At 72.2% G+C, this 56,878-nt stretch carries 53 protein-coding genes, 1 pseudogene and 1 riboswitch (1 of these 55 cut by a window edge); of the genes and pseudogenes, 40 read left to right on the forward strand and 14 right to left on the reverse strand.

All coding sequences use genetic code 11. The features are described from left to right. Positions 1 to 264: pseudogene (locus RB614_RS35755) on the reverse strand (hypothetical protein); the annotation flags it as partial. A gap of 34 nt (positions 265 to 298) precedes the next feature. Continuing rightward, positions 299 to 877, reverse strand: a complete 579-nt coding sequence (locus RB614_RS35760; protein ID WP_308717123.1) for an RNA polymerase sigma factor — start codon at positions 875 to 877, stop codon at positions 299 to 301. Between the two features lie 287 nt (positions 878 to 1,164). On the opposite strand from RB614_RS35760, the gene RB614_RS35765 reads away from it, so the two are divergent. The 3 genes from RB614_RS35765 (at position 1,165) to RB614_RS35775 (ending at position 3,281) form a co-directional block, all read left to right on the forward strand. Continuing rightward, the gene (locus RB614_RS35765; RefSeq protein WP_308717124.1) at positions 1,165 to 1,872 is read left to right on the forward strand and encodes an LPXTG cell wall anchor domain-containing protein; all 708 of its coding nucleotides are present in this window, start codon (positions 1,165 to 1,167) and stop codon (positions 1,870 to 1,872) included. Positions 1,873 to 1,960: 88 nt separating this feature from the next. Beyond that, entirely contained in the window at positions 1,961 to 2,266 is a 306-nt protein-coding gene (locus RB614_RS35770; protein ID WP_308717125.1) for an STAS domain-containing protein, read from the forward strand. A 97-nt stretch (positions 2,267 to 2,363) separates the two neighbouring features. Next, positions 2,364 to 3,281 carry an AraC family transcriptional regulator gene (locus RB614_RS35775; RefSeq protein ID WP_308717126.1) on the forward strand — a complete coding sequence of 306 codons (918 nt, stop codon included), beginning with the start codon at positions 2,364 to 2,366 and terminating at the stop codon, positions 3,279 to 3,281. Positions 3,282 to 3,314: 33 nt separating this feature from the next. On the opposite strand, the gene RB614_RS35780 is transcribed toward RB614_RS35775, so the two are convergent. Beyond that, positions 3,315 to 3,725 (reverse strand): ester cyclase, encoded by a 411-nt coding sequence (locus RB614_RS35780; protein ID WP_308717127.1) that lies wholly within the window; start codon positions 3,723 to 3,725, stop codon positions 3,315 to 3,317. A 490-nt stretch (positions 3,726 to 4,215) separates the two neighbouring features. On the opposite strand from RB614_RS35780, the gene RB614_RS35785 reads away from it, so the two are divergent. Next, the gene (locus RB614_RS35785; RefSeq protein ID WP_308717128.1) at positions 4,216 to 4,566 is read left to right on the forward strand and encodes a putative quinol monooxygenase; all 351 of its coding nucleotides are present in this window, start codon (positions 4,216 to 4,218) and stop codon (positions 4,564 to 4,566) included. A 74-nt stretch (positions 4,567 to 4,640) separates the two neighbouring features. Here RB614_RS35785 and RB614_RS35790 read toward each other — a convergent pair whose 3' ends face one another. Continuing rightward, a complete protein-coding gene (locus RB614_RS35790) occupies positions 4,641 to 4,946 on the reverse strand; it encodes a putative quinol monooxygenase (protein WP_308717129.1) in 306 nt (101 codons plus the stop codon). A gap of 828 nt (positions 4,947 to 5,774) precedes the next feature. On the opposite strand from RB614_RS35790, the gene RB614_RS35795 reads away from it, so the two are divergent. Genes RB614_RS35795 through RB614_RS35805 form a run of 3 tightly spaced genes read left to right on the forward strand, consistent with a single transcriptional unit; the run spans position 5,775 to position 9,483 of the window. Beyond that, positions 5,775 to 6,314: a (2Fe-2S)-binding protein gene (locus RB614_RS35795; protein ID WP_308717130.1), complete on the forward strand. Its 540-nt coding sequence runs from the start codon at positions 5,775 to 5,777 to the stop codon at positions 6,312 to 6,314. Beyond that, positions 6,311 to 7,360 (forward strand): FAD binding domain-containing protein, encoded by a 1,050-nt coding sequence (locus RB614_RS35800; protein ID WP_308717131.1) that lies wholly within the window; start codon positions 6,311 to 6,313, stop codon positions 7,358 to 7,360. The genes RB614_RS35795 and RB614_RS35800 overlap by 4 nt, the downstream gene beginning before the upstream one ends. Next, entirely contained in the window at positions 7,357 to 9,483 is a 2,127-nt protein-coding gene (locus tag RB614_RS35805; protein WP_308717132.1) for a xanthine dehydrogenase family protein molybdopterin-binding subunit, read from the forward strand. Before RB614_RS35800 ends, RB614_RS35805 begins: the two co-directional genes overlap by 4 nt. Positions 9,484 to 9,497: 14 nt before the next feature. Here RB614_RS35805 and RB614_RS35810 read toward each other — a convergent pair whose 3' ends face one another. Next, a complete protein-coding gene (locus tag RB614_RS35810) occupies positions 9,498 to 10,130 on the reverse strand; it encodes a class I SAM-dependent methyltransferase (RefSeq protein ID WP_308717133.1) in 633 nt (210 codons plus the stop codon). A gap of 194 nt (positions 10,131 to 10,324) precedes the next feature. Between RB614_RS35810 and RB614_RS35815 the strand changes: the two genes are divergently transcribed. After that, positions 10,325 to 10,894: a ferritin-like domain-containing protein gene (locus RB614_RS35815; protein WP_308717134.1), complete on the forward strand. Its 570-nt coding sequence runs from the start codon at positions 10,325 to 10,327 to the stop codon at positions 10,892 to 10,894. Here the strand turns inward: RB614_RS35815 and RB614_RS35820 are convergent. Together RB614_RS35820 and RB614_RS35825 are read right to left on the reverse strand one after the other, a co-directional pair. Further along, complete coding sequence (locus RB614_RS35820) at positions 10,836 to 13,595, reverse strand: helix-turn-helix transcriptional regulator (RefSeq protein ID WP_308717135.1); 2,760 nt, start codon at positions 13,593 to 13,595, stop codon at positions 10,836 to 10,838. The two genes, RB614_RS35815 and RB614_RS35820, sit on opposite strands and share 59 nt — an antisense overlap. Positions 13,596 to 13,858: 263 nt before the next feature. Then, a complete protein-coding gene (locus RB614_RS35825) occupies positions 13,859 to 15,085 on the reverse strand; it encodes a PucR family transcriptional regulator (RefSeq protein ID WP_308717136.1) in 1,227 nt (408 codons plus the stop codon). 557 nt (positions 15,086 to 15,642) lie between these two features. Between RB614_RS35825 and RB614_RS35830 the strand changes: the two genes are divergently transcribed. Continuing rightward, positions 15,643 to 15,963, forward strand: coding sequence for a TraR/DksA family transcriptional regulator (locus tag RB614_RS35830; RefSeq protein WP_308717137.1), 321 nt, complete (start codon positions 15,643 to 15,645; stop codon positions 15,961 to 15,963). A gap of 82 nt (positions 15,964 to 16,045) precedes the next feature. Here RB614_RS35830 and RB614_RS35835 read toward each other — a convergent pair whose 3' ends face one another. Together RB614_RS35835 and RB614_RS35840 are read right to left on the reverse strand one after the other, a co-directional pair. Further along, positions 16,046 to 16,360, reverse strand: coding sequence for a DMT family transporter (locus RB614_RS35835; RefSeq protein WP_308717138.1), 315 nt, complete (start codon positions 16,358 to 16,360; stop codon positions 16,046 to 16,048). A gap of 9 nt (positions 16,361 to 16,369) precedes the next feature. Then, positions 16,370 to 16,435: riboswitch (guanidine-III (ykkC-III) riboswitch) on the reverse strand. 95 nt (positions 16,436 to 16,530) lie between these two features. Next, complete coding sequence (locus tag RB614_RS35840; protein WP_308717139.1) at positions 16,531 to 17,352, reverse strand: SDR family NAD(P)-dependent oxidoreductase; 822 nt, start codon at positions 17,350 to 17,352, stop codon at positions 16,531 to 16,533. 62 nt (positions 17,353 to 17,414) lie between these two features. Between RB614_RS35840 and RB614_RS35845 the strand changes: the two genes are divergently transcribed. Beyond that, complete coding sequence (locus tag RB614_RS35845; RefSeq protein WP_308717140.1) at positions 17,415 to 17,996, forward strand: TetR family transcriptional regulator; 582 nt, start codon at positions 17,415 to 17,417, stop codon at positions 17,994 to 17,996. A 174-nt stretch (positions 17,997 to 18,170) separates the two neighbouring features. Here the strand turns inward: RB614_RS35845 and RB614_RS35850 are convergent, their stop codons facing one another. Further along, positions 18,171 to 18,392 (reverse strand): hypothetical protein, encoded by a 222-nt coding sequence (locus RB614_RS35850; protein ID WP_308717141.1) that lies wholly within the window; start codon positions 18,390 to 18,392, stop codon positions 18,171 to 18,173. A gap of 97 nt (positions 18,393 to 18,489) precedes the next feature. Then, the gene (locus tag RB614_RS35855) at positions 18,490 to 20,448 is read right to left on the reverse strand and encodes a heavy metal translocating P-type ATPase (RefSeq protein WP_428983174.1); all 1,959 of its coding nucleotides are present in this window, start codon (positions 20,446 to 20,448) and stop codon (positions 18,490 to 18,492) included. Positions 20,449 to 20,514: 66 nt separating this feature from the next. Here RB614_RS35855 and RB614_RS35860 point away from each other — a divergent pair, with 66 nt between their 5' ends. The 4 genes from RB614_RS35860 (at position 20,515) to RB614_RS35875 (ending at position 24,216) form a co-directional block, all read left to right on the forward strand. Beyond that, the gene (locus RB614_RS35860) at positions 20,515 to 20,898 is read left to right on the forward strand and encodes an ArsR/SmtB family transcription factor (protein WP_428983175.1); all 384 of its coding nucleotides are present in this window, start codon (positions 20,515 to 20,517) and stop codon (positions 20,896 to 20,898) included. A gap of 103 nt (positions 20,899 to 21,001) precedes the next feature. After that, on the forward strand, positions 21,002 to 21,778 hold the full coding sequence (locus tag RB614_RS35865) for an SAM-dependent methyltransferase (protein ID WP_308717142.1): 777 nt from the start codon (positions 21,002 to 21,004) through the stop codon (positions 21,776 to 21,778). Between the two features lie 205 nt (positions 21,779 to 21,983). Then, the gene (locus RB614_RS35870; protein WP_308717143.1) at positions 21,984 to 23,519 is read left to right on the forward strand and encodes an MFS transporter; all 1,536 of its coding nucleotides are present in this window, start codon (positions 21,984 to 21,986) and stop codon (positions 23,517 to 23,519) included. 28 nt (positions 23,520 to 23,547) lie between these two features. Continuing rightward, entirely contained in the window at positions 23,548 to 24,216 is a 669-nt protein-coding gene (locus RB614_RS35875) for a TetR/AcrR family transcriptional regulator (RefSeq protein ID WP_308717144.1), read from the forward strand. A 59-nt stretch (positions 24,217 to 24,275) separates the two neighbouring features. Here RB614_RS35875 and RB614_RS35880 read toward each other — a convergent pair whose 3' ends face one another. Together RB614_RS35880 and RB614_RS35885 are read right to left on the reverse strand one after the other, a co-directional pair. Further along, positions 24,276 to 25,064: a DUF2470 domain-containing protein gene (locus tag RB614_RS35880; protein WP_308717145.1), complete on the reverse strand. Its 789-nt coding sequence runs from the start codon at positions 25,062 to 25,064 to the stop codon at positions 24,276 to 24,278. A 208-nt stretch (positions 25,065 to 25,272) separates the two neighbouring features. Next, on the reverse strand, positions 25,273 to 26,133 hold the full coding sequence (locus tag RB614_RS35885) for a glycoside hydrolase family 16 protein (protein ID WP_308717146.1): 861 nt from the start codon (positions 26,131 to 26,133) through the stop codon (positions 25,273 to 25,275). A 379-nt stretch (positions 26,134 to 26,512) separates the two neighbouring features. On the opposite strand from RB614_RS35885, the gene RB614_RS35890 reads away from it, so the two are divergent. The 12 genes from RB614_RS35890 (at position 26,513) to RB614_RS35945 (ending at position 41,349) form a co-directional block, all read left to right on the forward strand. Beyond that, complete coding sequence (locus RB614_RS35890; protein WP_308717147.1) at positions 26,513 to 27,559, forward strand: LacI family DNA-binding transcriptional regulator; 1,047 nt, start codon at positions 26,513 to 26,515, stop codon at positions 27,557 to 27,559. An 81-nt stretch (positions 27,560 to 27,640) separates the two neighbouring features. Beyond that, positions 27,641 to 28,672, forward strand: a complete 1,032-nt coding sequence (locus tag RB614_RS35895) for a LacI family DNA-binding transcriptional regulator (protein WP_308717148.1) — start codon at positions 27,641 to 27,643, stop codon at positions 28,670 to 28,672. Between the two features lie 209 nt (positions 28,673 to 28,881). Further along, complete coding sequence (locus RB614_RS35900; protein WP_308717149.1) at positions 28,882 to 29,808, forward strand: carbohydrate ABC transporter permease; 927 nt, start codon at positions 28,882 to 28,884, stop codon at positions 29,806 to 29,808. Continuing rightward, the gene (locus RB614_RS35905) at positions 29,801 to 30,700 is read left to right on the forward strand and encodes a carbohydrate ABC transporter permease (protein WP_308717150.1); all 900 of its coding nucleotides are present in this window, start codon (positions 29,801 to 29,803) and stop codon (positions 30,698 to 30,700) included. Before RB614_RS35900 ends, RB614_RS35905 begins: the two co-directional genes overlap by 8 nt. Before the next feature lie 19 nt (positions 30,701 to 30,719). After that, the gene (locus RB614_RS35910; RefSeq protein WP_308717151.1) at positions 30,720 to 32,009 is read left to right on the forward strand and encodes an ABC transporter substrate-binding protein; all 1,290 of its coding nucleotides are present in this window, start codon (positions 30,720 to 30,722) and stop codon (positions 32,007 to 32,009) included. A 63-nt stretch (positions 32,010 to 32,072) separates the two neighbouring features. Next, a complete protein-coding gene (locus RB614_RS35915) occupies positions 32,073 to 33,173 on the forward strand; it encodes a Gfo/Idh/MocA family protein (RefSeq protein WP_308717152.1) in 1,101 nt (366 codons plus the stop codon). Next, positions 33,170 to 34,105, forward strand: a complete 936-nt coding sequence (locus RB614_RS35920) for a DUF6807 domain-containing protein (protein WP_308717153.1) — start codon at positions 33,170 to 33,172, stop codon at positions 34,103 to 34,105. Before RB614_RS35915 ends, RB614_RS35920 begins: the two co-directional genes overlap by 4 nt. Further along, positions 34,102 to 34,842 (forward strand): cupin domain-containing protein, encoded by a 741-nt coding sequence (locus RB614_RS35925; RefSeq protein ID WP_308717154.1) that lies wholly within the window; start codon positions 34,102 to 34,104, stop codon positions 34,840 to 34,842. The genes RB614_RS35920 and RB614_RS35925 overlap by 4 nt, the downstream gene beginning before the upstream one ends. Positions 34,843 to 35,148: 306 nt before the next feature. Next, complete coding sequence (locus RB614_RS35930; RefSeq protein WP_308717155.1) at positions 35,149 to 35,463, forward strand: CU044_2847 family protein; 315 nt, start codon at positions 35,149 to 35,151, stop codon at positions 35,461 to 35,463. Continuing rightward, the gene (locus RB614_RS35935) at positions 35,442 to 37,673 is read left to right on the forward strand and encodes a trypsin-like peptidase domain-containing protein (protein WP_308717156.1); all 2,232 of its coding nucleotides are present in this window, start codon (positions 35,442 to 35,444) and stop codon (positions 37,671 to 37,673) included. The genes RB614_RS35930 and RB614_RS35935 overlap by 22 nt, the downstream gene beginning before the upstream one ends. Beyond that, positions 37,558 to 39,468: a WD40 repeat domain-containing protein gene (locus RB614_RS35940; protein ID WP_346434211.1), complete on the forward strand. Its 1,911-nt coding sequence runs from the start codon at positions 37,558 to 37,560 to the stop codon at positions 39,466 to 39,468. The genes RB614_RS35935 and RB614_RS35940 overlap by 116 nt, the downstream gene beginning before the upstream one ends. A gap of 336 nt (positions 39,469 to 39,804) precedes the next feature. Continuing rightward, positions 39,805 to 41,349, forward strand: coding sequence for an FAD-dependent monooxygenase (locus RB614_RS35945; RefSeq protein ID WP_308717157.1), 1,545 nt, complete (start codon positions 39,805 to 39,807; stop codon positions 41,347 to 41,349). Here RB614_RS35945 and RB614_RS35950 read toward each other — a convergent pair. Continuing rightward, positions 41,292 to 42,332 (reverse strand): hypothetical protein, encoded by a 1,041-nt coding sequence (locus RB614_RS35950; protein WP_308717158.1) that lies wholly within the window; start codon positions 42,330 to 42,332, stop codon positions 41,292 to 41,294. The two genes, RB614_RS35945 and RB614_RS35950, sit on opposite strands and share 58 nt — an antisense overlap. 173 nt (positions 42,333 to 42,505) lie before the next feature. On the opposite strand from RB614_RS35950, the gene RB614_RS35955 reads away from it, so the two are divergent. The 14 genes from RB614_RS35955 to RB614_RS36020 all read left to right on the forward strand — a co-directional run. Next, a complete protein-coding gene (locus RB614_RS35955; protein ID WP_308717159.1) occupies positions 42,506 to 43,615 on the forward strand; it encodes a muconate/chloromuconate family cycloisomerase in 1,110 nt (369 codons plus the stop codon). Between the two features lie 38 nt (positions 43,616 to 43,653). Then, positions 43,654 to 44,637: a tripartite tricarboxylate transporter substrate binding protein gene (locus RB614_RS35960; protein ID WP_308717160.1), complete on the forward strand. Its 984-nt coding sequence runs from the start codon at positions 43,654 to 43,656 to the stop codon at positions 44,635 to 44,637. Between the two features lie 7 nt (positions 44,638 to 44,644). Beyond that, entirely contained in the window at positions 44,645 to 45,136 is a 492-nt protein-coding gene (locus tag RB614_RS35965) for a tripartite tricarboxylate transporter TctB family protein (RefSeq protein WP_308717161.1), read from the forward strand. A gap of 37 nt (positions 45,137 to 45,173) precedes the next feature. Further along, a complete protein-coding gene (locus tag RB614_RS35970) occupies positions 45,174 to 46,676 on the forward strand; it encodes a tripartite tricarboxylate transporter permease (RefSeq protein WP_308717162.1) in 1,503 nt (500 codons plus the stop codon). Positions 46,677 to 46,724: 48 nt separating this feature from the next. After that, positions 46,725 to 47,480, forward strand: a complete 756-nt coding sequence (locus tag RB614_RS35975; protein WP_308717163.1) for a GntR family transcriptional regulator — start codon at positions 46,725 to 46,727, stop codon at positions 47,478 to 47,480. 43 nt (positions 47,481 to 47,523) lie between these two features. Then, positions 47,524 to 48,525: a succinylglutamate desuccinylase/aspartoacylase family protein gene (locus RB614_RS35980; RefSeq protein ID WP_308717164.1), complete on the forward strand. Its 1,002-nt coding sequence runs from the start codon at positions 47,524 to 47,526 to the stop codon at positions 48,523 to 48,525. A gap of 68 nt (positions 48,526 to 48,593) precedes the next feature. Continuing rightward, positions 48,594 to 49,556 (forward strand): substrate-binding domain-containing protein, encoded by a 963-nt coding sequence (locus tag RB614_RS35985; protein WP_308717165.1) that lies wholly within the window; start codon positions 48,594 to 48,596, stop codon positions 49,554 to 49,556. Next, positions 49,553 to 50,689, forward strand: a complete 1,137-nt coding sequence (locus RB614_RS35990; protein ID WP_308717166.1) for a M20 family metallopeptidase — start codon at positions 49,553 to 49,555, stop codon at positions 50,687 to 50,689. Before RB614_RS35985 ends, RB614_RS35990 begins: the two co-directional genes overlap by 4 nt. After that, positions 50,686 to 51,057, forward strand: a complete 372-nt coding sequence (locus RB614_RS35995) for a RidA family protein (protein ID WP_308717167.1) — start codon at positions 50,686 to 50,688, stop codon at positions 51,055 to 51,057. Before RB614_RS35990 ends, RB614_RS35995 begins: the two co-directional genes overlap by 4 nt. Before the next feature lie 215 nt (positions 51,058 to 51,272). Then, positions 51,273 to 52,475, forward strand: a complete 1,203-nt coding sequence (locus RB614_RS36000; protein ID WP_308717168.1) for a thiolase C-terminal domain-containing protein — start codon at positions 51,273 to 51,275, stop codon at positions 52,473 to 52,475. Between the two features lie 11 nt (positions 52,476 to 52,486). Next, on the forward strand, positions 52,487 to 52,915 hold the full coding sequence (locus tag RB614_RS36005; RefSeq protein WP_308717169.1) for a Zn-ribbon domain-containing OB-fold protein: 429 nt from the start codon (positions 52,487 to 52,489) through the stop codon (positions 52,913 to 52,915). Further along, positions 52,912 to 53,874, forward strand: coding sequence for an amidohydrolase family protein (locus tag RB614_RS36010; protein ID WP_308717170.1), 963 nt, complete (start codon positions 52,912 to 52,914; stop codon positions 53,872 to 53,874). The genes RB614_RS36005 and RB614_RS36010 overlap by 4 nt, the downstream gene beginning before the upstream one ends. Continuing rightward, positions 53,871 to 56,726 (forward strand): MmgE/PrpD family protein, encoded by a 2,856-nt coding sequence (locus RB614_RS36015; protein WP_308717171.1) that lies wholly within the window; start codon positions 53,871 to 53,873, stop codon positions 56,724 to 56,726. The genes RB614_RS36010 and RB614_RS36015 overlap by 4 nt, the downstream gene beginning before the upstream one ends. Beyond that, positions 56,723 to 56,878 carry the beginning of an FAD-dependent oxidoreductase gene (locus RB614_RS36020; RefSeq protein WP_308717172.1) on the forward strand. Its footprint extends 1,335 nt past the window's final position, so only the first 156 of its 1,491 coding nucleotides appear in the window; its start codon is at positions 56,723 to 56,725; its stop codon lies beyond the right edge, outside the window. Before RB614_RS36015 ends, RB614_RS36020 begins: the two co-directional genes overlap by 4 nt.

The following is a 56,878-nucleotide window of genomic DNA, read 5'->3' on the forward strand; positions in this document are numbered from 1 at the left end:
GACGAGGGGCCGCAGCCCGTGCGGCCGCCGCCGGGTGGCTTGCCGGCGCCGCGCGGCGCGGCCGGCCGGCTCCGCCGCGCCCGGCCGGGATGCCCGGCCGGCTTCCACGAAGGCGGCGACCGCCCGCGGCAGCCCGGCCAGCTCCTCGGGGCGTGGTGGCGCGGTGGCCGCGGCGAGCAGGCGGCTCAACCCCGGGTGCGCGGGGTCGCGGCCCGCGTCGAGCAGCCGCTCGGCCTCGGCCGGTTCGATCCGTGACGTACTCATGGCGCTTGAAGATGCGTCCCGGCGGCGCACGGCGTTACACCCCCTCCGGGTGGTCGGGTTCGGGGCGGCGCGCCCGTACCTCGGCGTGCTGGGCGAGCCGGCGCAGCCCGCGCATCGCGGCGACCCGTACCGCGCCCGGGCGTTTGCCCAGCACGTCGGCGGTCTGCGCCACGTCGAGGCCGACCACGACGCGCAGCGTCACCGCCTCGGCCTGGTCCTTGGGCAGGGAGGCGATCACGCCCAGCGCCCAGTCGGTCTCCGAGCGCTGGACGACCTCCTCGGCCACGTCCGGCCGGGTGCCCGGCAGGTCCCGCTCGTGGATCTCGCGCGGCTCCTCCGGCCGGCGCCGGGCCCGGCGCCGCTCGTCGATCGCGCGGTTGCGGGCGATCGTGAACAGCCACACCCGGAACCCCGCCGGCGAACCGGTGAATCCGCGCAGGTCACGGGCGGCCTGCAGCCAGGTCTCGGAGGCGACGTCCTCGGCGCTGTCGCCTACGATCACGCGCAGGTAGCGCAGCATCGGCGGCTGGTGCGCGCGCCACAGGACGGCGAAGGCGGCGGCGTCACCACGTACCGCCGCGGCCAGCGCCCGCGCGAGTTCCTCGTCCTGCAAAGCCCGATCCCGTCGCCTTCCCGGATGTGCCCGAAGGTGCCGAGGGTGCAGGCTACAACGGCCCTGACCTGGGGCGGAGCGCGCGTACTTGAGCCGGTCGGGCGCAATAACCGCGGGTTCGCGTTACCGCGAACCGGCCCTTCCCGCGAAGTCCGTACGGACGTCGCCGGCATGCGCCCCTTCGCCCTTCGGGCCGGCCTGAACGACCGGTCGTGCGGCCGGCTCCCATCTGTTGCGATCGGGCGTCGAAGCGCCGGGTGGGCGCGCCTTCTCGAGAGGGATACGCGATGCGGGCACAGTGGATGGGGCGTCTGGCGGCCGTGGCCGGGACGGTGGCGGTCGTCGGGCTGGTGACCGCGGCGCCGGCCCGGGCGGAGACGACGGTCGGCATCAACCCCGGCAACGTGCCCACGACCGCGGACGGCCACGGCACCCACGAGTGCGACCTGGGCGGCGGGCCGTACGCGGACCAGGACGTGTGGGTCTTCGTCCTGCCCGGCAACGGCGACACCGCGGGAGACTTCGTCTCGGTGACGGCGGTCTTCGGCGAGCACGGCTCGCTGACCATCCCGACCGACGGGGGCGCCGTCGTGACCGGCAACGGCACGAGCAAGGCGTGGATCGCCACGCCGGCCGGGTGGACGCTCACCGGGGCGACGGCCGTGATCACCGGTACGGCGCAGAAGTTCAACCTCACCCACACCTGCCCGGCCGGCGGCGGTGGCGGCGAGAGCCCCACGCCCGTACCGTCCGGCTCGCCGGCGCCCTCCACCGAGTCGACGCCCGGCGCCGCCACGTCCGCGTCGGTGTCCGGGGCGGCCGGTGGCGGTTCGAGCGGCGGAAGTCTTCCGATCACGGGCGCGGCCACCTTGACGACGGCGGTTGTGGGCGCCGCCCTGGTGGCCGGCGGTGTCGCCCTCCTCGCGGTACGCCGGCGCAAAGAGGCCCACGCCTTCGCCGCCGACGAGACCGGGGCAGACGGCGACCGGGGGTGACCGGCGGCGGGGTGTAACAGAGGGGCCGCTGCCGGCGCCCTTCCCGCAAAGGCCGGATCATCCCGGCGGATCATGCGGGACGGTGGCGATGACCGAGTTCAGCTTCACCTTCAGCTACGACCAGGGTCGCCGCGTCGCCTGGCTCGCCCTCGACGGACACCTGGACGGGCCCGCCGCCCGTCGCCTGCGCCATGCCATGCGGGCGGCGATCGGCGGGCTCGCTCCCCGCAAGCTGCTCGTCGACGCCCGCGACCTGAGCCGCCTCGACAGCGCCTCGGTCCACCGCCTCTTCCAGGCCGGCACCGTCACCGAACGACCGGACTGCGACATCGTGCTGGTGACCGGCGGCGTGGTACGCGTACTGCCCCGCAGCGGCTGCGAAGCGGTCGCCTGACCCGCCCGCGGCGCCCGGTGCCATATCCGTGTACCGGTCGGTCAGCGTTCCCCGCGCGGCCGGCGAGGCGGATCACGTCAGGTGGTTCAATCCCAACATGATCCCGAACGAGATCCGCAGCTTGGTGGCGCGGCACGCCCGGGCGGACATGCGGACGGCTATCGACGGTGTCCTGATCGTCAGGGCGGACCGCCCTTATCCACCGACCCCGACGACCTACGGAAAGGTCTTCGCGCTCATCGCCCAGGGAACGAAGCGATGTGCGGTCGGCGACCGCGTCTTCGACTACGGGCCCGGCCAGTACCTGCTCACCTCGGTGGAGCTGCCGGTGACGAGCTACTTCACCAAGGCGAGCCCGGAGGCGCCAGGCCTGGGCGTCGGGATGGCCATGGACCCCGCGCTGGTCGCCGAGATGCTCCTGGTCGGAAAGCACGGCGGTCAAACCGATACGGGTCCGCAGCCGGGAATCGCCGTGAGCGAGGCATCCACGGATCTGCTGGACGCGGTCCTCCGGTTGCTGCGGCTGCTCGACCGGCCCGCTGACATCGACGCTCTCGCACCCCTGGTCAAACGGGAGATCGTCTGGCATCTGATCACCGGGCCGCAAGGAGAGGTCCTGCGCCAGCTCGGCCTCCCGGACAGCAGCTTCAGCCAGATCGCCATGGCTGTCCGGTGGATCCGCGATCACTATTCGGAACGTTTCCACGTGAAGGACCTTGCCCGGCGGGCGGGCATGAGCGTCTCGGCTTTTCATCGAAACTTCCTGGCGGTGACGGCGCTGAGCCCAATCCAGTTTCAGAAGCAGATCCGACTGCAACAAGCCCGGCTGCAGCTCGCCGTCGACCCAAATGACGTCACCGGCGTCAGCCAGCGGGTTGGCTATGAAAGCCCGTCGCAGTTCAGCAGAGAATACCGCCGGCAATTCGGAACCTCGCCGAGTCAGGACGGCCAACGTCTCGTCTCGGCAAATCGCGCGCCGGTCGGCGACGCGTCCGCCACGCACGACGCCGGGTGACGTCGTGCGTGGCGACAGCGGCGAGCCGCCGGATCAGGACTGCGGCGGCAGGACGCCCAACTGCTGCATGACGGTCATCGTGTCCGGCCAGATCCACACCTCGGCGACCTTGCCGTCGGCGATCCGCAGCATACCCATGCCGGTCGCCGAAAGCTGGCCGCTCGTCTGTGCCGCGCCGAGGTACGAGCCGGTCTGCGTACCCTCGTAACGGCCCCGGTAGCAGACCTTGTCTCCTTCGGCCACGAGCTCGACGATGGGGTGACTGAGATCGGGCACGGCGGCGACGAGATCCTTCGTGAAGGTCTTCGCGGTCGCCATGTCCATGTCCGGATTGCCGGCGATGTGGAGCACGAAGTCGGGTGTGCAGATCGAGGCGGGCGGTGACTTCTCGGCGTCCAGTGCCTCGAAATAGGCGCGGGCGATCCGCTTGTTTTCCTCCAACATGAAAGCCTCCCTGCTCAGGGTCGGCGTCGCCGACCTCGGTAAAAGTGGAGACGGTAGGGAATTGGGGCGGGCGACCTCTACCGCCTGCGGCACCGACACTCGAATATAGCCGTTGCCTCGAGTGCGTCTATTGCACGATCATGTCGATTGCTTGCCCATCTATCGCAAAGATTGCCGCCGGAACCAGTCATTGCACAATCGTTGCGCCCGCCTGCCCGATCCTCCTCGGATCGGTCGTTGCAGAGGTTGATAACGGCCCGTAGACTGCGATCCGCGCCTTTGAGTCGGTGAAGCACCGGCCTCGAAATAGCGGATTCAGGCCACCACTTGAAGAAATGTCCAACCCATCTGGACACCGGCCCATTTGGGCATCAGTCGAAAGGAACTCGCCATGACGGATCGACGTAGCGTGCTCCGCGTCGGCGGTGCGGCCGCCATCGGAGCGGTCACACTTGGCGCCGTGGCACCGGGAGCCTCCCAAGCCGCGACCGTGTCCGATCCCGACGGCCGCCGGTGGCACCGTGGCGGCGCCAAGAAGACCGTCGGGTACGGATTCCAGGCCATCATGACCGCGCGTCCCGGAAAGCGCGATCGCGTGATCGCCCTGCTCCTGGCCGCGCCGTCGCTGCCCCATCCGGACTGCGTCGTCTTTCTGGTCGGACGCTCGACCGAGGACAGCGACACGGTCTACGTCACCGAGGGCTGGACCGGCCGCGACGCGCACGCCCGGTTCTTCGCCAGCCGGGAAGCCCAGAGGTTTGTCGCCCGACTGCAGCGACTGCTGACCGGCGAATCGCAGTACCTCGATCAGTTGCCGGTCGGCGGGAAGCCCGCCTTCTGAGCGGCCGACCCGCCACGTCGCCGCGAGCCGCGGTGTGGAGCACGCCGACCACAGCGATCTGCCCCGGCGCCCGCTCAGATGGCGGCCTTGCCACCGATCGGCACCTCGTCGATGTACTCCGGCTTCTGGGCGAGCAGCGCCTGGAGTCGCGCCATGGTGTCCTGCGCCTCCGCGGTGCCGACGATCCTTTCGTGTGCCTCCCGGCTGGTCCAGCCCTCGGTGACGTAGACGGTGTCCGGGTCGCTCGCCGAACGGCCGACCAGGAACACGACGCAGTCGTCCGGCGGCGACGGCGCCTTGAGCAGGAAGTCGACCAGTTCGTCGCCCCTGCCGTCCTGGGCGGTGAGCGTGGCGTGAAAGCCGTGGTTGATGGTCGTCATGCGGGATCTCCTCCCTCGTCGCCGATCACCGGCGGCGATCGGTTCGCTTTTCGCAGCTCCACCCTCGGTGCCCGCCGGACTTCCGTCATGAGTCATCTGACTGCCGGGATCAGAACACCGCAGCGGCGATGACCTAATCGCTCACCGCGGTGGCGGTCGTGGTGAAGCTTGGCGCCCACCCCGCGTCGTATCGGATGACGAGCCGACATCACCCGAGGCCGGAGCAGAGTCAGGCGGACGCGCTGTGCGGGCGGGGGAGGCATCGATGAGCAGTTATCGCCGGCGCTCGTGCCGATTGCCGAGGGAGGTCATCGACGGGAAACGCACGTTTGATCAGCTCCGCCTTAGAATGAGAACACCGTCGATGGCTGTTTCCGGGCCGAGGGGATCGGGCAAGGAATCGCTTCTATTGTGCTACCCGGCCGAGGCTTGTCCCGGTGGCCGGAGACGGCGCCGCGTCGAGGAGCCTGACGGCGCGGCGAGAGGCTGCGTCAGCGGCGGCCAGTGAGCCATCGCAATGCTGGCATCGAGGAAATTGTGCAGGATCGTGCAGAGGTTCAGGACTTACGAGCAAGGTGAATTCGTCCGACTGGCATATGTTGACGACTGTCGAACAACTCGTTGTCCAGTTCGCGCTGCTCCGGACCAAGCGGATGGTCGGTGCGGCCGCGCGTGGACGGTTCTCATCAAGTAGTAGCGCTCGCTGGCGCAGTCGAATGACTGATGTGGCGCCGGCCGCTACCGGAAAGGATGGCGTGGCTCGCGTGAATGCGGATACGGCCGGATCGCCCTCCCGCGGGCTTGGACGGATTGGTGAGAGGACCCGCGATGACCGATGACACGCGTAGTGATATCTCACTGCGAGTCAACGATGCGACATACCAATTGGCGGTGGACAACCGCAGGACACTCCTCGACGCTCTGCGGGACGACCTGAGCCTCACCGGCACGAAGAAGGGTTGTGACCACGGGCAGTGCGGCGCCTGCACCGTCCTGCTCGACGGCGACCGAGTCGTCTCCTGCCTGACCCTCGCCGTCGTCGCCGACGGCGCCGACGTCACGACCATCGAAGGCCTGGCCGGCGGCGGCGAGCTGCGCCCGATCCAGGAGGCCTTCATCCGCCTCGACGGATTCCAGTGCGGGTTCTGCACGCCGGGGCAGATCTGCTCCGCGGTCGGGATGCTCGCCGAGCACGCCGCGGGCTGGCCCAGCGCGGTCACCCGGGACGACTCGCCGGAGCGGACCCCGGAACTGTCCGAAGAGGAGGTCCGCGAGCGGATGAGCGGCAACCTCTGCCGCTGCGGCGCGTACCCGTCGATCGTGCGCGCGATCCTCGAGACCTCCGTGCGGGAGGCGGTGTCCAAATGAGAGAGTTCGCCTACCAGCGCACGACGCAGATCCGCGACGCGCTGAGCTCCGTGGCCCGGCACGACGGGGCCCGGTTCCTCGCCGGCGGCACCAACCTCGTCGACCTCATGAAGGCCGGAGTCGAGTCACCCGCCCGGCTGGTGGACATCCGGAGCCTCGCGCTGGGCGGGATCAGCGAGTCGCCGGACGGTGGGCTGGTGCTCGGTGCGACGGCCACCAACAGCGCCGTCGCCGCCGACCCGCTCGTGCGACGCCGGTACCCGGCGTTGAGCCAGGCGATCCTGGCCGGGGCCTCGGGCCAACTGCGCAACATGGCGACCGTCGGGGGCAACCTGCTGCAGCGCACCCGCTGCGCCTACTTCGCCGATCCGTCGGAGCCGTGCAACAAGCGGGCCCCCGGCAGCGGATGCTCGGCCCTCGGCGGGGCGCACCACAACCACGCGATCCTCGGCTGGACGGAGCATTGCGTGGCCACCCACCCCTCCGACATGGCGGTGCCGCTGACCGCCTTCGACGCGGTGGTGCGGTACGAGACCCTGGACGGCCCGGGCGAGGTGCCGCTGTCGGAGTTCTACCTGCCGGTGGGTGACCGCCCCGACCGGGAGACCGCCCTTCCCGACCGGGCCCTGATCACGGCAGTGGTGGTTCCGGCGGCCGAGGTCGCCGGAAAGTCGCGGTACCGCAAAGTCCGTGAGCGCGCGTCGTACGCGTTCGCCACGGTGTCCGTGGCCGCGGCGCTCGACGTCCAGGACGGCGTCGTGCGGGACGTACGGCTGGCGCTCGGGGGCGTGGCGTCGCGGCCGTGGCGGGCGCGGCTGGCCGAGTCCGCGCTGCGCGGCGGTCCGGTCACGGCCGAGCGGATCAGCGCCGCCGCCGACCTGGAGGTGGCCGCCGCCGAGCCGTTGCGGGACAACGGATACAAGGTGACCCTTGCCCGCAATCTGATCGAAGCCGTCCTGACCGACCTGGCCGCCAGCAGTGGAGCCGCCAGCGGTGGAGCCGCGGGCAATGGAGCCGCCGGCGCTGGAGAGGAGAGCGACGGATGAACGCCAACGGGATCACCGCTGCCGTAGGCGAACCGCGGCCGCGGGTCGAAGGCCGGCTCAAGGTCACCGGCTCCGCCGCCTATGTCGCGGACGTGCCGATGCCCGACCTCGCGCACGGCTGGATGGTCACGGCCACCGTGTCCCGCGGCCGGATCCGGGACATCGACGCCACCGATGCCCTCGCGATGCCGGGAGTCCTGGGAGTACTGGACCACCGCAACGCGCGCCGCCTCAACCCCGACGCCGCCCACCACTTCGGCCCCGACCGCGGCCTGCCGATGCTGCAGGACGACGCCGTCCCGTACGCCGGCCGCCCCATCGCGCTCGTGGTGGCGCGGACGCCCGAGCAGGCACGTGCGGCGGCGTCCGCCTTGCGGGTGACCTACGACGCGGAACCCCATGACACCGAGTTCTCCATGAACCACCCCGCCGCACGCCCCGCGTCCACCCTGTTCGGTCCGGAGGCCGACACCGGTGACCTGGAAGCGGAGCTCGCGGTGTCCACAGTGGTGGTCGACGAGGTATACCGCACGCCGGAAGAGAACCACAGCGCCATGGAACCGCACGTCGCGACCGCCTGGTGGGAGGACGGCCATCTCTACGCCCTCGACTCCAACCAGGGGCCGTTCAGCATCTCCCAGGTGATGGCCATGCTGTTTTTCATCGATCGGGACCGGGTGCACATCCGTGCCGAGCACGTCGGCGGCGGCTTCGGCGCCAAGACCATCTGTGGGGCGCAGATAATCCTCGCCGCGATGGCCGCCGAGCATTTCCGGCGGCCGGTACGGGTCGCTCTCACCCGCAGGCAGGTCTTCCTGGCGATCGGGTCGCGGCCGCCGACCGAGCAGCGCGTCCGGATCGGCGCCGGCGCCGACGGGCGGCTGCGAGCCGTCCACCACCACGCGGCGTTCGCGCTTTCGCCGCTGGCCGAGTACATCGAATGGTGCACCGAGCAGGCCCGGACACTCTACGCGGCGCCGGCGATCCGCACGGAGCTCAGCGCGGTACCCCTCGACCGCCTACCGCCGTGCACCATGCGCGGGCCGGGCGCGACACCCGGTTCGTTCGCCTTCGAGTCGGCCGTCGACGAGGTGGCCGAGCGGCTGCGGATCGACCCGCTGCGGCTGCGGCTGCTCAACCAGCCCGCGGCCAGCCCGGTGTCCGGCCGCCCGTGGAGCACCCGGCGCCTGATCACGTGCCTCGAGGAAGGCGCGCGCCGGTTCGGCTGGGCCCAGCGCGACCCCCGTCCCCGGCTGCGCCGCGAGGGCAACCTGCTCGTCGGCACCGGCGTCGCCGCCGCCGCGTTCGTCGCGGGGGTCTTCCCCGCCTCGGCGACGATCGCCGCGGAGACGGACGGGACGTTCTCCGTCCGGGTCGGCGCCTCCGACATCGGCACCGGGGCACGCACGGCGCTGATCGCGGTGGCCGCGGACGCCCTCGGCGTCAGCACCGAGCGGATCCGCCTGCACATCGGCGACAGCGACCTCGGCCCGAACCCGGGAGCCGGCGGGTCGCGCGGGACGACGTCGTGCGCGTTCGCCGTCACCGAGGCCGCGAAGGCTCTCCGCGAAAAGCTCGACGACCCCGCCAGGCCGGTCACCGTCACGGTCGACACCACGCCGCTGATCAACTGGCGGCCGGCCGAGGAGCGAAACACCTACAGCGCCGTGTTCGCCGAGGTCACCGTCGACCCGGCAACCGGGGAAGTGCGGGTACGCCGGTTGCTCGGCATGTTCGCGGTGGGGCGTGTGATCAATCCGCTGCTGGCCCGCAGCCAGCTGATCGGCGGTATGATCGGCGGCCTGTCGATGGCGCTGCACGAAGAGTCCGTTCGCGACCCGATCACCGGCCGCCTCGTCACCGCGGACTTCGCCGGCTACCACATCTCCGCCCACGCCGACGTGCCCAACGTCGAGGCCGACTTCGTGGCGGACTACGAGCCCCAGGACCCGTCCGGGTTCAACGGACTCGGCGAGATCGGCAACGCCGGCGTCGCCGCGGCGATCGCCAACGCGGTGTGGCATGCCACCGGCACCCGCCACCGGACGTTGCCGATCAGCCTCGGCCGCGTCGTCGAGACCGCGGCACCCCGGGACCGGCAGGAAGCCATCAGCGCCGTGTGACGCTGTGCAGCGGGTCAGCGCCCGGACGGGTGAACGGCACGACCGCCGCGCGTGCCGGCACCCGCGACCGGGACCGGCGCCGGACGCCGGCAGTGGTAGACGAGCGCCGGCGGCAGGTTGCCCCACACCGTGCGACCGACGACGACCTCGTCGAACCGGGACTCCAGTGCCCGCTGGAGCCGCCGCGCCGGCGGCGCCCAGCGGGCGTGGACGTACGCGAAGGTGGTGAACACGCCGCCCGGGCTCAACGCGTCGACCGCCGCGGAGAGCACGTCCCGCTGCTGGCCTTCGGCGAAGGCCGCCCACGGAAGGCCGCTGACGATGACGTCCGCGTGCGGTAGACCTCGGCTGGCCAGTACCGCATCGAGGTCCCTGGCGTCGGCCAGCGCGACGTCCACGGTGGGGTATCGGGTGGCCAGCCGGATCGCCAACCGCTCGTTGATCTCGACGGCGACGTGGTGGCCGTTGCCGGCGAGGCGCTGCTGGATGTGGCCGGTGAAGGCGCCGGTGCCGGCGCCGAGCTCGACCACGACGGTGCCCGCGGTCCGCGGGACCGGCGCGGTGGCGACGCGGGCCAGGGCCGCGCTGCTCGGCGCCACCGCGCCGACCGTCCAGGGACTGCGGATGAACTCGGTCAGGAACGACATGAGTGGGTCTCCTTGCCGGTTGGCTGTCGCCGGAAGCGGCGGCGACCTCCACCGGTCGCACGGTCTACTTTCTGGGCGCCCCCCGCCGCCGCACATCCGTCATCCGACTTCGAGGAGCGACGCTCGCCGCTTCCCGGGGTGGTTAGGTCGTTTGACTGATGTGCGGGTGCGGTGGCCGGCCGACGATCGATGGCGTGACGAGTCGACCTGAGCTGCGCCGGCGCGAGGTGCGCGACCGCGCCCTGTTCGACCTGGACGACGGTCCGGTCACGCCGTCCAACCGCGCGGAGCTGCCCGCCGTGGCGCGCCTGCTCAACGTGCTCCTGGCGAGCATGGTCGTGTCGTCGTTGCAGTACGAGCAGCACGCCCTCCTGGTCCGCGCGCCGTCCCATCGGCCGGTTGCGGAGCTCCTCCACGCCTGGGCCGACCGAGACCGCGGCAGCGCGCGGCTGCTCGCGGTGCGCGTGCGGCAGCTCGGCTTCACCGCGGAGTACGACCCGCAGCACCTGGCCGCGCGGTCCCGCGTGAGCTTCCGGAGCTTCGGCGACGGCGACCTGGCCGGCGTCGTGGCGCAGGACCTGCTCGGTACCCGGATCCTCGTCCAGACGCTGCAGGAGGCGGTGCGCTGGGTGGCGGATGACGATCCCACCACTCGGCGGCTGCTCGAGCGGTTGCTCGAAGACAAGGAGGACCAGGCGGAGGAGCTCAGCGCTCAGTGCGCGGTGGCGACGACAGCGCGTCCCGTAGACCCGCTCTCGACGTGACGCCGAGCTTGGGGAAGATCCGGTAGAGGTGGGCGCCGACCGTCCGGTGCGACAGGTACAGGCGTTCGGCGATCTGTTTGTTGCTCAGGCCGCTCGCGGCCAGCTGCGCGATCTGCAGCTCCTGCGCCGTCAACGCGTCCGGGCCGCCGGGCCGCGCGTCGGGCTGGCGGTGGCCGGAGGCCCGCAGTTCGGTCTGCGTACGTGCCCGCCACGGCTCCGCGCCCATCGCGGCGAACCCGTCGCGGGCGGCGAGCAGATGGCGGCGGGCCTCGGTCGGCGAGCCGGTGCGCCGCAGCCGCTCACCGAGCGCGAGCCGCACCCGGGAGACGTCGAACACCCACCGCTCCACCCCCGGCTCGGCCAGGAGCGCCGCCAAGCGGGGCACCGCGTCCGCGCCGTCGGAGACGAGCACCTCCGCGCCCGCCTGGATCAACGCCATCCGGCTCGACAGCGCGGCCACGCCGGCGTCCCGCATCGCGGCCACGTGCGCCCGCGCCTCGACCGTCCGCCCGACCCGTACGGCCGCCTCGACGAGATCGAACATGACCCAGGTGCAATGGGGTACGTGCGAGGCGAGGACACCGGGCGGGCTCATCGCGGCCGCGTGGGAGAAGGCGGAGACGTAGTCGCCCTGGCCCATCGCCGCGAGCGCGCGCGGGTGATGGGCGAACAGCGCCGCGGCCGTGACACCCCGCAGCAGCGCCCAGTGGGTCATCTCGTCGGCCAGCGCGTACGCCTCGTCGAAGCGGCCCCGGCCGGCGGCGACGATCGCCCGGTTGTAGTGGAAGTACCAGGCGAAGAACGGGAAGCCGCTGGTGTCGCAGATCCGCTGCCCTTCGAGCGCGAGCTCCTCGGCCTCGTCCCACCGGCCGATCAGGAAGTCGTCGAGGCACAGGTGCATCAGGGCACCGAGGTGCCGGCGCGGCGGGCCCCCGTCCCGGCCCTGCCGGACCAGCCGCCACGAGGGCTCGCGGCAGTCCGCGAGGCGGTCCAGGTAGACCGAGGCGGTCCCGACCCGCACGATCCGGGTGGAGTCGGCCTCGTCCGGCAGCGTCCGCAGGACCTCCTCGGCGAGCGGAAGGGCCGACGCCGCCGTGCGTACCGGATCCGGAAAGGTCTTGGCCAGCATGGTGAGCACCTGCGGCGGCCGTGGCCGCAGCCGGGCGAGGGCCCGGTAGAACGGCTCCCAGAACGCCGGATCGCTGCTGTACCAGCACAACAGCAGCAGCGTGTGCACCGCCTCGATCAGCGCGGGATCGTCGGCGCGGTAGCCGTGGTCGCCGGTCTCGATGGCGCCGACGAGCAGGCGGTGTGCGGTGTTCACGTCCCCTTCGCCGTTGAGCATGAGAAAGGCCGCCGCGTTGGCGGCGTGCAGCGAACCGGCCGCGTCCGGCGCCGCCGCGCGCGCGTCGAGCAGCAGCGAACGCGCGTCGTCGATGGCACCGCTGGCCTCGGCCCCGATGTACGCGGCTTCCGCCAGCCGCCGGCCCCTGCTGGCACCCGTCTCGCTCAGCTCGGCGGCCCGCACCAGGGCGGCGATCGCGGCGAACGCGTCACCGCGCAGCATCACCCGGTGGGCCGCCTCCTCCAGCAGTTCGGCCACCGACTCGTCCGGCCCGACGGCGGCCGCGGCCAGGTGCCAGGCCCGCCGCTGGGGGTCGCTCTGGAGGGCGCCGGCGAGGGACAGGTGCGCGCGCCGGCGCTCCTCGTGCGTGGACATCGCGACGATCGCGGACCGGATCAGCGGATGCCGGAAGGCGATCCGCGCGGTGGCGTCGTCCACCCGGACCAGCTGAAGGCGCTCCGCCGGCGCGAGGTCGGCCAACCCCACCCCATCCCCGAGTACCGCCCTGAGCACCCCCACATCGCCGCTGCCCTCGAACGTGGCCAGCAACAACAGCCGGCGGGTCGGCTCCGGCAGGTCGGCGACCCGGGAGGCGAACATCGCCTGGAGCCGCTCGCTGAGCGGGACCACCTCCGACGGCCCCACCGTCGAATGCCCGGCACCCAGCAATGTGGACGGCAGCTCCATCAACGCCAGCGGGTTGCCCTGCGCCAGGTCCAGCAGCCGCTGCCGGATCCGCTGCGGCATCTCCGGAAACCGGGCATCGACCAGCTGCCCGGCCGCGTCGCCGTCGAGCGGCTGGACGACCATCTCCTCCAGCCCGCGCCGATCCAGGTAACTGGTCGCTCCGGTCCGGGCGGAGACCAGCAAGCCGGCGTGGCTCCCGTCCAAGCGGCGCGCGACGAAACCGAGCACCGTGGCGCTGGCCCGGTCGATCCACTGGACATCGTCGACCAGCAGCACCACCGGTACGTCGTCGGCGACCGCCCGCACGAGCATGAGCGTGGCGTTGCAGACGAGCAGCGCGTCCGGCGGCGCGCCGACCCCGAAGCCGAGCGCGACCGCCAGCGCCTCGCCCGGGCCCGGCGGCAGGCGGTCGAGGTCGGGGATGAGTGGCAGGAGCAACTGGTTGAGGCAGGAGTAGCTGACACCCGCTTCGAACTCCGAGCCGGACGCGCGCAGCACCCGCATGCCCGACGTGACAGCGGACTCCGCGGCGGCGGCCAGGAGGCTGGACTTACCCACACCGGGCTCGCCCCAGATCAGCCGGACATCGCCGCGCTCGCGGGCGCTGTCCAAGAAGTCGGCGACCTGCCCGAGCTCGGCACCGCGTCCGAATAGTCCAACGTTGGCCACAGCCACCCCACGGCGCCGGTCGCCGCACAAATGCCGAGTCATGGTCGCCCGAGCCGCATCGGCGTGACTCCGGCTGCTCACGCCGACCATGGCCGGTGTTAGCGGACGCTATAGCCAAGAATCCCCGCACGCAACGAATCAGCGGCCCGCGACCTCGTACGGACGCCAAGAAGGCAGGATCGGGCAAGGGATCGCGACGATCGACCAAGCGCTCGATCTGAGGAACGCCGGGACGGCGGGGTGCTGGGGGTCGCTTCCGGGGGTCAGCCGGTGGCGGGCAGGGGGTCGGTGGGCCAGTTGAGGGCTTTGGCGCCGAGGACGGCGGCTTGGAGGGTGAAGCGGTGTTCCGGGTCGGTGGGGTCGTAGCCGGTCAGGGTCTTGATGCGTTCCAGGCGGTAGGTGACGGTCCGGACGGAAACGTGCAGTAGGTGGGCGGTCTTCGTGGCGACGGCGCCGGTGCGGAAGTAGGCGTCCAGCGTGTCCAGCAGCGGCTGCGCTCCGCCCCGGGTCGGTGTCAGCGGGCCGAGCGCGGCGGCGACGAGGTCGGCGATGGCGGGTTGGTCCCGTAGCAGCATCCGGTAGACCAGCAGGTCGTGCGCGTTGACGACGGGGTTGTCCACGGACAGTCGGGTGGCCAGGCTGAGCGCCTCGCGGGCCTCTTCGTAGGAGCGGGCGATGCCGTACAGGCCCGGGTGTGCGCGGCCGACCGCGACGCGCCATGGGTTGCCGTGCCGGAGCCGGCGCAGTTCCCGGTGCATCAGCTGCCCGAGGTCGGCTTCGGGGGCGGCCGGCGTGGTCCGGCCGGCCGCGGCGGACTCGGCCGGGGCGAGCACCACCAGGAGCCCTTCCTTGGTCGCGACCAGGACGTCGCGGTCGCCGAGCCGGTCGAAGATGACCGATTCGAGGGCGTTGATCGCGGTACCGGTGTCGGGCAGCCGGCGATCGGGCGCGGCCAGCGCCACCTGGTGCACCCGGGCGAGGTCCAGTCCGAACGGCTCGGCCCGCTCCACCAGGGTGCCGAGGTCGGAGTCGCCGCGTAGCAGGTCGTCGACCAGCTCGCGGCGCATCGCCTCCTCCCGCCGGACGAGGTCGCGCCGGGCCAGTGCGTACCCTTCGGCGAGGGTGGCGACGGCGTCGTCGATGACCTGCAGCACGGCGGCCGTCGCGGCGCGCACCGCCTCCTGGTCGCGGGCACGGACCACCGTGGGCAGGTCCTGCCACAGCCGCCGCGCCGCCGACAGGTACAGCTGGACGACGCGGCCGGCGGAGATGCCCTGCTCGGCGGCCTGCCTGCCCAACTGGCCCACGGCGTCCAGCTCGGTCCGCTTGGGACGCCGGCCGGTCACCGCCGCGTCGGCCAGCAGCGGCAGGTAGTTGCCGAGCAGCGCGACCGGAACCCCGCCGGCGTCGCGGCTGGCCGCCTCGCCGACCTCCGCCAGCCACGCCTGGCTGGCGGTCGCGTCCTGCCGCCGGCTGGTGCCACGGACCACGCCCGGTCCACCTCCCACCTCGACCCGTCGCGGATGCCCCCCTTGAGGCTCTCATATTGCCGGGCGCCGGCAGGTTCGTGCGCCCGGGATGGGATCGGTGACGGCGCGGACGCGACGTGCTCGCGCGGTCGGGCGGTGCGTCCGGGGGCGCTGGCGGGTCGAGCGTCCAGCTCGGGCGGAGCGGGGTGGTTGCCGAGGGCCGGCAATGACCGCCGGCAAACCCTGCCGGTCGTGGGCGATGCGGTCGCCCGGACCGCGGCGGAAGCTGGAGCTTCCACCTCGGCATCCGGATCTGGGAGGGCGGTGATGACGGTGCGCGCGGGTAGCTGCCGCTGGCCGGCGGTCCGGACCGTCGCTTCGTCCTTCCGGCCTGCTCGGCGTCGGGTGCGATGCCAGTCCCGGCCGAAGGCCGCTCCGCCGGGTATGGCCACGCGAGGTCGCTGAGCGACCCGGCCTCGCCCGCGCTCGCCGCGCTACGCCGCGTGGCGTCCGCTACCTGACCGACCGGTCACGGCCCGTCCCGGCCAAACATTCCACGACACCGCATGGAGCCCGTCATGACAACCGGCACGAACGCCCGTATGAACACCCTGCGCCTGGCCCTGGAGGAGCAATACCAGCAGCACACCAGCGAGCTGACCACATTGCACACCTACGGCACCGTTCCAGAACACCAAGGCCTGGACCGGCAGACCACCCTGGCCCGCATCGAGGCCACCCGCCAGGCCCTGGCCGACACCGCCCACGCCCTCAAACGGATCGCCGACGGCACCTACGGAAACTGCGAGCGCTGCCACCAGGACATCCCGCTGGAACGGCTGCAGATCCGGCCGCACGCCCGGTTCTGCGTGCCCTGCCAACAGGCCACCGGCCGCTGAACCCGTGCCGTGACGGCGCGGGATTTATGCACCGTTCGGATTGGGGCGGTCCCAGCTTGGCCGGCGTGCTCGTCGTCCACTTTCAGTGGCTGGCCTTCAGGCCGGCTACGCCGCCGATGATGAGGGCGAGGAAAAGGAGTCTCGTCGCCGAGACCGCTTCCGCGCCGGTCGCCATCGCGTGGGTGACCGTGAGGATCGCGCCGATGCCCACCCACACCACGTAGGCGGTGCCGACCGGCAGGCCGCGCATCGCGTACGCCAGGCCGCCCATGCTCAGGGCGAGCGCGACCAGGAAGACAACCGTGGGAACCGGTCTGGTGAAGCCTTGGGTTTTGCCCAGAGCGGTGGCCCACACCGCTTCGCATACGCCGGAAAGCGCGAGAACGACCCAGGACATCGAGGCCTCCGCGTGCCGTCTTGTCGCTGACCGGGTACGGCACCCTCGTCCGGGAAACCCATCAGGGGTTCTGCCTCCCAAGGTGGCACATCGAGGCGTGATCCACAAATTCGGTGCGAACCGGCGCGGCGCGGAAGCCGGCGAGGTGGGTGAGGCGCCTCGGCGATCGGCTACCTCGCGGCCCGGTCGCGGTCGCGGCGGCTCGGATCGGTGATGCGTCCCATCAGGCTGACCGTCGCGCGGCGGGTGAGCACGCGGACGGCGTTCGCGCCGAGGCGGTTGCCTCGGCCGTCGATGGCGCTGGGACCCGGGTCGCGCCGGTCGAGGTGGGCCAGTGCGGTGGCCACGACGGCCTCGGGTGTGCGCATCCGTGCCCCGGCGGTCGCGTCGTCGGTGCCGACGACCTGGTTGAACTCGGTGCTCGTCGCGCCGGGGGAGAGGGCGAACGCGGTGATCCCGGTGCCGCGGAGCTCCGCCCAGAGCGCCTCGCTGAAGCTGAGCACGAACGCCTTCGAGGCGCCGTAGACGGCCATCCGTGGCGACGGAGCGTAGGCGGCCATGCTGGCGACATTGATGACGAAGCCGCCTCCCGCCGCGCGGATCTGCGGCAGGAACGCCGCCGTGAGCTGGACCGGCGCGGAGACGTTGACGGCGATCTCCCGGGCCAGCAGCTCCGGGTCCTCCCCGGCGAACGGGCCGAAGGAGCCGAAGCCGGCGTTGTTGACGAGGCTGGTGACGCGGACGCCGCGCTGAGCTACCGCGGCGCGCAGGTCCGCGCCGGGCGACGGGACCGACAGGTCGAACGGGATCGTGTGCACGGTGACGCCGTGGCGGTCGCGCAGCTCGGTCGCGAGCCTTTCGAGCCGGTCGGCGCGGCGGGCGACGAGGACGAGGTCTGCCCCGCGGGCGGCGAGGGCGATCGCGAAGCCGCGGCCGATGCCGGAGCTCGCGCCGGTGACCAGGACCGTCTGGGCGTCGTAGGCGATTGCCATGTCGACACCATACGCCAGCCTGGCACCCAGTGCCAGGATGACATTTCGTGTACGGTCGGCTCATGGCGAAGATGACCGCATGGGAGCGCCAGCGCACGGCGCTCCGCGCGGAGATCTCCGCCGCGGCGTGCGCGCTCTTCGTCCAGCGGGGCTTCGAGGCGACGACCGTCGACCAGATCGTCGAGACGGTCGGGATATCGCGGCGGTCGTTCTTCCGCTACTTCGGCAGCAAGGAGGATGTGCTGCTGGGCGACCTGGCCGCCCGTGGCGACGCCGTCGCGCGGGCGCTCGCCGAGCGCCCCGACGCCGAAGACCCCTGGGCCGCGTTACGCGCGGCGATGATCGCCGCGCAGCCCGAGACCTTCAACGACCCCGTGGCCGACCTCGCCATCGCCCGCATGATGCACGAGACCCCGTCGTTGCGCGCCCGCCTCTTCGAGAAACGCCAGCACTGGCGCGACGCGCTCGTGCCACTCGTCGCCCAGCGCGTCGACGGCCCCGACGCCGAGTTCACCGCTTCGGCGATCGTCTCCGCGGTGCTGTGCTGCGTCGACACCGCGTCCGACGCCTGGGTCGCCGCCGACGGCGAGGCTGACATGCTCGCCCTCTACGACAGGGCGGTCGCCGCGATCAGGGCCGGCTGAGACCGTGGCGGGGACGCCGGGACGGGCAGGCCCGCGTGCGCGCAGTTCGGCGGCGAGAGCGGTGGCGGCATCGCCTCGCGGAGTGGCGCCGGCGGCCCGAAGTTCCACATCGGACAGCTGGACCGAACCGCCCCCGGGACCGGTCAGGGCGGGCGATGACCGCGCCCGCGCGGCCTATCGGGCGTCCCGGCCGGCCGACCCGACGGCGCGGTGGAAGAGCTGCCGCGCCGCGCTGGTCAGCCGGGCGGCGTCGTCCATGCCGTCGCGGTGCCAGACGCGGTCGAAGGCGCGGTGCAGCGCGCTGCACAACAAGGCGGCGGTGAGCTCCGGATCGTCGACGTGGTAGGCCCCGGCGGCGATGCCACCGGTGATCAGATCGGTGAGGCTGGCGACCATGTCGCGGTGTCGTCCTCGACCACGGCCGCGTGGCCGAGGTCGGCACGCACGAGCAGTTGCTCGCCCGCGACGACCGCTACGCCCGCCTGATGGCCGGTCAGCTGAGCGCACCGCCATCTCGTTGACGCGAGGCGCGGCTCGCCGGCCATGCGCCGGAGCGGAGCAGGCGTAACCCGTTGAGCGCCACGATGACCGTGGAGCCCTCGTGACCGGCCACGCCGAGGGGGAGTGGCAGGTGGCCGGCGATGTCCCAGGTGGCGAGTACGGCGATGACGGTGGCGGCGACGGCCAGGTTGGCCTTGACGTAGCGGCGGGCGCGGCGGGACAGCGCGACCAGTGCGGGGATGGCGGCGAGATCGTCCCTTACCAGGACCGCGTCGGCCGTCCGCAACGCCAGGTCCGATCCGGCCCCGCCCATGGCGATCCCGGCGTGCGCGGCCGCGAGGGCGGGTGCGTCGTTGACGCCGTCGCCGACCGCGAGGAGCCGTACGCCACGTTCCCGCAGCTGGCGTACGACGGCGAGTTTGTCCTGGGGGAGCAGGTCGGCGCGCACGTCGCGGATGCCCACCTCGGCGGCGACGCGCGCGGCGGCCGCCGGGTTGTCGCCGGTGAGCAGGAGCGGTGGCTGTCCGATGAGGACGGTGAGCCGTCCCACCGCCTCGGCCGCCTCCGGCCGGAGGGTGTCGGTGAGGCCGAGTACACCGGCCGGCGTGCCGTCGACCGCCACGACGACGGTGGTGTGTCCGCTGGCTCGCAGCTCCGCGACCTCGGCGCAGGCGCCGGTCGGGCGGCCGACGGTCACCGTGTGTCCGTCCACCCGCGCCGAGACGCCGTGCCCAGGAGTCGAGGTGAAGTTCGTCGCGGCGGGGATGGGCCGGCTGGTGCGGCGGGCCGCGGCCACGACGGCGGCGGCGAGTGGGTGTTCGCTGGAGTGCTCGGCGGCCGCCGCCAGGGCGAGCAGCCGGTCGGGTTCGCGCACCGGACCGTCCGGGAAGAGCCGGACGGTGGCCATTCGCGGTGCGCCCACGGTGAGGGTCCCGGTCTTGTCCAGCGCGACCAGGCCGGTCTCGGCGAGCCGCTCCATCGCCACGGCGGACTTGACCAGTACACCGTTGCGGCCGGCGGTGGCGATCGCGGCCAGCAGCGGCGGCATCGTGGCCAGTACCACGGCGCACGGCGATGCGACGATCATGAAGGTCATCGCGCGCAGCAGCGCGTCGGTGAGCCCGTCGCCGAAGGCGAGCGGCACACCGAACAGGGCGAGGGTGGCGACCACGACGCCGACCGAGTAGCGCTGCTCGACCTTCTCGATGAACAGTTGCGTCGGTGCCTTCGTCGCCGAGGCCTCTTCGACCATCGCCACGATGCGGGCGACCACGCTTTCGCCGGCCGGCTTGTCCACCCGGACGCGCAGCGCGCCGGTGCCGTTGAGGGTGCCGGCGTACACCTCGTCGCCCGCCCCTTTCGGCACGGGCAGCGGCTCGCCGGTGATGGTCGCCTGGTCGACGTCGCCGGCCCCGTCGACCACCGTGCCGTCGGCGCCGATCCGCTCGCCCGGACGTACCAGGAGCGTGTCGCCGACGGCCAGCGTGGCGGTGTCGACCCGCTCCTCGCCGGTCGGGGTCAGGCGGGTGGCGTGCGGTGGGGCGAGGTCCAGCAGGCTGTGCACCGAGTCGGCGGTACGCCGGGTGGCGTACGCCTCCAGGGCGCCGGAGGTGGCGAAGATGACGATCAGCAACGCCCCGTCGAAGACCTGCCCGACGCCGGCCGCCCCGATCGCCGCGGCCACCATCAGCAGGTCCACGTCGAGCGTCCGCGCCCGCAGCGCGCGCAGTCCGGCCAGGCCGGGCGCCCAGCCGCCGGCGACGTAGCAGGCCAGGTACAGCGCCCACCACGCCCATGCCGGACCGCCGGCCAGATGGAACACCGCGCCGGCGGCGAACAGCGCCGTGGCCAGCGTCGCCCACCGCACCTCGACCAGGGACCACAGCGGGGTACGGCGTGCCGGCGAGGCGGCTGGCCGGGTGACGGTTGGTTCCTGGGTAGCGACCACCACGAGGGCACAATACCTGCGCAGTCATGCAGATACGCAAGTAGCTGAGTGGTGAGATAGGCTGCGGGCGTGCACACCTCGTTACCGGACTTCCGCATGCCCAACGAGGAGCAGGTCCACCTCGCCGCCGAGAGCTTCCGGCTGCTCGCCGACCCGACCCGGATCAAGATTCTCTGGGCGCTGCTGCAGGGCGAGTCGTCGGTCGCCTGCCTGGCCGAGCTGGTCGGCGCCGCCCCGACCGCGGTCAGCCAGCATCTGGCCAAGCTGCGCCTCGCCGGCCTGGTGCGCGGCCGGCGGGAGGGCACGTTCGTCTACTACTCCGCGGCCGATGTCCACGTGCGACACCTGCTCGACGAGGCGCTCTTCCACGCCGACCACGCCGACCGCGACCTGCCCGACCACCCCAGCGGTGACCTGTCCGCTCACGCGACGGCCGGCTCACGGCCGTCCTGAAGACGAATAGCCGTATCGCGTCGAACCCGGTGCCGTTCGCGGTGGCTGGGCGGCATTGCCTAGGATCGCTGTCTGACGGCCGCCTCATCGAGGGGATTCTCCGATGATCGATCCCAAAATCGACGAAACCCGGCCGAGTAGTGCGCGGGTGTGGAACTACCTGCTGGAGGGCAAGGACAACTTCGCCGTCGACCGGGAGCTGGGCGAGGCGCTCCGCTCGGCGCACCCGGGGATCGTGGCGGTCGCCCAGGCGCAGCGGAGGTTTCTCATCCAGGCGGTCACGCTGCTCGCCGGTGAGGTGGGCATCCGGCAGTTCCTCGACATCGGCACCGGCCTCCCGACGGCCGACAACACCCACGAGGTCGCGCAGCGGGTGGCGCCCGAGTCGCGGATCGTGTATGTCGACAACGATCCGCTCGTACTGGCGCACGCCCGCGCGCTGCTGACGAGTTCGCCCGAGGGGGCGACCGCGTATGTCGACTCCAACGTGGAGGATCCCGAGCGGATCCTGAGCGAGGCCGCCCGGACGCTCGACTTCGGCAAGCCCGTGGCCCTGACCATGATCGGCATCCTGGGCAACGTCGCCGACTACGCCGAGGCCCGCTCGATCGTCGAGCGGCTGCTCGCCGCCGTGCCGTCGGGTAGCTACCTGGCGGTCAGCGACGGAACGAGCACCAGCGCGCAGAGCGTGGAGAGCCAGCGGATCGCCAACCAGAGCGGCCACCCGTACAACCTGCGCACGCCCGAGGAGATCGGCGCCTACTTCGAGGGCCTGGAGCTGCTCGAGCCGGGCGTGGTGTCGACCTCGCTGTGGCGGCCGCAGCCGGGCACGGAACCGGCTCACCTCGACGTGTACTGCGCGGTGGGCCGCAAGCCCTGACGCCGGCGTCGTCCGCGTTGGCGCACCCGGGGAACCGCTCTTGAGTCACGGCATGACTATGGTTAGGCTGCCCTAAAGAAGACAGCCTGTCATAAAGGCATGCGTGACGCGTGCCGAGCCGGTTGGGGGCGCGCGCCCTGCCCGCCGGGCAGGCGTGCCGTACCCCCGAACCGGAGAGGCCGCGATGCAGGGTCAGGGAATGCCCGTGGCGGTGGAGCTTTCACCCGCGTCGGTAACGGCGCGGCGGCGCTGGACCGTGGCCGTCGCCTCGCTGTCGGCGGCGTTGATGACGCTCGACGTCACCATCGTGAACGTCGCGCTGCCCCAGATCGAAGGAGGTCTGGGCGCCGGCCTCGACGGTCTACAGTGGATCGTGAACGCCTACACGTTGGCTTTCGCGGCGCTGCTGCTCTCGGTCGGTTCGCTGTCCGACCGCGTGGGCCGGCGGCGCATCTTCGCCCTCGGCGTCGCCGTCTTCACCGGCGCCTCCCTGGGCTGTGCCCTGGCCCCGGGCACCGCCACCCTCGTGGTTGCCCGCACCGTGCAGGGCGTCGGCGGCGCGCTCGTGATGGGTACCGGCCTGGCACTGATCGCCGCGGCCTACGCGGGCACCGAAGCGCGCGCCCGCAACACCGCGATCGGGCTCTTCGCCGCCGGCGGAGCGGCGGCCGCCGCACTCGGCCCGCTCGTCGGCGGGCTCGTCGTCGACGCGTGGGGCTGGCGCTACATCTTCGTGCTCAACCTGCCGCTCGGTCTGGCCATCCTGCTCGCCACGTGGCTGCGGCTGACCGAGTCGAAGGCCGAGAACGGCCGGCACCGGCTGGATCTGGCCGGCCTCGTCCTCGCCGCCGCGATGCTGTTCGGCCTCAACTACGCGCTGCTCACCGGCCCGCTCGACGGCTGGTCCAGTACACCGGTGGTGGCCGCGCTGGTGGCGGCCGGTGCCCTCACTGCCGCGTTCCTGTTCGTACAGTGGCGCCGTGGCGAGGCGGCCATGCTCGACCTGAGACTGTTCCGGATCCGGTCGTTCACCGGCGCCATCCTCGTCACGTACGCGGCCCGGCTGGTCAGCTTCGGCCTGCTGCCGTTCCTGGTCCTGTGGCTCAGCGGCATGCTGGGCTACGGCCCGTTCCAGATCGGCCTGCGGTTGCTGCTGCTGTCGATCACGATGATCGTCGTGGCCCCGTTGAGCGGCGCGCTGACCCGGCGCGTCCCCGTGCACGTGCTGATGGCGCTCGGCATGGCGCTCACCGGCGCCGGCGCGCTGGCGATGACCACCATCGAACCCGGCGACGGCTGGACCGCGGCCGCCCCCGGCCTGCTGCTGCTCGGCGCCGGAGCGGGCCTGGCCGCCCCCCACCTGCTCGGCGTGGCGGTCGGTGTCGTCCCGCCCGAACGCGCCGGCATGGCCTCCGGCGCCGCGAACACGTTCTTCCCCCTCGGCACCGCCTCCGGCGTCGCGCTCTACGGCGCGGTACTGGCCCACCAGGTCGACCGCCACCTGACCGACGCCGGATCGGCCCTGGAGCCGGCTGCCGCCGAACGGGTGCGGGCGCTGGTCACCTCCGGACGCTTCGACGCGCTCGCCGCCCTGCCCGGACCGGTCCGGCAGGCCGCGGAGGCCGGCTTCACCAGCGGGCTCTCCGCCATGCTGACGATCGCCGGCGTCGCCGCCCTCCTGGCCGCCCTGGCGAGCCTGCTGCTGATCCGCGGCGCCGACCAGCATCAGGCCTCCGGGTGAGGCCGGGCGTGCTACGTATGCTGCGGTGGTGGGTGAGCCGAGCAGGATCGGCAGGCGCACGGGCCGGCCACGGACCCTGGACGCCGAGCAGATCGTCGCCGCCGCGCGGGCGGTCGGCGTGGCCGACTTCACCATGCCCGCGGTCGCGAGCCGGCTCGGCGTGAGCCACTCGACCCTGTACCGCTACTTCGCCGACCGGGACGGACTCGCCCTCGCCGCCATCAACCAGATCGTCGCCGAGTGCCGGTGGCCGGCGCCGGCGGGCGACTGGCGTGCGGCGGTCACCGAGTTCGCCGACGCGCTGTGGTCCGCGTTCGAGCGCAACCCGGGCCTGGCCCGGGCGTCCTGGGAAGCCAGCACGATCCCGGACGCGGTGGTCCCCGTCCTCCACGCCCTGGGCGCGCACGTCGTCGCGCACGGATTCACCCCGCGGGACGCGGTCCTGCTGTTGGACTTCGTCTCGGATCTGGCGCTGAGCACCTTCGTCCTGATGGGCCACCTGGACCGCCCGGCCGCATCGACGCCAGGTTCGCCGTCGGTACGCGAGAGCTACCAGTCCGGGCTGGGCCGGATCCCGCTCCTCGGATCGGCGATCCCGGCGGAGATCTGGCACGGCCGCGGCTGGTTCGACGAAAAGCTGACCATCTTCCTCGACGGGTTCGCCGTCCGCCAGGAGGCGCGAAACCGGGACGCCTAGGGCCTGTATCAAAGAGTTTGCCGGCGCAGCCCGGCAAGGAACCTGATACAGGCCCTAAGCTAAGGCGTCGCCGATCCGGTGGGGCCGGGGCGGTCCTCGGCGCCGCCGTGCTGGCAGCGGTGGAACAGGATCGGGTGGAGGAAGTGCGCCAGGCGGTGCCGGCTTCGCATCGCCACGGGGAAGTCCAGCCGGAGACACCGGGGCCGGGCCGCGGCGGGGTCCAGGGCCACGACGAAGCCGTACTGGTCCAGTCGTACCGGTAGGGGCAGAGCGGGAACCCGGATGCCCGCCGCGGCGAGCGAGTCGGCGAGGAAGCCGCCGATCTCGGCGGCGTGGTGTTTGGCCAGATCGACGAGCAGATCCTTCTCCTCGTCGTGCAACGGGTCGGGACCCGAGCCCCGATAGTCGTCGACGTCGATGCGATGGAGGGTGCCGTCGAGCCCGAGGCGGACCTGGCGGACGTCGAGCCGGTAGAGACAGACGCCCTGGCCGACGTCGAACAGGCCGGCGGCGGGGTTTCCGTCGGCGAAGTCGAGGACGGCCTGCCGGATGGCGCCGGGCGCCACGGGGCGGACCGGGCCGAGGACCGTGGCGCGGCCGAGGCTCGGCGCGTTGTCGAAGGGCGGTGCGTCGTCCACCGTGAGGGCGCCGAGGGGTCCGTCCGGGCCATGGTTTCCGCGCAGCTGGGCGCCGAGCGGGCTGCCGTCCGGGACCAGCAGGAGCGGGTCGCCATGAGGGTCGGTGGCATGGACGGTCTCGTGGTCGTCGGCCCGCCCGCTGATCCGCAAGGTGGCGGGCAGCCGGCCGTGCAGCAGCGTGCGAGCGATCTCCTCGACCTTCGGACCCACGGTGACCTCCCGACCAGAGGGCGGCGATGCAAGGTTAGGCTACCCTAACTGGCCCGGTTGTGGGGTACACCGGAACGTCCGTGGTCGGGCGCGGCGCGCCTGGTGTCCGGGGGGGGCGAGCGTGCCGGTGGGACGCCACCGGATGGCGCGTCCCACCGACCGCTTGATCATTTCGTGGCGCGGTCGCCGGCCGCGAACGGCCGGTCCGCTACCGGCGGTAGGCGCGGAAGTAGTCGACGACGAACTCCTTCGGCCGGGTGTCCGACGGGTCCACGGTCCCGGTCCAGCCGGCGTTTTCGTAGATGCTCAGCAGGAACACCATGCCGTAGGCGGGCGAGGAGTTGATGGTCTTCTTGAGCGCGTTGTCGACGTACAGCTTGAGCTGGGTCGGGGTCCACTCGAGGGCGTAGATGTGCATCTCGGTGTTGATGTTGAACCCGGTGGAGATGGTGTTGCTGGACTCGGCGACGTTCGGGTCGGACCACCTGTGCAGGTTGTACAGGAAGCTGCCCGAGTTCGGTCCGGGGTCCTCGATGATGTCGATCTCGCTGTTCTGGTTGGCCGAGTCCTGCCGGCCCACCGTCCAGAAGGCGGCGTGCAGGCCGCTCCGGGCGGAGGTCTTGGCGCGGATCTCGAAGTAGCCGTACTTCGGCGTGTACTTCATGACCGTCGGGATCGTGTGGTCCTGCGGTGAGGTCTTGTGCAGGCCGGTCCGCTGCCCGGTCTGGATACTGGAGACCTTCATCGGGTTGTCGGCGTAGTACGTCGGCTGGCTGCCGTCGATCCGCAGCACGAGGGCGTTGTTGCGGAAGCCGTACCAGGCGCGGGACCGGGTCTCGGTCGTCCTCGACTCCAGATACCTGGTGATCCAGAGGTTGGTGTCGAGGCCGCCGTTGAACTCGTCGTGCCGGTCGAGGATCCAGCCGGCCTTCTCCAGCGGGTTGGGCGGCACCTCGGCGGCGTCGGCTGGTTGGGCGGTGCGCCCGGACACCAGCGCCACCGAGGCCAAGAGTACACATAGGACGGCCAGCCTTCGCAGGCGCCTGGCGTCCGAGATCGCGATCTTCATGACTGCTGGTCCTCCGTTCGGGTGCGGGTGGAAGTCGTGGTGCGCGGCGCTACCGCGTGAGGTGTGACGTGCTGATCGCCGTCGCGGTGGGGGTCGGGACATGGTCGTACGCTCCCAACGGTCCTGGGGGTGGAAGCGTCCGCACGGTGGCGGAGCCGCTCGTGGATTCGGCACGACCGTCTCGTCGACTGGTCCATCCGGTGCCATCGGGTCGGGGCTGAATGGCGGGACCGTCGGAGGCCTGTGGCTCCCGCCGTGGGGTGTCCCGTGTTACGCCCTGGAAAACGTATTCCAACACGTTTGTTTCGTACGGTCAAGCCGCTCGATCGGTGCCGGCGGTGTTCCTGTGCCGGACCTGGCGGGTGGCACAATTCCCGGCATGGACGGGGCGGCGGGCCGGCGGGGCAGGCGTACGAGCGGGCCGACGTTGCACGATGTCGCCCGCGAGGCGGGCGTGTCGGTGGCGACGGCGTCGCGGGCCTTCAACGGCAGCAGCACCCGCAACGTCAAGCCGGAGTACATCTCCCGGGTGCTGGCCGCGGCCGAGCGGATCGGTTATCAGCCGCACCTGTCCGCGCAGGCGATCGCGCTGGGCTCGACTCGTACGGCGGCGTTGGTGGTCAGCGATATCGACGACCCGTACTTCTCGTCGATCGCCGCCGGAGTGATCACGGCGGCGCAGGCGCAGCGGCTCATCCCGACGGTGGCGATAGCGGACCGTTCCCCGGACCGCGAGCTGCAGATCGTACGGACCCTGCGCGGCCAGCGTCCCAGGGTGATCATCATCGCGGGCAGCCGGATCGACGGTTCGGGCACGGACGGTGCGCTCAGCGAGGAGCTGGAGGCCTACCAGGCGGCCGGGGGGCGGGTGGTCCTGGTCAGCCAGGAAGGGCTGCCCTTTTCGACCGTCGCGATCGACAACGGCGGCGGCGCGCGAGCCTTGGCCGAGGCGTTGGTCGGGCGGGGCTACCGGCGGTTCGGCGTGTTGTGCGCCGCGCCCGCGATCCGCACCTCACACGACCGGTGTGGCGGGTTCCTGGCCGGGCTGGCCGCGGCCGGCGTGCCGGATCCGACCGTGGTGGAGACCGCGTTCACCCGCGCCGGCGGCTACGACGCCACGCACGAGCTGCTGCGTGGCGGGCGGCCGACGGTCGACGCGGTCGTGGCGGTGAACGACGTGATGGCCATCGGGGCCATGACGGCGATCCGCGACGCCGGGCTCGTCCCCGGCCGCGACGTCGGGGTCGCCGGGTTCGATGACATCAGCTGGTGCGCCGACCTGGATCCGGCGCTCAGCACGGTGGCCGTCCCGCTGCACGAGGTCGGCGTCACGGCGATGCGGTTGGCGCTCGGCGACGACCGAGGCGTGCGCGTGGTGCCGGTCGCGACCAGCGTGGTCCTGCGCGACAGCACCCCGCCGCGTTGATCCCGGCCGCTGGCCGGCGGTCGGGTATCGTCTGCGCACCGGCATCGGCGGCCGACGGATCGGTTGTCCCGGGAGGAACGCGTGCCCCATCCAGCCAGGCCCACCGTCACGCTGCACGACGTGGCGGCGGCCGCCGGCGTGTCGTTGTCGACCGCGTCCCGGGTGCTCGGCGGCAGCTCCCGCACGGTCGCCCCCGAGTACGCCGAGAAGGTCCTCGCCGCGGCCGCCGCGCTGCGGTACACGGCTGACGCATCCGCCCGCGCGATGCGCCGGGCCAGCGACTCGATCGCCCTGGTCGCCGACGACCTGACCACCGCCTCCATCGGCCTGGTCCTGGCCGCGATGGAGCGGGAAGCCCGCACCGTCGACGCGTTCGTCACGGTCACGTCGACCGGCGGTACGCCGCCACGGCAGCTGGAGACGGTGCGGTTGATGTGCGCGCTGCGCCCCCGCGCGCTGGTGCTGACCTCCAGCCGGCTCGACGCGGACCTGATGGAGGGCCGGCTCCTGCGCGAACTTCTGGACTACCGGCGCGACGGCGGGCGGGTGGTCATCTTCGGCGACACCGACATGCCGTTCGACGCGATCAGCATCGACAACCGGGCCAGCGCCGCGCTGGTCGGCGCCTACCTGGCGCGGGCCGGCCACCGGCGGGTGACGATCCTGGCCGGCGCGGCCGAACGGGCCAACGTCAGCGCCCGCGCCGCCGGCTTCGTGGACGGCTTGAGCGCGGGCGGCGTCCACGGTGACGACATCCGGGTGGTGCACTGCGACGTCAGCCGGCAGGGTGGCTTCGCCGCGGTCACCCGGCTGCTGGCCGCCGGGCCCCTGGACACCGAGGCGCTGGTCTGCGCCAACGACGTGATCGCCATCGGCGCGATGTCCGCGCTGCGGGCGGCCGGCGTCCGGGTGCCGGACGAGGTGTCGGTCACCGGGTTCGACGACATCCCGCTGGCCACCGACGTGACCCCCCGACTGACCACCGTGACCGTCCCGCTCGCCCGCATCGGCCGGGACGCCATCCGCCTCGCACTGGGCGACCACGACGAGCCTCACCGGACGACGGAGCACGGCGAACTCGTCCCGCGCGACAGCACCCGCCCCCGCGCCTGACCGGGGCCCGGGTGCCGATCCGGGCATTCGCCGGCATCCATCCTCCCTGGTGGTCGTGCGCGCAAAGCCGTTCCGAGGCCGGAAACCTCGCTGTGATCGGTCGGAAACGCTTGACGGGCAGAGGGCGGCGGTGCATTGTGTGGAATACGTTTTCCCCGGCCGGTCAGAGGGCTTCCCGCCGGGCCAGTCAGCCATGTACGGAGGGGCGGATGAGCGCGCTCGGCGAACTGCGGAGCATCCGGGGGAGCACCCGCGGCTCACCTCGCAAACGGGACAACCGGGCCGCGTTGGTGTTCCTGCTGCCGTGGTTCGGTGGCCTCTTTTTGATCACGCTGGGGCCGGTCGCGGCGTCGCTGGTGCTCGGCTTCACCGACTACAACCTGATCCAGCCGCCGGAGTTCAACGGCGTGGACAACTTCACCCGGATGCTGTCGGACGAGCGGCTGCACAACGCGCTGCGGGTCACGTTCGTGTACGTGGTGGTGTCGGTGCCGGTGCAGCTGGCCTGCGCGTTGGGGCTGGCGATGCTGCTGGACCGGGGTCTGCGCGGGATGGCGTTCTACCGGTCGGCGTTCTACCTGCCGTCGCTGCTGGGCTCGAGCGTGGCGATCGCGGTGCTGTGGCGGCAGGTCTTCGGCGCCGACGGCCTGGTCAACCAGTTGCTCGACCTGGTCGGTGTGCAGGGGCGGGGCTGGATCTCCGACCCGAGCACCGCGCTGTCGACGCTGATCGTGCTGAACGTGTGGACGTTCGGCGCCCCGATGATCATTTTCCTGGCCGGGCTGCGGCAGATCCCGGTGATGTACTACGAGGCGGCCGCGATCGACGGTGCCGGCCGGTGGAAGCAGTTCTGGCGAGTCACGCTGCCGTTGCTGTCGCCGATCATCTTCTTCAACCTGGTCCTGCAGATCATCCACGCGTTCCAGTCGTTCACCCAGGCGTTCGTGGTCTCCGGCGGCAGCGGGGGACCGTCCGACTCCACGCTGTTCTACACGCTCTACCTGTACCAGCGCGGGTTCAACAACTTCGACATGGGCTACGCGTCGGCGCTGGCCTGGCTCCTGCTGGTGATCATCGCCGCCTTCACCGCGGTCAACTTCTGGGCCGCCAAGTATTGGGTCTTCTACGATGACTGATCTCAAGCAACGCCCGCTTCCAGTGGTCGCCGTCGCCGGCCCTCCGGTGCGCCGGTCCGGCGTGGGCCGGCCGTTGCGGGGCGCCGTCAAGCACGTCGGGCTGATCCTGCTCGCGCTGGTGATGCTCTACCCGGTGCTGTGGATGGTGGTCAGCTCGCTGCGCCCCAACGACGAGATCTTCCGCAGCCCCGGCCTGGTGCTGGACGGGCTGCACACGCGGAACTACGGCGAGGGCTGGGACGCGCTCGCCTCGCCGTTCGGGCACTACCTGCTCAACTCGGCGATCGTGGTGCTGGGCTGCATCATCGGCAACCTGGTGTCCTGCTCGATGGCGGCGTACGCGTTCGCCCGGCTGGAATTCACCGGCAAGCGGCTGTGGTTCGCCGTCATGCTCGGCACGATCATGCTGCCGATCCACGTGATCATCGTGCCGCAGTACATCATGTTCTCCCAGCTGGGTTGGATCAACACGTTCCTGCCGCTGATCGTGCCGAAGCTGCTGGCCACCGACGCGTTCTTCGTCTTCCTGATGGTGCAGTTCATCCGTGGACTGCCGCGGGAGCTGGACGAGGCGGCGCGTATCGACGGCTGCGGCCACGGGCGGATCTTCTGGCAGATCATCCTGCCGCTGATGAAGCCGGCCCTGGCCACGACGGTGATCTTCACCTTCATCTGGACCTGGAACGACTTCTTCAGCCAGCTCATCTACCTGACCGATCCGCAGATGTACACGGTGCCGGTGGCGCTGCGGTCGTTCGTCGACGCCACCGTCAACACGTCCTGGGGCTCCATGTTCGCGATGAGCGTCGTGTCGCTCGTGCCGGTCTTCCTGGCCTTCCTGCTCGGCCAGCGCTACCTGGTCAAAGGCATCGCCACGACCGGTGGCAAATGAACCCCCGAAAGGAATCACCATGCGCAAACTGGGCGCCATATTTCTCGCCACCGCTCTGACACTGGGACTTGCCGCCTGCGGCGGCGACTCCGGCGGCGGACAGGAGCTCTCCGACGGGCCGGTGACGCTGCGGTTCACCTGGTGGGGCTCGGACGCCCGCCACCAGCGCACCCAGCAGGTGATCGACCTGTTCCAGAAGGAACACCCGAACATCACCGTGAAGGGCGAGTTCAAGGACTGGAACGGCTACTGGGAAAGCCTGGCCACCACCGTCGCGGCCAACGACGCCCCGGACGTCATCCAGGTGGACGAGCTCTACCTCGCCTCCTACGCCGAACGGGGCGCGCTGCTCGACCTCGGCACCGCCACCAAGCACCTCAAGACCGCCGACTTCGACGCCGAGGCCCTCGCCACCGGGCAGGTCGACGGCAAGCAGTACGCGCTGCCGGTCGGGCTGGCCGCGTACTCGATGGTGGTCAACACCGACCTGCTCGCCCGGTACAAGGTGACCCCGCCCGACGACGGCAGCTGGACCTGGGACGACCTCAAGCGCATCGGCGAGCAGATCTCGACGGCCAGCGGCGGTAAGGTCACCGGCGTGCAGGCGTTCGGTTTCGACGCCGGCAGCCTCAACGTCTGGGCCCGGCAGAACGGCACCTCCCTCTACGACGACAAGGGCAACGTCGCGATCCCACCGGCGGTGCTCGCCGGCTTCTGGTCGTACCTGCTGGACCTGACCAAGTCCGGCGCCGCGCCGGAGGCCTCGGTGACGATCGAGCGGGCCAGCGCCAGCCTGGACCAGTCCGGCACCGCGACCAACGCATCCGCGTTCGGCACCTGGTGGAACACCCAGCTCACCTCGCTCTCCGCCGCCAGCGGCGCGAAGCTGCGACTGCTGAAGATGCCGGGCGAGGCGGGCGCGCGGTCTCCCGGCGCCTACTACAAGCCGTCCATGTTCTGGTCCGTCTCGTCGCGGTCCAAGCACCAGGCCGAGGCCGCCCTGTTCGTCGACTTCCTGGCCAACGACGAAGCCGCCGCCAACGTGCTGCTGACCGACCGCGGTGTGCCGGCCAACACCAAAATCCGTGCGGCGATCACCCCGCGGCTGGCCGACACGGACAAGGCGGCCGTCGCCTACCTGGACACCCTCGAGGTGGGCCAGGCGCCCCGGGTGACGCCGAACGGCGCCAGCGGCATCGAGGCGATCCTCAAGCGGCACACCGAAGAGGTGCTGTTCGGACGGGCCACCCCGGACCAGGCCGCGGCCGCGTTCATCAAGGAACTACAGGCCGAGATCGACGGCGCATGACCCCCTGGGGTGGGCCGGAAGCCCAAGCCGGCCCACCCCAGGGCAGAACGTGAAGGGACACCCATGTCAGGACGCAGGTACCGGACCGCGATCGTCGGCACCGGCGGGATCGCCGTCGCCCACGCGCAAGCCCTCCAAGGGCTGGCACACCGGGCTGACCTGGTCGCCGTCGCCGACGTCGACGTCAGCCGGGCCAAGACATTCGCGGAACGGTGGAACGTGCCCCACGCCCACGACGGTGTGACCGAGCTGCTCGACGCGCAGCAGCTCGACCTGGTCCACCTGTGCACGCCGCCGGAGCAGCACGCCCCGCTCGCGCTGCGCTGCCTGCGCGCCGGAGCGAGCGTACTGGTGGAGAAACCACCGACCCTGTCCCTGGCCGAGTTCGACGCCCTCGCCGCGGCCGAACACGATTCCACCGGCCACGTCGCCACGGTGTTCCAGCACCGCTTCGGCTCCGCCGCGACACGGCTGCGGCGGATGGCAGCGGCCGGCGAGCTCGGCCGGCCGCTGCTGGCCACCTGCGCCACCCAGTGGTACCGCGACGACGACTACTTCGCGGCTCCCTGGCGGGGCACCTGGGAGTCCGAAGGCGGCGGCCCGACCATGGGGCACGGCATCCACCAGTTCGACCTGCTGTTGTCGATCCTCGGACCCTGGCGGGAAGTCACCGCCCTGGCCGCCCGGCAGGCCCGCCCCACGGACACCGAAGACGTGTCGATGGCACTGGTCAGCTTCGACAACGGCGCCGTCGCCTCCGTGGTCAACTCGGTCGTGTCCCCCCGGCAGACCTCGACGCTGCGGTTCGACTACGAACATGCCACCGTCGAGGTGGAACACCTCTACGGCTACGACGACAAGGACTGGACCCTCACCCCGGCACCCGGCCACGACGCCGTCCTGGCCGGCTGGACCGCCGAGGGCGACAACATTCCCAGCGGCCACGCGGCCCAGCTCGGTGCCGTGTTCGACGCCCTCGACCGGGGCGAGCCGCCACCGGTGACCCTCACCGACGCCCGCCGCACCATGGATTTCGTCGCTGCCCTTTACGCGTCCGCGTTCACCGGCGAACGCGTCCGCAGTGGACAGATCGGCCCGGACAGCCCGTTCGCGACCCGGATGGACGGCACCGGCGCGCCCTGGAAGGAAACCAGCACCCCGTGAGAGTCACCCATGTCGTCGACGAGTCGATCACCGTCGCCGCGCGCGGCGTCGATCTGTTCACCTACGTCTACCGCCCGGACACCCCGGTGCTGGAGTCACCCAAGCCGTACCTACACCCCATCCGCACCCTCGCCGGCGACGAGGTCAGCCTGTTTCGCCCGCACGACCACGTCTGGCACAAGGGCATCGCCTGGTCACTGCCGCACGTCGGCCAGCACAACTTCTGGGGCGGACCCACCTACGTGCACGGCAGCTTCTACGTCCAGCAGGACAACAACGGCAGCGCCACGCACCGTGAACTGACCGAACTGTCCACTCACGACGGCCAGGTTCGCATCGCGCATCAGCTCGACTGGACGTCCCAGAGCGGCGCTCCCGTCATCGACGAGCGACGGGTCCTGGCCGCCCGCCTGGTCGACGACGGCTGCTGGGCGCTGGTCTTCGAAACGGCGATGACGAACGTCTCCGGCGCCACCCTCCACATCGGATCGCCGACCACCAAGGGCCGCGAGAACGCCGGCTACGGCGGGCTGTTCTGGCGCGGACCGCGCTCGTTCACCGGCGGCACCGTCCAGGCACCCACCGGCAGCGGATCCGGTGACGACCTGCGCGGGGTGCGGGCCGAATGGTTCGCCTTCCGCGGCCGGCACGACGTCACCGGCCGCCAGTCCACCATCGTCGTGGTCGACGACACCGCCAACCCGCAACACCCGCCGCAGTGGTTCGTCCGCAGCGCCGAGTTCGCCTGCCTGTGCCCGGCCCCGTTCTTCAGCGAAGAGCTGCCGCTGCCCGACCAGGACACGGTCCGCTTCCGGTACGCCGTCGTCGTCGCCGGCGGCGACCACGGCGACGACGGCACCGCCCACCTCGCGGACCTCGGCCGCTCCGTCCTGCGCCCGAGCGCCGCCCAACGGCAGGAGGTGTCGCCGTGATCCGCGCTTTCCCCGGCGGCACCTCCGTCACCCACCTGAGCGTCTACAGTGGCCTCTGTCCGGACGGACTCGCCGGCGGCACCCCGCACCTGCACACCGCCTCCACCGAGGCGTACGTCGTCGTCGGTGGCAGCGGCGCGCTGCGGACCCTCGACCCGTCCGGGCTCCGCGAGACACCCCTTCAGCCGGGCAGTGTCGTGTGGTTCACGCCGGGCACCATCCACCGCGCCGTCAACCGCGGCGGCCTGACGGTGGTGGTCGTCATGGCCAACGCCGGCCTGCCCGAGGCCGGCGACGCGGTCATGACCTTCCCGCCGGAGATCGTCGCCGACCCGGACCGCTACGCGCGGGCCGCCACGCTACCCTCGGGCGAGCCGGAGGCGGTCCTCGACAACGCCGCCCGGCGCCGCCGCGACCTCGCCGTCGAAGGGTTCGAACGGCTGGTCGAGGCGACCGAATCGGGCGACCCGGCCCCGCTGGAACGCTTCTACGACGACGCGGCCAGCCTGGTGCGACCGCGGATCGCGCAGTGGCGTCGCATCTGGCAGCGGAACGTCGCCGCTCAAACCGCTCACACCGCGGACATCCTGGACGCCCTCGAACGCGGCGACGGACGGCACCTACGCGCTGCCGCGCTGCTGCAGGCACCGCCGAGCGCCACGGCCGGGTTCGGCATGTGCGGCCGCCTGCGCACCTACGACGTACGAAACCCCCTCGGCGGCGAGGACCCTCCCTGACGGACGTGGCGGTCTTGAGAGGGTGCAAACCCGGAATGAGCATTTGGGCTACCGCGATGACCGTCGTGGTCCGGACCGTCGCGCGGGGTCCCCGGGGAAACGTGGAGCGCAGCGGAGCGTTTCTTGGGGTGCATTCCCGCGGCCTCACCCTCCGCGGTCGGCGATGTCTGAACCGACGACCTGGGCGGGCCTGGTTCTTTGGCTCAGGTATGACCGGTGGAGGGATGGTTGCCCCGTGTCTACGGGCGTCAGACTCTGCCTGCGAAAGGCTGTGCCGGCAGAGGGGAACCGTGGGTGAGCGGGACTGTGGAGTTCGTCCTGAGTGATGGGTCGACGGTGCTGTTCGAGTCGGAGGGGGTGTTGGACGGCGGCCTGGTGACGGAGCACAGCGGCGTGTCGGACGGAAGCCGTAACGGCGGGCGGCTGCGCGAGCGGTTCGAGCGGATCGCCGCCACCGCACAGGAGATCAGTACGACGCTGCGCCAGAACCTGGCTCCGGACGAGGTAGAGGTCGAGCTTGCGGTAAAGGTGAATGGCGAGGCTGGCGCGTTTATGTTCGCCAAGAGCACGGCGGAGGCGGCGGTGACCATCCGTCTCAGGTGGACCGGGTCCGGGGCGTGACCTGGCAGGAGCGGGTCCGCGCGGCGACCGCTCCCGTCGTCGCCTGTGCCCACGGGCAGCCCGCCGCCGCGGCGCCGGTGCTGGGCTCGGCGGTGCTGCTGGCCGAGCGGTCGTTTCTGACCTGCCTGCATGTGGTCCGGGGACGGGCATCGGTCGATCTGCTCGTGGACGGGGAGCGGATACACGCGTCCGTGCGGGGGCCCGCCGACGACACCGTCGACATCGCCGCTCTCGACCTCGACGCGGCGCTCCCGGGCGTCGTACCGTTGCGGGTCTCGCCCCGGCGGCGGCCCCCGGCCGCTGTCGCGATCTTCGGCTATCCGGCGGCGGACGGTACCAACGCCGGTGTGTGGCTGCGGTTCCGGCACGCCGGGCCGACGAACGACAACGATGTACAGGTGTCCACGCTGGACCGGCGCGGCTCGTGGAAAGGGCACAGCGGGGCGCCGGTGATCGATGTGCGGGACGGGCACGTGGTCGGGCTGCTGCGGTCCGGGGAGCGGGAGGGGACGTTCGACCGGTACGTGCCGCTGGACCTCGCGGGCGGCGCCGGGTTCGTGCTGAAACAGGGCTGGATGTACATGGGTGTCGCGGACGGCTGGGCTGGGCGCGACCCGGCCGACACCGTTCTCGCGGCCCAGGCGGCCCCGCACAGCCGGCTGGGGCTGCTCGACCGGATCGCGGCGTTCCTGACCGAGGGTGCCGCGGCCGCTCCGTTGCTGGTCACCGGACCACCGGGAGCCGGCAAGTCCTGGCTGCTGCGACAGTCCGCCGCCCGGCTGTCCGATGTGGAGGCGCTGCTCTTCTTCGACGCCCGGCAGGCGACGTACGCGCACTTCGCCGAGGCGGCCGCCGAGCTCCTGGGATCCGGCGCCGAACAGCTCCCGGCCAGCCTGCCGCCGGGGACGCGGCGGTCGGCGCTGTTGGTGGACTCGCTCGACGAGGCGGCTACGCCGGCGCACGCGCGAAACATCGCGTACGGGCTGCGGCGGCTCGCGGAGGTTCCCGGGCTCGCGGTCGTGGCCGGTGCCCGGCGGCAGCCCCCGACGGGCGTCGTCCAGCTGCCCCAGCTGCTCGGCGTGGCGGAGCGCGAGGCGGACCTGGTCGTCGACCTGGGTTCGGCCGCGCACTCGGCGGCCGGCGACATGGTGCCGCCCGTCGCGGACCTGCTCGCGGCCGGCGGCGACGGCACGGTGGGTGCCCTGCTCGCCCCGCGGCGCGAGGTGCGCACCCGGCTCGCCGCGGTGGTCGCCCGGCGGTCCGGTGGCAACTACCTTATCGCGACCACGGCCGCGCGGCTGCTGGCCGGCCGGCCAGCGGATGATCTGGCCACGCTCGACCCGGCCGGTGACGGCTTCGACCCGGCACTGATCCCGGCGAGCCTGGGCGACACCATCGACCTGGCGATCGAAGGGCACTGCGCGCGGTCGGGGGCCGACGAGTTCGCGGTGCGCGGCTGGCTGGCGGCGCTCGCGTACGGGCAGGGCTCCGGCCTGGACTGGGACCGCTGGGTGCGGTTTCGCCCATGCGCTCGGCTACCCGATGACCCGGGCGGACGTGGACCGCCTGCGGGGATGGGCGATCTCCGCGCTGCTCACGGTCGGTCCGGACGGTCAGAGCGCGCTCTTCCACAGCACGATGGCCCGGCAGCTGCTCGAGGCGCGGCCGGTGCGCGAGGACCAGAGCCGGATCGCCGCGGAGCTGACGCGGGCCGTCGCGGCGAGCGGTGGTTGGAGCCGGGCCGGGGAGTACGAGCGCCGGTTCGCCGCCGTGCACGCGCGGGCCGGCGGGGCACTGGAGGACCTGCTCCGCACGCCGGGCTACGCGGAGGTGGCCGAGGTGGAGCGGCTGCTCTCCGCCGCCGAGGGTTTCGCCTGCGGCGAGCGGGCGAACGCGGTGCTGGAGGTGCTGCGGCAGATAACCGGACGGGGCGAGGACCCGGGGCGCGGGGCGCTGCTGGAGTTGGCGGCATTGCATGTCGGCGCCGACCTGGAGTTCGGCGGGGCCGAGGCCTGCGGGGTACGGGCGCGCTGGGCGAGCACGGTGGTGCGGCGGCGCCGGTCGCTGCCCCCACACCCCGCGGGCGTGGTCTCGATCGACGGGCGTACTGTCCGGCACCAGGACGGGCACCGGTACGAACTGATCGCGACGGCCTGCGAGGACGGGCGGGTACGGGTCTGGGACGCGGGGGAGATGACCCCGGTCGGTGAGTTCGACCTGTCGCCGGCCCGGCCCGTCGGGGTCCGGCTGACCGGCTCCGCACCCCGGTTCGACCCCGTGCTGGTCATCCTGGACGACGCCTACCGGATCTGGCTGGCGAAGCCGTGGGTCGAGGGGTCGCAGAGCCTGATGACCGAGGTGTTTCCGACGCCCCGGGCGGGCTCCCGGACCTGGGTGGCTCGGGTCGCGCCCGGCCACGGCCCGGGTGCGATGACCGTCGTCTGGGGACAGGCCGAGAGCGAGTACGAGACCCGGTTCACCAGGTTCGACCTCACCGCGTCCGACCTCTCCATCGCCGCCGGCGTCATCGGCGCGAGCCCGATCCTGATGGACGGCAAGGAACCCGGTCTCTGGCCCTACGGCGGCGGCCGGCTCGGCGACCGGTCGGTGGCGGCCGTGTCGAACCCGTTCCTGTCCGACTTCCTGCTCCTCGACCTGGCCGACGCGTCCACGGTCGGCCGGATACCGATGGGCGAGACGGGTGACCACCGGGCGGTACGCGAGAGCCGGACGGTCCTGTGCGGCCGGACGGGCGGCGTCGAGGTGGCCGCCATCGGCAACAAGCGCGGCGAGATCGAGATCCGGACCGCCGAGCCGGGCGAGGAGGGCATCACGTTTCCCGGCCCGCCGGCGGTCTGCTTCACCGGCCACTTCGGACCCGTCAAGGATCTCGCACTGGCGACCTCCGGCGGCCGCCCGGCGCTCCTGTCGGCCGGCGCGGACGGCGCGGTACACGTGTGGGACCTCGACGACCGGCTCACCGGCCGGCGGCCGACCCGATTCTCCGGCGCGATCACCAGCGTGCGTCTCACCCGCGGACCTGGCGACGCGCTGACGGTGCTCGCCGGGGACACGTCCGGAAACGTCGGCACGGCTGATGCCGAACTCGGCACCTACCGGCACTTCCTCGGCGGGCGGCACGAGGGCGAGGTGACCGGCGTGACGGTCGCCGACCTGCCGGTCGCGGGCGCCACGCGTACCCTGGCGGTCACCTGCTCCACGGACAAGCTGATCCGGCTCTTCGACCTGGCGACCGGCGAGGACGTGGGCCGGCCGTTCGGCGGGATCGTCCAGTATGGTCAGTCCAGCTGCCAGATGACGGCGGTGGCGGCGGGAAGCCTCGCCGGCCGGAGCGTCGTCGTCGGCGCGGCGACCGGGTTCTTCCTGCGCCACACCTACAACTCGCTTTACGTCTTCACCACGCGGGACTGGACCGACACCGGCGGGCGCGACCTGCTCACGGAGCCGCTGTTCGGAAATGTCAGCGGGCACCGGAAGGCGATCCCCTGCCTCACGCTCGGCGTCGTCGGCGGGCGCGACGTGATCGTCACCGGGAGCCTCGACGGATACGTGCGGGTGTGGGACGGGGAGTCGTTCGACCGGATCGGGGAGCCGCTGGCGGCCGGCAGCGCGGTGTACGACGTGTGGGCTGGCGAGCTGCTCGGCCGCGGCGTCCTACTGGCCGCCTGTGGCGACGAACGGCTGCGGATGTGGGACACGCAGACCCTCACGCCGCTCGCGGAGCCGGTGGCAGCACACGACCGTGCGGTGCGCGGCGTCGGGGTGGCCGAGGTCGCGGATGGTCCGGTCGTGGTGACGACCGGGCTGGACGCAAAGGTACGGACCTGGCGCCCGGACGGGTGGAGCCCGCGTGGCGCGGCACATCCACTGCTCTTCCCGGGCACGGCAGTGGACTGCGCGGGATCGGCGGTGGTCGTCTCGTCCGGGGCGACGCTGGTCCGCTTCGACCTGAGGGAGCTGATTCCGCAGCCCGGATCGTGCTAGGCCCTGTTTCGAAAATCCTTGCCGGGCTGCGCCGGGCCCAGACGACGACCGGCGGCGCCGGGCGCAGCGCGATCCGGGCGTCGCCGCGGCGACGGTTTCGGCGCCCTTCGGCTGGGGTTGGCGGCGAGGGCGGGCTCGCTACGCTGGCCGTTCTCCGGTGTGGTCGCCGGCAACGGACTCGGCGGCCCGATCGACGTGGAAAGAGCCGGTGAGCCGTCGTCACGATGCGACCGGGTGGGGGAGTGGCGCTCTTTTCGGGTGCGGCCGAAACGTTTTTCGAGTACGCCGGCGGCGCGCCACGATCGGAGGCGATTTCGTCGTTCGAGGAGTGTCGCGATGGTCGCCGATGTCGTGATCGCGGGTGCCGGCCCGAACGGGTTGATGCTCGCCTGCGAGCTGAGCCTGGCCGGTGTACGTCCCCTCGTGCTGGAGCGGCTGCCCGAGCCGAGGCGGGAAAACCGGGCCAACGGCCTGGTCGGCCAGGTGGTCCGGATGCTCGATCGCCGCGGCCTGTACCAGCCGCTGGCCGGCAGGTCCGAGCCACCGCGACCGATCCCGGCGTTCTTCTTCGGCGCGGTGCCCATGGAGCTTGGCGTGCTCGACGACAACCCGTTCTATCTGCTGCCCGTGCCGCAGACCCGGATCGAGCGGGTGCTGGCCGAGCGCGCCGCGGAGCTGGGCGTCGAGGTGCGCCGGGGCCACGAGCTGACCGGCCTGTCCCAGCACGCCGGCGCGGTCACCGTCGAGGTCACCGGCCCGAACGGGCGTTACGAGATCAGCGGCCGCTACGTGGTCGGCGCGGACGGTGCGCACAGCACGACCCGCAAGCTCGCCGGCATCGGATTTCCCGGGGCCGTACACGATGAGATCGTCTCCCGCCTCGCGGAGGTGGCCGTACCCGACGAGTTCGTCGACCCGGCCACCGGCGGGCTGAACGTGCCCGGCTACGGCTCCATCCCACCGATGTACCACCGCACCGAGCGGGGACTCTTCGCCTACGCCCGGCCGGCGTCCGGACCGGACATGGTGTTCACCGTCGAGTGGGGCGCGGAAGGGTTCGATGTGGACACACCGTTGACGCTTGACGAGGTTCACGACAGCATCTCCCGGGTCATGGGCGTGGACCTGCCGCTGCGCGCGCCCGAAGGCCGCGGACCGCATCGGGTGGATCGGTTGATCGGCGTCAACACCCGTCTGGCCGACCGGTACCGCGACGGCCGGGTGCTGCTGGTCGGCGACGCCGCCCACGTGCACTTCGTGATCGGCGGGCCGGGACTCAACCTCGGCCTGCAGGACGCGGTCAACCTGGGCTGGAAGCTGGCGGCCGTGATCCGTGGCTGGGCGCCGGCCGGGCTGCTGGACAGCTACGAGGCCGAGCGGAGGCCGGCCGGCGAGCGGGTGGCCATGCACAGCCAGGCCCAGCTCGCGCTGCTGGCTCCCGGCGCCGAGGTCACGGCACTGCGTGAACTGTTCGCCGAGCTCCTGCGTGACCGGCAGACCGTGGCGCGCATCGCGAACATGATGGCGGGTGCGGACATCCGCTACGAGATGGGAGTCCGCGAGACCCACCGTCTGGTCGGCCGGTGGGCTCCGGACCTGCTCCTCAAGACCGACGGCGGCCCGGTCCGGCTCGCCGAGCTGACCACGACCGCCCGGCCGCTGCTGCTCGACCTCACCGAGGACGCGTCGCTCGGGACGGCGGCGGACGGGTGGCGCGACCGCGTCGACACCGTCACCGCCCGCACCGGGGAGGTCTCGATCACCGGGCTGCTGCTGCGTCCGGACTGCTACGTCGCCTGGGCCACCGACTCGCCTCGCCCGGATCACCAGGAGCGGGAGTCTCTGCGTACCGCGCTGGCCACGTGGTTCGGCCCGTGCTGAACGCCGCCGGGGCTCGGCGCCGGGGTGTTGAGCCGGACGAGGTCCAGGCCGAGGGGGGTCGCGCGGTGGATCACCGCCTTGCCGTCGCGGCGGCTGGAGACCATGCGGGCCGCCCGTAGCGCCGCGCTGTGCTCGGACGCCGACGCGGCGCTGATCCCGAGCTGCCGGGCGATGTCACCGGTGGTGTGCTCGGTGGAGAGCAGGCGCAGCACCGCCGCCCGCCGCACCCCGAGGACGGCCGCGAGGGAGTCGGGCTCGGCGCCGACCCGGATGCTCAGCACGGCCGGGGCGGGATAGGCCAGCAGCACCGGTTGGTCTGGCAGCTCGCCGACCAGCGGCGGTCCGGTCCAGAACGCGGTCGGCGTGATCAGCAGTCCGCGCCCGTCCAGCCGGACCGTGCGGTCCTGCGGGCTCTCGATCAGCAGGCGGTCTCCGCGCCACCTCGCCCCGGGTATCACGGCGCTCAGCGCGGCACTCACCCCGCGGCACGCCAGCATCCGCCCGTGCTGCGCCAGCTCGCTGTGGTGGTTGGCCCGGACATCGGCCCAGTACGGCTGCACCGCCGCCGTGAACACGGTTTTCGTCCCGTGCACCAGCACCCGTCCGGCGTCGCGGTCTCCCTCGAGCGCGTACCGGGGCAGCAGCGGAATGCCTGAGTTGGGGGCGCTGAAGTACAGCGCCATCTCCTGGCGTACCCGCTCCGGGCTGAAGCCCAGGGTGGTTTCCATCCCCTCGTCGAGATCGGCGCTGGCGGCGAAGGTGGGTGACAACGCCCAGGAGAAGTGCCCGCCGATCTGGCGCACCGCCGGCCGCGCCGGCATCGGGATCGCCGCCAGCGCGTGGCCGCGCCACCGCGCACCCCACGGCGCGCGAATCCCGCGGCGCAGCCCCACGGCCGCGAACTTCAGCTCCAGTATCGGAGCGGGCTCGGCCAGGAACCGCGTCGACGCGAGGTCGTCCGGGCTGAACAGGATCTGCAGCATGCCGCCCCCTGCCAGTCACACCGTAACGTGCGTACCCCATGAATCCTGCCCGCTGGCGGGCGCCGCGACACCTGGAATGTGAAGACGTACGTTCGGGCAAGTTTTTCCTGCTCACTTGACTTGTATCCTGCATGCAGCATACGGTCTTCGGCATCTCGAAGGGAGATCATGACGTGCTGATTGACCGGGTCTCGGCGGTCCGGGTGCGGATTCCGTACCGCCGTAGCCACACGCAGAGCTTCGGTCCGGTGCCGTACTCCGAGGCGGTGTTCGTCCGGGTCAGCACGGACAGCGGTGTCGAGGGCTTCGGCGAGGCGTGCGTGCCGGCCGGGCCGTACTGGAACGAGGAGTCGGCGGAGTCGATGCTCGCGGCCTGCGAGGTGTACCTCGGGCCGCGGCTGGTCGGCGCCGACCCGCGCGCCCTCGGCGCGGTGCAGGACCGGATGCGGGTCGTCTCCGGCAACCACTTCGCCAAGAACGCCCTGGAGATGGCGTGCCTGGACATCGCCGGCAGGGCCGCTGGGGTGCCGGCGCACGACCTGCTCGGTGGGGTGCGGCGGCGGGACGTGCCGATCATCTGGTCGCTCGGTATCGGCGACGCCGCCGCGGAGCTGGACGAGATGGCCGAGATGCACGAGCGGTACGGCATCGAGATCTTCAAGGTGAAGGTGGGGCACGAGCCGCTCGCGCACGACCTGGAGCGGCTGAGCCGGCTCGCCGGCGGGCTGGACGGCCGGGTGCGGCTGCGCCCGGACGCCAACCAGGGCTGGGACGAGGCGACCGCGCTGCGGGCGCTGCCGGTGCTGGAGCAGCTCGGGATCGAGGCGCTGGAGCAGCCGCTGCCGCGCTGGAACCTCACCGGCCTGGCCCGCCTGCGCAACGCCTCGCGGGTCCCGCTGATGGCGGACGAGTCGGTGCTGAGCCCGCAGGACGCGTTGACCCTGGCCCGGGAGGGCGCGGTCGACCTGTTCGCGCTCAAGCTCGCCAAGTCGGGCGGCACGCTGCCGACGATGGCGATCGCGGCGATCGCCGAAGCGGCCGGGATCGGCTGCTACATGGGCTGCATGGTGGAAAGCGGTCTGGGTACGGCCGGCTACCTGCACGCCTGCGCGGCGGTGCCGGACCTGCGGTGGGGCTGCGCGCTGCTCGGGCCGCTGCTGCTCGCCGAGGAGGTCCTCACCGAACCGATCCGGTTCGCGAACGGCCGGATCTTCGTACCGGACGGACCAGGGCTCGGTGTGCTGCCGGACTGGGACGCGGTACACGCACTCGCGGTCGGCTGACCGCGCTCATCACCCCCGTACAGAACTGGAGCCGGTTCATGTCATATAGACGCCATTTCGGGGTGCCGCTCGCCGCGGCGCTCGCCGGGATCCTCGCCCTCTCCGCCTGCGCGGAGGATGCCGGCGGTGGCTCCGGCGCGGACTACCCGTCCAAGCCGATCGACATCATCGTGCCCGCCTCCGCGGGCGGCGGCGCCGACCTGATCACCCGCGCGCTGGCGGACGCCCTCTCCAAGCACTTCGGGCAGACCATCAACGTGGTCAACAAGCCGGGCGGCAACAACATCCCGGGTACGCAGGAGGCGCTGTCGGCGAAGCCGGACGGCTACACGCTGCTGGCCGACGGCAGTTCGACCAGCTCGCTGATGAAGCTGGTGGACAACCTCCCGTTCAAGATCGAGGATCGGACCTTCGTGGCGAAGGCGACCGAGGCGCCGATGGCGTACGTGGCCTCGGCCAAGAGCGGCTGGGCCACGCTGGACGACGTCGCGGCGGCGGCCAAGGCCGACCCGTCCTCGTTCGAGTGGGCGGCGCTGGGCGGCACCACGATCGCCGACCTCTCGCTGGTGCAGTTCTTCGACAGCATCGGTGTCGAGCGGTCCAAGACCCGGATGACCCGTTTCCCGGGTACTGCGGACGCCGTCACCGCGATCGCCGGTAACCACGTGAGCTTCGGCGGCGGTGGTGCGAACGCCATGGTCTCCCAGGCCAGCGCGGGCACGGTCAAGGTGCTCGCGGTGACCGGCGCCCAGCGGTTCGCGGCCCTGTCCGGCGTGCCGACGACGGCGGAGGCCGGGCATCCGGAGCTGAACGCCACCTTCTGGGCCGGGTTCTCCGGGCCCGCTGGCCTGCCGGACAGTGTGGTGAACGCGTGGGGCGAGGCGCTGAAGGTGGTCCTCGCCGATCCGGCGGTGCGGCAGAAGCTCGCCGCGCAGGGTGCTGTCCCGGCCCTGGTGACCGGTCCGGAGTTCAAGTCGTTCGTGCTCGCCGAGGCGGACTCGGTCAGCAAGGTGATGGGCTGAGACGGCGATGCGGGTAACCGTGACCAGGACGCTCAACCGGCCCAGCCGGGCTGGTTGGGCGGTGCTGGCGGCGGCCTGGCTGGTCGGCGTCGTGGTGGTCACCGACAGCGTCCGGGCGGCCCGCGCCACCGACGACCCGTCCGCCGTCGACGGGCACATCTACCTCGTCGTGGTCGCCGCCGCCCTGGTGGTGATGCTGACGCTGAGCGTGCTGCTGGAAGGGGCGGGGCGGGGCCCGGTCGAAGGTGACCGGACCGGGCCCGCTCCGGTGCTGACCGGCGCCGCGCTGGTCGGGCTCGTCGCCGGGTACGCCATCTGCTTTTCGACCATCGGGTTTCTGCTCCCGACGGCGGTCTTCGTCGCGGTCGCGGCCCGGCTGATCGGTCCCATGCCGTGGTGGCTCTGCGCCGTCTTCGGCGTGGTCGCCGCGGTGGCCACGCGGCTGGTCTTCGTCGACGGCGCCGGCATGGTGCTCCCGCGGGGGGTGCTGGGCTGGTGACGCGGCGACCGGCCGGCCACGGCGCCGGAGGCGGCTGATGGCGCAGTTTCTGGACATGCTGGGCGGCATCGCGGCCGCGGCCAAACCGGAGTACCTGCTCTACGCCCTCATCGGGGCGCTGCTGGGCACGCTGGTCGGCGTCCTGCCCGGCCTGGGGCCGGCCTCGGCGGTGGCGATCCTGTTTCCGCTCACCGCCGTGCTGCCGCCGACCGGGGCGATCATCGCGCTGGCCGGCATCTGGTACGGCGCCATGTACGGCGGCTCGACCACGGCGATCCTGCTCAACATCCCGGGCGAGGTGTCGTCGGTGACCACCGCGATCGACGGCTACCAGATGACCCGGCAGGGGCGGGCCGGGCCGGCGCTGGCGATGGCGGCGATCACCTCGTTCCTCGCCGGCACGGTCGGGGTGGTGCTGCTCTCCTTCGCCGGCCCCGCGATCGCCACGGCCGCGCTGCGGTTCGGGCCGCCGGAGTACCTGGCCCTGACCGTCCTGAGCCTCACCGCCGTGATCAGCCTGGCCGGCCCGAAGCTCGGCCGGGGGATCGTGATGGCGCTGGCCGGGCTGCTGTTGGCCGGCGTCGGCTTCGACCCGATCAGTTCGGCGCAGCGGCTCGTCTTCGACGTACCCCAACTGCTCGGCGGCTTCGACGCGGTCGCGATCATGATCGGGCTCTTCGGTATCAGCGAGGTGCTCTCCTCGGTCGGCGCCGGCCTGGCGAAGATCTACTCCGGCCGGCTCGGGCGGCTCTGGCCCCGCCGGGACGACTTCGTCCGCGGCGGCAAGGCCGGCATTCGAGGTACGGCCGTCGGTTTCGCCCTCGGGCTGCTGCCCGGCATGCAGGCGTCGGTGGCCTCCTTCCTCAGCTACGACGTCGAGAAGCGGGTGGCCAAGCGCCCCGAACGGTTCGGGAAGGGGGCGATCGAAGGCGTGGCCGGGCCGGAGGCGGCCAACAACGCCGCGGCGATGGCCGGGTTCATCCCGATGCTCTCGCTGGGCATCCCCACCTCCGCCACCACCGCGCTGCTGCTGGCGGCCCTGGTGGTGTACGGCTTCCAGGCCGGCCCGCTGCTGTTCACCCAGCACGCCGACTTCACCTGGACGGTCATCGGCAGCATGTACATCGGCAACCTGATGCTGCTCGTGCTCAACCTCCCGCTGGTCGGGCTCTGGGCGCGGGTGGCCCGGATCCCGTACCGGGTGATGGGGCCGGTCATCCTGGTCATCTGCGTCATCGGCGCGTACGCCATCCGCGGTCAGATGTTCGACGTCTGGGTGGCCCTGGCCTTCGGCGTGTTCGGCGTGGCACTGAAGCACTTCGGCTGGCCGACCATCCCGTTCGTGCTCGGCCTGGTGCTCGGTCCGCTGCTGGAGCGGGGGCTGCGGCAGTCGTTGTCGATCTCTGCCGGAGACTGGAGCATCTTCGTCACCCGGCCGATCAGCGCCACCGTGCTCGCCCTGGCGGCCGCCACCACGGCCGTCACCGTCCTATGGCGACGCCGGCTCAGCAGGAAGGGAATCACCGCTCTTGAGGAATGACAGCGCAGCGAAGCCCGCGACCGGTCAGCCGGGACTCGGGAGGACGCGGTGAAGGCCGAACGACCGCTGGACCGCGGCGCCTTCATGCACGAACGCGTCTACGAGCGGATCCGGGACATGATCGTGGACGGCCGCCTCGCTCCCGGCGACCGGCTGATCGAGACCACGCTCGCGGCCACGCTCGGGGTCAGCCGCACCCCGGTCCGGGAGAGCATCCGCCGGCTGTTGCAGGAGAAGTGGGTGGTCCTGCAGGAGACCGGTGGTGTCACCGTGCGCCGGATGTCCGCCAAGGACCTGGTCGACGCGTACACCACGCGGGCGGCCCTGGAGGCCGTCGGCGGCCGGCTCGCCGCGCAGAACGCCACCCGCGCGGACGTCGACCGGCTCCGCAAGCTCACCCTCGCCGAACGGGCCGCGATGGAGGCGGGCCAGTTGGAGAAGCTGTCGCGGCTCAACACCCGGTTCCACGACGGGGTCGCCGTCCTAAGTGGAAACCAGCCACTGCTGGACGCGCTCAACGGGCTCGCCATCCACACCGTCTACTACAAGCGGGCGATCGCCACCGCCGCCCAGGACCCGGCCTGGCACGCCCAGTACCTCACCTACGTGGCACACCGGCTCAGCGACCACGAGCGCGTCGTCGAACTGCTGGACGCGCACGCCGCCGACGAGGTCGAGGACTGGATGCGGCGGCACGTCGTGGAGAACGCCGACAACCTGGTCAAGCTGCTCCGGCTCGAACCCGACGCCGGCTCGGACGTCGAGCTGTCCCGGATACAGCTCTCCACCCGACCGCATCCCTGACGCCGCTGTCCACTCACGAATCACCTTGGAGGAAGAAGCCCTCATGCCCACCCCACGCCTGGTCGACCGGATCGACCTGCCGTCACTGGCCACCGGTACGACCACCTGGTTCGAGCTCGCCCTGCCCGGCGTACCACCGCAGACCGCCCGCGGCCCGCTCGTGGCGGCCGTCCGCGGCAGCGCCGACGGCCCGACCGTGTACGTCGGCTCCGGCATGCACGGCGACGAGCTGAACAGCATCGAGGCGGTCCGGCGGCTGGCCGTCTCGCTCGACCCGGCCCGGGTGCGCGGCACGGTCTTCTTCGTCGTCGCGCAGAACCAGAGCGCGGTCCTGGCCGGCACCCGGCTCAGCCCCGCCGACGCAAAGAACCTCGACCACTGCTTCCCCGGCGACCCGGGCGGCACACCCTCGCAGGTCCTCGCCCACGTGCTCTTCGAGCAGCTGGTCAGCCGCTGCGACGCGGTACTGGACCTGCACTGCGCGTCCCAGGGCGGCTGGAACCTGCTGTACTCGATCGTGCACGCCGAGGACGAGGCGACCCTGGCGGCGTCCGCGGCGCTGGCCCACGCGTTCGGCTGCGCGCTGGTGCTCCCGGTGCGCAAGCAGCCGGGCCGCCCGCTCGGCGACGAGTTCGGTTCCGCGCTGGACGGCAATCTCTTCGTCCGCGCCGCTCTCGGCGGCCGGCCGGCGGCGATCGTCGAGTTCGGCGGGGCCGGCTCGATCGACGAGGCACAGGTCTCGCTCGGCGTCGCCGGTGTCCTGAACGTGCTGCGCCACCTCGATGTCCTCGACGGTCGGCAGCCTCGGCAGGAGGGGGAGAGCGCGCGGACGGCGGTGGCGCTGCGTTGTACGACGTCGGGGCTGCTGCGCCTGTTCGCCCCCTCGGGCAGCCGCGTCGAGGCCGGCCAGCTCGTCGGCGTCGTGCAGGGGTTGGCCGGCGCCGCCGAGGCGATCACGGCCCCGCACGCCGGCACGATCGTCCGGATGACCACCAGCGGTTCGGTTTCGGCCGGTGACCGCATCGTGACCATGGCCAGCCGATGACCGCCGACCGTCGCCTTTCAGATCGCCGTTCAGATCGCCTTTCGGACTCGGAGAAGACAGGAACAGCTGTGGATCCCATCACCGTCACCCTGGTCGCCAAGGACTACGGACACCTCGCCCCGCTCGCGGTCGGCGACGTACGGGCCGAGGGCCTGGATCTGCGGGTGGACCGGGACACCCGGCGAGCGATCGACCGGACCCTGCGCGATCCGGAGGTGATGCTGGGCGAGTCGTCGATCAGCCGTCACGTCGCCCGGCTGGCCGCTGGTGACCGGACCTGGGTCGGCATTCCGGTGTTCCTGATGCGCGGCTTCCGTCACCGCTGCTTCTTCGTCCGCGCCGACAGCCCACTGGCCGGCTTCCACGACCTGGTCGGCAAACGGATCGGCACGGACAACTGGATGGCCTCGGGCAACACGTGGAGCCGGGCCGCGATGCGCGAACAAGGCGTCGAGCCCAGCCAGATGCGATGGGTCTGCGGCCCGGTCGACGGCCCGCCGCAGGACCGCCCCCAGGGCAACCTGCCCGGCAACGCCAGCATGGCCCCCGCCGACCGCAACCTGCTCGACATGCTGCTCTCCGGCGACCTGGACGCGCTCATGTGCCCCGATCCGCCGCGCGGCTTCTACACCGCCGGCAGCCCGGTCAGGCGGCTGTTCCCGGACTTCCGGGCGGTGGAAGAGGCGTACTTCCAGCGGACCCGGCTCTGGCCCGGCATCCACATCACCGTCATCCGGCGCACCCTGTTCGAACAGCACCCGCAGGTCGCCCCGGCGATCCACGACGCCCTCGAAGCGTCCCGGCAAGCCTGGCTCGGCTCCCGGCTCGCCCTGCACGAAACACCGTGGCTGCTGGACGACCTCGAGGCCAGCCGCGCGCAGATGGGCGCCGAGTGGGGCGCCAACGGCATCGACGCCAACGCCGCCATGGTCGCCGCGTTCTGCCAGGAGTCCTACGCCCAGGGTCTCATCCCCGAACCCGTCGAGCCGGACGCGCTGTTCGCCGAGTACGCCGAAGCGGCGAAACAGTGACCGCTGCCGCCGACCCGGCCGCGCGGGCCCTGCTCGACGAGATCCAGGAGTGGGTCGAACTGGAGTCGCCCACCGACCAGCCGGCCGCGGTCAACCGGCTCGTCAGCCTGATCGAGGACCAACTGCGCGGGCTGGACCTGGCCGTACGCCGAGATCCCGTCCCCGGGTTCGGTGACCGCCTCGTCGCCCGCCTCGGACCGGACGAGCCCGGCATCCTCGTGCTCAACCACCTCGACACCGTCTGGCCGATCGGCACCAGAGGGTTCGAAGTGGACGGTGACCGTGCCCACGGCCCCGGCGTCTACGACATGAAAGCCGGCGCCGTCATCGCCCTGGCCGCCCTGCGCCACGTCGTGGAGAGCGGATCGGCGCTGCCGATCACCATGGTCTACACGCCGGACGAGGAGGTCGGCTCACCCCGCTGCGGCCCCTTCGTCACCGAACTGGCCCGCGCCAACCGGTGCGTGCTGGTCTTCGAACCGAGCGGACCGCACGGCGCGGTGAAGACCTCGCGCAGCGGCACCGGACGGTTCCGGCTCACCGTCCACGGCCGCGCCGCCCACTCCGGCGCCGACCACGCCGCCGGGCGCAGCGCCATCGCGGAGCTCGCCCGGCACATCCTCGAACTGGAGTCGCTCACCGACCACGCCGAAGGCACGACCCTCAACGTCGGCGTCGTCAGCGGAGGCACCCGGGCCAACGTGGTACCCGCCCAGGCGCAGGCATCGATCGACATCCGGGCGCGTACCGCGGCCGCGATGGCACGGCTGGTCGCCGCCCTCGACGCGAGGGCCCCCGGACGCGACGGCCTCCGCCTCGACCTCGACGGCGCGGTCACCAGACCACCGTTCGAGGCGGCCACCTCGGCCGGCCTCTTCGCCGAAGCCGCCACCGTGGCCGCGACGGCCGGCATCACCCTCCAAGCCACGCACAGCGACGGCGCCTCGGACGGCAACCTCACCGCCGCCGCCGGCGTGCCCACCCTCGACGGGCTCGGCGCCGTCGGCGGCGGCGCCCACGCCGACCACGAACACATCCTCGTCTCCCAGCTACCCGCCCGGGTCCGCCTCGCCACCGCCCTGCTGGCCGGACTCACCACCACCAACCACGGCACCGAAGGACACCCGCGATGACCAACCCGCTGCGCCCGATCGGCGCCACCGGCGCCAGCCCGCTGTCCCCAGCCATCGAAGCCGGAAGCCTGGTCTTCATCTCCGGCCAGGTCGGCACCGACCCCGCCACCGGGACCGCCCCACCCGGCGTCGAAGACCAGACCAGGATCGCGCTCGACCGGATCACCGCACTGCTCACCACCGCCGGCCTCAGCCGGGACCGGATCGTCAAGACCACCGTGTACCTCGCCGACATCCGGGAGATCGGCACCGTCAACGCCATCTACCGCGAGTACTTCGCCGAGCCGTTCCCCGCCCGCACCACCATCGCCGCGACCCTGCCCAAACCCGAACTCCGCGTCGAGATCGAAGCCATCGCACTGCGCTGACCGGCCGGCCCAGCACCCCGACTCCGGCCGCCGACTCCTCCTGACCGCCGGGTAAGCGCCGGGCCCGACCGCCCGCTATCGACGGCGTGTCTATCCACCGGCGCGGGTCGGGACACGCTGGCCATTCACCTTCGCGTGCCACCCGGCACACACTACGGACATCGGCTACCGGCCGGGTCCTGAGCGGCCGGGCCACCGCGAAGGATGGATGGCTCTTGACACCCACGAAGACCAGGGCGGCGATCGCCGGCGCGTACGAGCACCCGACCCGGTTCGCGCCGGACAAGAGTGAGTGGCTCCTGATGGCCGAGGCGTGCCAGGGCGCGATCCGGGACGCCGGGCTCCGGCCGGAGCAGATCGACGCGTTCTTCACCTCGGCCACCGCGCCGGAAGGGGGCTGGCTCGGCGCCTGCGCCTCGGTGATGGCCGCCGACTACCTCAACATCCACCCGAGGTTCATCGACGAGACCGACGTGGGCGGGGCGTCCTTCGGGTACTACGTCAACCGGGCCGTCATGGGCATCGAGGCCGGCCTGTTCAAATGCGCCCTGATCGCGTACGGCGCGACCACCAGGTCGTTGGGCGTGAACGTCGGGACGGTACGTTACGACGACCTGACCGGCCAGCGGATCTCGCCGATGCCCGACGCCTTCGAGCAGGTGTACGGGACGACGGTCACCTCGTTCATGGGCCTGCTCACCCAGCGCTACATGCACGACTACGGCCTGACCTCGGAACAGTTGGCGCACGTCGCGGTGACCATGCGCGAGCACGCCGCGCTCAACCCGGACGCCGCCCACCGCAAGCCGCTGACGGTCGAGGACGTGCTCTCCTCACCGGTGATCGCCTCGCCGCTGCACAAGTTCGACTGCTGCATCATCTCCGACGGCGCGGCCGCCCTTCTCGTCGTACACCGGGATCTGCTGCCGGAGTGTGCGAAGCCACCGGTCTGGCTGGCCGGCTTCGGAGAGTCGATCATGCACCACGAGGGCGGGCTCGGCGACTGGGCCGCGGAGAGCCGCGAGATGGTGCGGCGCGCGTGCCGGCAGGCCTTCGACATGGCCGGCGTCGGTCCGGCCGACATCGACACCGCCATGATCTACGACGCGTTCACCGTGAACGTGGTCATCGACCTGGAAGGCGCCGGCTTCTGCGGCGTGGGCGAAGGCGGCGCGTTCGTGGCCGACGGCGGGCTGAAGCTCGACGGCGGGAGCCTGCCGACCAACCCCGACGGCGGCGGCCTGTCCTCCAACCATCCCGGCCGGCGCGGCATCTTCCTGTTCGTCGAGGCGACCCGGCAGCTGCGCGGCGAGGCGGACGGCCGCCAGGTCCCCGGCGCCGAGACCGCCATGTGCACCGCCACCGGCGCCGCCTTCCTGGCCCGCCGCGGGTCCGCCGCGCACATCCTGACCCGATGAGGAGCGACGCGTTGACTGCCAACCCCATCTACTGGCCGCAACCGGAGGTCAGCGGCGAGACCAAGCCGTTCTGGGACGCGTGCGGCCGGGGCGAGTTCCTCCTGCAGCGGTGCGACGACTGCGGCAGGTTCCAGTACCCGTACCGGGGTTTCTGCTGCCATTGCTGGGCCGGCCGGCCGCGGGACGTGCCGAGCACCGGCCGGGGGACCGTCTGGTCCTACTCCGTGGTGCGGCGCAACCGGTCCCGGGGACACGGTACCGAGCCGTACATCGTCGCCGTGGTCGAGCTGGAGGAGGGCGTCCGGGTCATCTCCAACCTGATGGACTGCCCGCTCGACGACGTGGCGATCGGGCAGCCGGTCGAGGTGTACTTCCAGCCGCTCGACGACCTGTCGCTGCCGCTGTTCCGCCCGGTACCGGCGGTAAGTGACCAGGGATGATCATCGACTGCCACACGCACGTGCTCGACGCGGGGTTCTGGCCGCGGGAGTGGTTCGACCACGTCGCCGCAGACTGGGCCGGGCGCGCGCCGGGCCGGCGGCCCGAGATGGTCCGGGACAAGGTGGAGCCGGGCCTGCTCGATCCCGACGGCGACCGGATGGTGGCGGCGATGGACCGCGCCGGGGTCGCCGCGGCCGTGGTCCTGCCGTGGGACTGGGGTCCGGACTTCCACGCCCGCGCCTCGGTCCAGCGGGTCAACGAGCACGCCCTCGCGGTCGCCGCCCGCCACCGGGGGCGGATCATCCCGTTCGCCGGCGTCGACCCGCGCCGCCCGGGAGCCGCCGAGCTGGTCGAGCGGTTCCTGCGCGACGGCCCGGCGTACGGCGTCAAGCTCTACCCCGCGTGTGGCTGGGACCCGGCCGGGCCGGCGGCGCAGGCGGTCTACGACGTCTGCCAGTCCTTCGACGTACCGGTGCTGTTCCACACCGGGCACCCGTTGCCGCTGCTGGACGACCCGGGCGACCCGCTGCGCCTGCTGCCGGTGGTCCGGCGCAACCCGGCGCTGCGGGTGTGGCTCGGCCATGCCGGCGCGCCGGACGGGTTCGACGCCTGCCTGGCCGTTGCCGCGGCGTCGGAGCAGGTGAGCCTGGAGCTGTCGGTGTGGCTCTGGTCGGACAGCACGGGCGCCGACGTCGAGCGGCTCGCGTCGCGGGTGGTCGCCGCCCGCGACGCGGTCGGCATCGGCCGGCTGCTGTTCGGCTCCGACCACGTCTCCGGCCCGCGTACCCGGGGAGAGAGCTTCCTGCCCACGGTGGTCGACCTGTTCACGTCCCTGCCCGAGGCCGCGCGGCGGATCGGGCACCGGGTCACCGGCGAGGAGATGAACGCGATGCTGGGGCGCAACGCCGCGCGCCAGCTGCACTGGCGGGCCCCGACGAACTCGGTGGGAAGGCAATGACGGGTTATGACGCGGACGTGGTCGTCGTCGGGTTCGGCGGTGCGGGCGCCGCGGCCGCGCTCTCGGCGGCCGAACACGGCGCCGAGGTGCTCGTCGTCGACCGGGACACCCGCGGCGGCAACACGGCGCTCTCCGGCGGATCGCTGCGGCTGCGGCCGGACGTCGAACGGGCCGCGCGGTACCTGTCGACGCTCAGCCTCGACCGCAAGGCGGCGGCGGTGCACCGGTCGATGCTCGACGGGTGCCTGGACCTCGGGCGGTGGCTCGTCCGGCTGGGCGCGGAGATCGAGGAGATGAACGACGCGTTCGTCACGAACACGCTGCCCCGGGTGCTCGCCTCGCCGTACCCGACGATCGCCGGCTCCGAGGCCCTGGGTCCGCGCTTCCGGGTCCGCGGGCGCGCCGGCCAGAGCGGCGGCGACGCGGTCTGGGAGCTGCTGCGCGACGCGGTCCTGCGCCATCCCCGGATCACCGTCCGGACCCCGGCCGTCGCCGTCGAGCTGGTCCGCGCCGGGGAGCTGGGACGCGTGGACGGCGTACGCCTGCGGGAGACCGACGGCGTGCGCGCCGTGCGGGCCCGCCACGGCGTCGTGCTGGCCTGCGGCGGCTTCGAGTACGACCGGCGGCTCCAGCAGAACTACCTCGGGTTCTCGCTCCCGGCGTTCGGCTGGCCCGGCGGCAACGACGGCTCGGGCGTGCGGCTCGCCCAAGGGGTCGGCGCCGCCCTGTGGCACATGACCTCGATCGCGTCGGTCCTCGGCTACCAGCTGCCCGGCCTGGAAGCCGCGGTGCGGCACTCGATGCCCGACCTCGGGTACATCTACGTCGACCAGGAGTGCGCGCGCTTCGTCGACGAGACCGGTGTCGACTTCCACGCCATCCCGATGGACCTGCTGCGGATGAACCCGCGTACGTTCCGGCGCGACCGGATGCCGTCCTTCCTGGTCTTCGACGAGACGACGCGGGCGGCCGGTCCGATCGCCGACACCTACCTCACCCCGTACCGCGACGAGTTCCGCTGGAGCCGCGACAACCGCGCCGAGATCGAGCACGGGTGGATCGCGGCCGCCGAGACACCACGGGAGCTCGCCGCCGCGCTCGGCCTGGACCCGGAGGCGCTGGCCGCGACCGTCGAGCGGTACAACGCCGGTGCCGCCGCCGGCACCGACCCGCTCGGCCGCGCCGCCGGGGACCTGCGCCCGCTGCGCGGCCCGTTCTACGGCGTCGCCCTGTGGCCGTGCCTCATCAACACCCAGGGCGGCCCGCGCCGCGACGCCACCTGCCGGATCCTCGACCCGGGCGGCGAGCCGATCCCCGGCCTGTTCGGCGCCGGCGAGCTCGGTTCGATGTGGACACAGCTGTATCCGGGCGCCGGCAACCTCACCGAGGCCATCGTCACCGGCCGGACGGCGGGCGCGGCGGCGGCCGAGGCGCTCGCCCCAGCCAACGGCAAGACGCCGGCGACCGACACCGGCGCACCCGCGGTGACCGACGCGCTGGCCGCGTTCGTCGCGGGCCTGCGCGCCGGCGACCTGCCGGACACGGCGCTGCGGGCCGCCCGCCGGTGCGTGCTGGACCAGCTCGGCTGCGCGGTCTTCGGCTCCACCCTCCCGTGGTCGGCGCTGGTCCGCGACTACGTGCGCGACGAAGGGTCCGCGCCCCGGGCGCTGGTCTGGGGCAGCGGCCTGCGCGCGTCGGCCACCCTCGCGGCCCTGGCGAACGCCACCGCCGGCCACGCCTTCGAGATCGACGACCTGCACGCCGGCGCCTGCTTCCACCCGGGGGCGGTGACACTGCCGGTGGCGACCGCGGTCGCGCAGGCCTGCGGACCGCTGTCCGGCGCCGACTGGCTCGCCGCGGTCGTCGCCGGCTACGAGGTGGGCGCCCGGGTCGGCCTGGCGCTGGGCATCGACCACTTCCTCGCCGGCCACCACCCGCAGGGCACGGTCGGGGTCTTCGCCGCCGCCGCCACGGCCGCCCGCGCGCTCGGCCTCGACGCCGCCGCGACCGCGGACGCCTTCGGCATCGCCGCGAGCATGTCCGCCGGCCTCATGGCGGCGCAGGAGGGCGGCATGGTCAAGCGACTGCACTCCGGGCACGCGGCGGCCAGCGGGGTACAGGCCGCCCTGCTGGCCCGGCGCGGGTTCACCGGCATCAAGTCGGTCCTCGAGGTGCCGTTCGGCGGCTTCCTGTCGACGATGGGCGGCGACCAGGCCAAGCTCCGCGCGTCGGTCGCCGGGCTCGGCACCACCTGGGAGATCGAACAGGTCGGGTTCAAGGCGTACGCCAGCTGCGCGACCAACCACACCTCGATCGAGGCGGTCGAGCTGCTGCTGGCCCGGCACCGGCTGACGGCGGCGGACGTCGCCCGCGTCGAGGTGCACGTCACCAGCGACGCGGCGATCCACGGCGGCTACGAGTACCTGGGGCGCGAGGTGATCGAGGCCCAGATGAGCCTCAAGTACGCGGTCGCGCTGCTGCTGACGTTCGGCACCGTGGAGGCGGCGCACTTCCGCGACGGCGTCATCGCCCGCGAGGACCTGGTCGCGCTGGCCAAGTCCGTCGACGTCGTCGGCGACCCGGGGATAGACGCGCTCGGGGAGGCACGCCGGTTCACCGCCTGGGCCCGGATCGAGACGGTGGACGGCCGCGAGTTCCGGCAGGAGGTCGACGACCGCAAGGGCGACCCGAGCCGTCCACTCTCCGACGACGACCTGGAACGGAAGTTCCGCGACCTGCTGGCGGCCGCCGGCTCCCCGCACGCCGACCGGATCCTGCGCCTGGTCGGCGACCTCCCGCGGCTCGGCGACGTCGCCGAGCTCGCCGTCCTGCTCGGTGGTGAGGGCGCATGACCTCGGCCAAGCGCGGCGCCGAGTTCGACGTCGTGGTCATCGGGTTCGGCGCGGCCGGCGCGGCCGCCGCCATCGTGGCGCACGACGCCGGCGCCCGGGTCGCGGTGATCGAACGCGGTGACGTCGGCGGCGGCCACACCCGCGAGTCCGGC

It is taken from the genome of Phytohabitans maris (genome assembly GCF_031085175.1).
Lineage (GTDB): Bacteria > Actinomycetota > Actinomycetes > Mycobacteriales > Micromonosporaceae > Phytohabitans > Phytohabitans maris.

Excerpts from the sequence above, each read along its gene's own strand:
- RB614_RS35765 (WP_308717124.1), top strand. The coding sequence starts at position 1,165 with ATGCGGGCACAGTGGATGGGGCGTCTGGCGGCCGTGGCCGGGACGGTG.
- RB614_RS35770 (WP_308717125.1), top strand. The coding sequence starts at position 1,961 with ATGACCGAGTTCAGCTTCACCTTCAGCTACGACCAGGGTCGCCGCGTC.
- RB614_RS35775 (WP_308717126.1), top strand. The coding sequence starts at position 2,364 with ATGATCCCGAACGAGATCCGCAGCTTGGTGGCGCGGCACGCCCGGGCG.
- RB614_RS35780 (WP_308717127.1), bottom strand. The coding sequence starts at position 3,725 with ATGTTGGAGGAAAACAAGCGGATCGCCCGCGCCTATTTCGAGGCACTG.
- RB614_RS35790 (WP_308717129.1), bottom strand. The coding sequence starts at position 4,946 with ATGACGACCATCAACCACGGCTTTCACGCCACGCTCACCGCCCAGGAC.
- RB614_RS35795 (WP_308717130.1), top strand. The coding sequence starts at position 5,775 with ATGACCGATGACACGCGTAGTGATATCTCACTGCGAGTCAACGATGCG.
- RB614_RS35800 (WP_308717131.1), top strand. The coding sequence starts at position 6,311 with ATGAGAGAGTTCGCCTACCAGCGCACGACGCAGATCCGCGACGCGCTG.
- RB614_RS35805 (WP_308717132.1), top strand. The coding sequence starts at position 7,357 with ATGAACGCCAACGGGATCACCGCTGCCGTAGGCGAACCGCGGCCGCGG.
- RB614_RS35810 (WP_308717133.1), bottom strand. The coding sequence starts at position 10,130 with ATGTCGTTCCTGACCGAGTTCATCCGCAGTCCCTGGACGGTCGGCGCG.
- RB614_RS35830 (WP_308717137.1), top strand. The coding sequence starts at position 15,643 with ATGACAACCGGCACGAACGCCCGTATGAACACCCTGCGCCTGGCCCTG.
- RB614_RS35835 (WP_308717138.1), bottom strand. The coding sequence starts at position 16,360 with ATGTCCTGGGTCGTTCTCGCGCTTTCCGGCGTATGCGAAGCGGTGTGG.
- RB614_RS35840 (WP_308717139.1), bottom strand. The coding sequence starts at position 17,352 with ATGGCAATCGCCTACGACGCCCAGACGGTCCTGGTCACCGGCGCGAGC.
- RB614_RS35845 (WP_308717140.1), top strand. The coding sequence starts at position 17,415 with ATGGCGAAGATGACCGCATGGGAGCGCCAGCGCACGGCGCTCCGCGCG.
- RB614_RS35850 (WP_308717141.1), bottom strand. The coding sequence starts at position 18,392 with ATGGTCGCCAGCCTCACCGATCTGATCACCGGTGGCATCGCCGCCGGG.
- RB614_RS35865 (WP_308717142.1), top strand. The coding sequence starts at position 21,002 with ATGATCGATCCCAAAATCGACGAAACCCGGCCGAGTAGTGCGCGGGTG.
- RB614_RS35885 (WP_308717146.1), bottom strand. The coding sequence starts at position 26,133 with ATGAAGATCGCGATCTCGGACGCCAGGCGCCTGCGAAGGCTGGCCGTC.
- RB614_RS35890 (WP_308717147.1), top strand. The coding sequence starts at position 26,513 with ATGGACGGGGCGGCGGGCCGGCGGGGCAGGCGTACGAGCGGGCCGACG.
- RB614_RS35900 (WP_308717149.1), top strand. The coding sequence starts at position 28,882 with ATGAGCGCGCTCGGCGAACTGCGGAGCATCCGGGGGAGCACCCGCGGC.
- RB614_RS35905 (WP_308717150.1), top strand. The coding sequence starts at position 29,801 with ATGACTGATCTCAAGCAACGCCCGCTTCCAGTGGTCGCCGTCGCCGGC.
- RB614_RS35910 (WP_308717151.1), top strand. The coding sequence starts at position 30,720 with ATGCGCAAACTGGGCGCCATATTTCTCGCCACCGCTCTGACACTGGGA.
- RB614_RS35915 (WP_308717152.1), top strand. The coding sequence starts at position 32,073 with ATGTCAGGACGCAGGTACCGGACCGCGATCGTCGGCACCGGCGGGATC.
- RB614_RS35945 (WP_308717157.1), top strand. The coding sequence starts at position 39,805 with ATGGTCGCCGATGTCGTGATCGCGGGTGCCGGCCCGAACGGGTTGATG.
- RB614_RS35950 (WP_308717158.1), bottom strand. The coding sequence starts at position 42,332 with ATGCTGCAGATCCTGTTCAGCCCGGACGACCTCGCGTCGACGCGGTTC.
- RB614_RS35960 (WP_308717160.1), top strand. The coding sequence starts at position 43,654 with ATGTCATATAGACGCCATTTCGGGGTGCCGCTCGCCGCGGCGCTCGCC.
- RB614_RS35965 (WP_308717161.1), top strand. The coding sequence starts at position 44,645 with ATGCGGGTAACCGTGACCAGGACGCTCAACCGGCCCAGCCGGGCTGGT.
- RB614_RS35970 (WP_308717162.1), top strand. The coding sequence starts at position 45,174 with ATGGCGCAGTTTCTGGACATGCTGGGCGGCATCGCGGCCGCGGCCAAA.
- RB614_RS35980 (WP_308717164.1), top strand. The coding sequence starts at position 47,524 with ATGCCCACCCCACGCCTGGTCGACCGGATCGACCTGCCGTCACTGGCC.
- RB614_RS35995 (WP_308717167.1), top strand. The coding sequence starts at position 50,686 with ATGACCAACCCGCTGCGCCCGATCGGCGCCACCGGCGCCAGCCCGCTG.
- RB614_RS36010 (WP_308717170.1), top strand. The coding sequence starts at position 52,912 with ATGATCATCGACTGCCACACGCACGTGCTCGACGCGGGGTTCTGGCCG.
- RB614_RS36015 (WP_308717171.1), top strand. The coding sequence starts at position 53,871 with ATGACGGGTTATGACGCGGACGTGGTCGTCGTCGGGTTCGGCGGTGCG.